Source organism: Cellulomonas sp. P2_B4 (assembly GCF_056404795.1).
Genome location: NZ_JBFUDI010000001.1, coordinates 451077 through 508747 on the forward strand (window position 1 = coordinate 451077; position 57671 = coordinate 508747).

General features: G+C 72.0%; 46 protein-coding genes and 1 pseudogene (2 of these 47 cut by a window edge). 11 read left to right on the top strand and 36 right to left on the bottom strand.

All coding sequences use genetic code 11. From position 1 onward, the window contains the following. Together AC1DZC_RS02140 and purE are read left to right on the top strand one after the other, a co-directional pair. Nucleotides 1-14 carry the 3' end of a 5-(carboxyamino)imidazole ribonucleotide synthase gene (locus AC1DZC_RS02140; RefSeq protein WP_477042055.1) on the top strand. 1132 nt of this gene lie to the left of the window's left edge, so the window shows 14 of its 1146 coding nt (coding positions 1133-1146); its start codon lies beyond the left edge, outside the window; the stop codon is at nt 12-14. A gap of 143 nt (nt 15-157) precedes the next feature. Then, nucleotides 158-700 (top strand): 5-(carboxyamino)imidazole ribonucleotide mutase, encoded by a 543-nt coding sequence (gene purE / locus AC1DZC_RS02145; protein ID WP_477042056.1) that lies wholly within the window; start codon nt 158-160, stop codon nt 698-700. Between the two features lie 4 nt (nt 701-704). On the opposite strand, the gene AC1DZC_RS02150 is transcribed toward purE, so the two are convergent. Continuing rightward, nucleotides 705-2246, bottom strand: coding sequence for an LCP family protein (locus AC1DZC_RS02150; protein ID WP_477042057.1), 1542 nt, complete (start codon nt 2244-2246; stop codon nt 705-707). After that, complete coding sequence (locus AC1DZC_RS02155; protein WP_477042058.1) at nt 2243-3406, bottom strand: LCP family protein; 1164 nt, start codon at nt 3404-3406, stop codon at nt 2243-2245. Before AC1DZC_RS02155 ends, AC1DZC_RS02150 begins: the two co-directional genes overlap by 4 nt. A gap of 257 nt (nt 3407-3663) precedes the next feature. On the opposite strand from AC1DZC_RS02155, the gene AC1DZC_RS02160 reads away from it, so the two are divergent. Further along, nucleotides 3664-5442 (top strand): hypothetical protein, encoded by a 1779-nt coding sequence (locus AC1DZC_RS02160; RefSeq protein WP_477042059.1) that lies wholly within the window; start codon nt 3664-3666, stop codon nt 5440-5442. 36 nt (nt 5443-5478) lie between these two features. Here AC1DZC_RS02160 and rfbB read toward each other — a convergent pair whose 3' ends face one another. The 4 genes from rfbB to AC1DZC_RS02180 all read right to left on the bottom strand — a co-directional run bounded on the left by rfbB (nt 5479) and on the right by AC1DZC_RS02180 (nt 10844). Beyond that, nucleotides 5479-6474 (bottom strand): dTDP-glucose 4,6-dehydratase, encoded by a 996-nt coding sequence (rfbB, locus tag AC1DZC_RS02165; RefSeq protein ID WP_477042060.1) that lies wholly within the window; start codon nt 6472-6474, stop codon nt 5479-5481. A 37-nt stretch (nt 6475-6511) separates the two neighbouring features. Then, the gene (locus tag AC1DZC_RS02170; protein ID WP_477042061.1) at nt 6512-8806 is read right to left on the bottom strand and encodes a DUF6311 domain-containing protein; all 2295 of its coding nucleotides are present in this window, start codon (nt 8804-8806) and stop codon (nt 6512-6514) included. 87 nt (nt 8807-8893) lie between these two features. After that, a complete protein-coding gene (locus AC1DZC_RS02175; RefSeq protein ID WP_477042062.1) occupies nt 8894-9823 on the bottom strand; it encodes an NAD-dependent epimerase/dehydratase family protein in 930 nt (309 codons plus the stop codon). A 7-nt stretch (nt 9824-9830) separates the two neighbouring features. Next, nucleotides 9831-10844 carry a glycosyltransferase gene (locus AC1DZC_RS02180; protein WP_477042063.1) on the bottom strand — a complete coding sequence of 338 codons (1014 nt, stop codon included), beginning with the start codon at nt 10842-10844 and terminating at the stop codon, nt 9831-9833. A 116-nt stretch (nt 10845-10960) separates the two neighbouring features. Between AC1DZC_RS02180 and AC1DZC_RS02185 the strand changes: the two genes are divergently transcribed. Continuing rightward, entirely contained in the window at nt 10961-11482 is a 522-nt protein-coding gene (locus tag AC1DZC_RS02185) for a GtrA family protein (RefSeq protein WP_477042064.1), read from the top strand. 99 nt (nt 11483-11581) lie between these two features. Further along, a complete protein-coding gene (locus AC1DZC_RS02190; protein ID WP_477042065.1) occupies nt 11582-14407 on the top strand; it encodes a hypothetical protein in 2826 nt (941 codons plus the stop codon). 43 nt (nt 14408-14450) lie between these two features. On the opposite strand, the gene AC1DZC_RS02195 is transcribed toward AC1DZC_RS02190, so the two are convergent. The 15 genes and pseudogenes from AC1DZC_RS02195 to AC1DZC_RS02265 all read right to left on the bottom strand — a co-directional run bounded on the left by AC1DZC_RS02195 (nt 14451) and on the right by AC1DZC_RS02265 (nt 31464). Further along, nucleotides 14451-14789: an indolepyruvate ferredoxin oxidoreductase subunit alpha gene (locus AC1DZC_RS02195; RefSeq protein ID WP_477042066.1), complete on the bottom strand. Its 339-nt coding sequence runs from the start codon at nt 14787-14789 to the stop codon at nt 14451-14453. Further along, the gene (locus tag AC1DZC_RS02200) at nt 14786-15814 is read right to left on the bottom strand and encodes an NAD(P)/FAD-dependent oxidoreductase (RefSeq protein WP_477042067.1); all 1029 of its coding nucleotides are present in this window, start codon (nt 15812-15814) and stop codon (nt 14786-14788) included. Before AC1DZC_RS02200 ends, AC1DZC_RS02195 begins: the two co-directional genes overlap by 4 nt. Beyond that, the gene (rfbG, locus tag AC1DZC_RS02205; protein ID WP_477042068.1) at nt 15811-16845 is read right to left on the bottom strand and encodes a CDP-glucose 4,6-dehydratase; all 1035 of its coding nucleotides are present in this window, start codon (nt 16843-16845) and stop codon (nt 15811-15813) included. The genes AC1DZC_RS02200 and rfbG overlap by 4 nt, the downstream gene beginning before the upstream one ends. Beyond that, entirely contained in the window at nt 16845-18167 is a 1323-nt protein-coding gene (gene rfbH / locus AC1DZC_RS02210) for a lipopolysaccharide biosynthesis protein RfbH (protein WP_477042069.1), read from the bottom strand. The genes rfbG and rfbH overlap by 1 nt, the downstream gene beginning before the upstream one ends. An 86-nt stretch (nt 18168-18253) precedes the next feature. Then, nucleotides 18254-19108 carry a glycosyltransferase family 2 protein gene (locus AC1DZC_RS02215; protein ID WP_477042070.1) on the bottom strand — a complete coding sequence of 285 codons (855 nt, stop codon included), beginning with the start codon at nt 19106-19108 and terminating at the stop codon, nt 18254-18256. Further along, on the bottom strand, nt 19105-19977 hold the full coding sequence (locus tag AC1DZC_RS02220) for an NAD-dependent epimerase/dehydratase family protein (RefSeq protein ID WP_477042071.1): 873 nt from the start codon (nt 19975-19977) through the stop codon (nt 19105-19107). Before AC1DZC_RS02220 ends, AC1DZC_RS02215 begins: the two co-directional genes overlap by 4 nt. Beyond that, nucleotides 19974-20528 (bottom strand): dTDP-4-dehydrorhamnose 3,5-epimerase family protein, encoded by a 555-nt coding sequence (locus tag AC1DZC_RS02225; protein ID WP_477042072.1) that lies wholly within the window; start codon nt 20526-20528, stop codon nt 19974-19976. Before AC1DZC_RS02225 ends, AC1DZC_RS02220 begins: the two co-directional genes overlap by 4 nt. Beyond that, the gene (gene rfbF / locus AC1DZC_RS02230) at nt 20525-21295 is read right to left on the bottom strand and encodes a glucose-1-phosphate cytidylyltransferase (protein WP_477042073.1); all 771 of its coding nucleotides are present in this window, start codon (nt 21293-21295) and stop codon (nt 20525-20527) included. Before rfbF ends, AC1DZC_RS02225 begins: the two co-directional genes overlap by 4 nt. 104 nt (nt 21296-21399) lie before the next feature. Next, nucleotides 21400-21936 carry a hypothetical protein gene (locus tag AC1DZC_RS02235; protein ID WP_477042074.1) on the bottom strand — a complete coding sequence of 179 codons (537 nt, stop codon included), beginning with the start codon at nt 21934-21936 and terminating at the stop codon, nt 21400-21402. A 44-nt stretch (nt 21937-21980) separates the two neighbouring features. Beyond that, nucleotides 21981-25238, bottom strand: coding sequence for an N-acetylmuramoyl-L-alanine amidase (locus tag AC1DZC_RS02240; protein ID WP_477042075.1), 3258 nt, complete (start codon nt 25236-25238; stop codon nt 21981-21983). 77 nt (nt 25239-25315) lie between these two features. Next, nucleotides 25316-26521 (bottom strand): ABC transporter ATP-binding protein, encoded by a 1206-nt coding sequence (locus AC1DZC_RS02245; protein ID WP_477042076.1) that lies wholly within the window; start codon nt 26519-26521, stop codon nt 25316-25318. Then, nucleotides 26521-27411, bottom strand: a complete 891-nt coding sequence (locus tag AC1DZC_RS02250) for an ABC transporter permease (protein ID WP_477042077.1) — start codon at nt 27409-27411, stop codon at nt 26521-26523. The genes AC1DZC_RS02245 and AC1DZC_RS02250 overlap by 1 nt, the downstream gene beginning before the upstream one ends. Nucleotides 27412-27617: 206 nt before the next feature. Beyond that, a pseudogene (locus tag AC1DZC_RS02255) lies at nt 27618-29027 on the bottom strand (glycosyltransferase); the annotation flags it as partial. Beyond that, the gene (locus AC1DZC_RS02260; RefSeq protein WP_477042078.1) at nt 29024-30541 is read right to left on the bottom strand and encodes a glycosyltransferase family 4 protein; all 1518 of its coding nucleotides are present in this window, start codon (nt 30539-30541) and stop codon (nt 29024-29026) included. The gene AC1DZC_RS02260 and the pseudogene AC1DZC_RS02255, both read right to left, overlap by 4 nt. Next, nucleotides 30538-31464, bottom strand: a complete 927-nt coding sequence (locus AC1DZC_RS02265; protein ID WP_477042079.1) for an FkbM family methyltransferase — start codon at nt 31462-31464, stop codon at nt 30538-30540. The genes AC1DZC_RS02260 and AC1DZC_RS02265 overlap by 4 nt, the downstream gene beginning before the upstream one ends. An 89-nt stretch (nt 31465-31553) precedes the next feature. On the opposite strand from AC1DZC_RS02265, the gene AC1DZC_RS02270 reads away from it, so the two are divergent. From AC1DZC_RS02270 to AC1DZC_RS02280, 3 genes are read left to right on the top strand one after another with little or no spacing between them, the layout of a single operon-like run. Beyond that, complete coding sequence (locus AC1DZC_RS02270) at nt 31554-32540, top strand: GDP-mannose 4,6-dehydratase (RefSeq protein ID WP_477042080.1); 987 nt, start codon at nt 31554-31556, stop codon at nt 32538-32540. A gap of 4 nt (nt 32541-32544) precedes the next feature. Beyond that, a complete protein-coding gene (locus AC1DZC_RS02275) occupies nt 32545-33519 on the top strand; it encodes a GDP-mannose 4,6-dehydratase (protein ID WP_477042081.1) in 975 nt (324 codons plus the stop codon). Continuing rightward, complete coding sequence (locus tag AC1DZC_RS02280; RefSeq protein WP_477042082.1) at nt 33516-35996, top strand: glycosyltransferase; 2481 nt, start codon at nt 33516-33518, stop codon at nt 35994-35996. The genes AC1DZC_RS02275 and AC1DZC_RS02280 overlap by 4 nt, the downstream gene beginning before the upstream one ends. A gap of 14 nt (nt 35997-36010) precedes the next feature. On the opposite strand, the gene AC1DZC_RS02285 is transcribed toward AC1DZC_RS02280, so the two are convergent. The 5 genes from AC1DZC_RS02285 to AC1DZC_RS02305 are packed head-to-tail and all read right to left on the bottom strand — an operon-like array spanning nt 36011 to nt 41503. Then, entirely contained in the window at nt 36011-38125 is a 2115-nt protein-coding gene (locus AC1DZC_RS02285) for an acyltransferase family protein (protein WP_477042083.1), read from the bottom strand. Then, nucleotides 38125-39054 (bottom strand): WxcM-like domain-containing protein, encoded by a 930-nt coding sequence (locus AC1DZC_RS02290; protein ID WP_477042084.1) that lies wholly within the window; start codon nt 39052-39054, stop codon nt 38125-38127. Before AC1DZC_RS02290 ends, AC1DZC_RS02285 begins: the two co-directional genes overlap by 1 nt. After that, nucleotides 39051-39464 (bottom strand): GtrA family protein, encoded by a 414-nt coding sequence (locus AC1DZC_RS02295; RefSeq protein WP_477042085.1) that lies wholly within the window; start codon nt 39462-39464, stop codon nt 39051-39053. The genes AC1DZC_RS02290 and AC1DZC_RS02295 overlap by 4 nt, the downstream gene beginning before the upstream one ends. Further along, nucleotides 39457-40431 (bottom strand): glycosyltransferase family 2 protein, encoded by a 975-nt coding sequence (locus tag AC1DZC_RS02300; protein WP_477042086.1) that lies wholly within the window; start codon nt 40429-40431, stop codon nt 39457-39459. The genes AC1DZC_RS02295 and AC1DZC_RS02300 overlap by 8 nt, the downstream gene beginning before the upstream one ends. Continuing rightward, nucleotides 40412-41503, bottom strand: a complete 1092-nt coding sequence (locus AC1DZC_RS02305) for a DegT/DnrJ/EryC1/StrS family aminotransferase (protein WP_477042087.1) — start codon at nt 41501-41503, stop codon at nt 40412-40414. Before AC1DZC_RS02305 ends, AC1DZC_RS02300 begins: the two co-directional genes overlap by 20 nt. A gap of 178 nt (nt 41504-41681) precedes the next feature. On the opposite strand from AC1DZC_RS02305, the gene AC1DZC_RS02310 reads away from it, so the two are divergent. After that, on the top strand, nt 41682-43193 hold the full coding sequence (locus AC1DZC_RS02310) for a hypothetical protein (protein ID WP_477042088.1): 1512 nt from the start codon (nt 41682-41684) through the stop codon (nt 43191-43193). 28 nt (nt 43194-43221) lie between these two features. Here the strand turns inward: AC1DZC_RS02310 and AC1DZC_RS02315 are convergent, their stop codons facing one another. From AC1DZC_RS02315 to AC1DZC_RS02350, 8 genes are all read right to left on the bottom strand, one after another. Then, the gene (locus tag AC1DZC_RS02315) at nt 43222-44544 is read right to left on the bottom strand and encodes a glycosyltransferase (protein WP_477042089.1); all 1323 of its coding nucleotides are present in this window, start codon (nt 44542-44544) and stop codon (nt 43222-43224) included. Beyond that, the gene (locus tag AC1DZC_RS02320; protein WP_477042090.1) at nt 44541-45566 is read right to left on the bottom strand and encodes a glycosyltransferase family 4 protein; all 1026 of its coding nucleotides are present in this window, start codon (nt 45564-45566) and stop codon (nt 44541-44543) included. The genes AC1DZC_RS02315 and AC1DZC_RS02320 overlap by 4 nt, the downstream gene beginning before the upstream one ends. Continuing rightward, the gene (locus AC1DZC_RS02325) at nt 45563-46609 is read right to left on the bottom strand and encodes a glycosyltransferase family 4 protein (RefSeq protein WP_477042091.1); all 1047 of its coding nucleotides are present in this window, start codon (nt 46607-46609) and stop codon (nt 45563-45565) included. Before AC1DZC_RS02325 ends, AC1DZC_RS02320 begins: the two co-directional genes overlap by 4 nt. After that, complete coding sequence (locus AC1DZC_RS02330; protein WP_477042092.1) at nt 46609-48303, bottom strand: FkbM family methyltransferase; 1695 nt, start codon at nt 48301-48303, stop codon at nt 46609-46611. The genes AC1DZC_RS02325 and AC1DZC_RS02330 overlap by 1 nt, the downstream gene beginning before the upstream one ends. Beyond that, nucleotides 48300-49409, bottom strand: a complete 1110-nt coding sequence (locus AC1DZC_RS02335) for a DegT/DnrJ/EryC1/StrS family aminotransferase (protein ID WP_477042093.1) — start codon at nt 49407-49409, stop codon at nt 48300-48302. Before AC1DZC_RS02335 ends, AC1DZC_RS02330 begins: the two co-directional genes overlap by 4 nt. Next, on the bottom strand, nt 49406-50026 hold the full coding sequence (locus AC1DZC_RS02340; protein WP_477042094.1) for an acetyltransferase: 621 nt from the start codon (nt 50024-50026) through the stop codon (nt 49406-49408). The genes AC1DZC_RS02335 and AC1DZC_RS02340 overlap by 4 nt, the downstream gene beginning before the upstream one ends. A 132-nt stretch (nt 50027-50158) precedes the next feature. Beyond that, a complete protein-coding gene (locus tag AC1DZC_RS02345) occupies nt 50159-52420 on the bottom strand; it encodes a glycosyltransferase (RefSeq protein WP_477042095.1) in 2262 nt (753 codons plus the stop codon). Beyond that, entirely contained in the window at nt 52417-53358 is a 942-nt protein-coding gene (locus AC1DZC_RS02350) for a glycosyltransferase family 2 protein (protein ID WP_477042096.1), read from the bottom strand. Before AC1DZC_RS02350 ends, AC1DZC_RS02345 begins: the two co-directional genes overlap by 4 nt. A 33-nt stretch (nt 53359-53391) precedes the next feature. Between AC1DZC_RS02350 and AC1DZC_RS02355 the strand changes: the two genes are divergently transcribed. Then, entirely contained in the window at nt 53392-54492 is a 1101-nt protein-coding gene (locus tag AC1DZC_RS02355; RefSeq protein ID WP_477042097.1) for a glycosyltransferase family 4 protein, read from the top strand. Here AC1DZC_RS02355 and AC1DZC_RS02360 read toward each other — a convergent pair. Beyond that, entirely contained in the window at nt 54478-55104 is a 627-nt protein-coding gene (locus AC1DZC_RS02360) for a dTDP-4-dehydrorhamnose 3,5-epimerase family protein (RefSeq protein ID WP_477042098.1), read from the bottom strand. The genes AC1DZC_RS02355 and AC1DZC_RS02360 overlap by 15 nt on opposite strands. Before the next feature lie 36 nt (nt 55105-55140). Then, nucleotides 55141-56688, bottom strand: coding sequence for a DUF2142 domain-containing protein (locus tag AC1DZC_RS02365; protein ID WP_477042099.1), 1548 nt, complete (start codon nt 56686-56688; stop codon nt 55141-55143). Nucleotides 56689-56747: 59 nt separating this feature from the next. Between AC1DZC_RS02365 and AC1DZC_RS02370 the strand changes: the two genes are divergently transcribed. Then, nucleotides 56748-57671 carry the 5' portion of a glycosyltransferase family 4 protein gene (locus AC1DZC_RS02370; protein ID WP_477042100.1) on the top strand. 228 nt of this gene lie beyond the right edge of the window, so only the first 924 of its 1152 coding nucleotides appear in the window; its start codon is at nt 56748-56750; its stop codon lies beyond the right edge, outside the window.

Sequence of the window (57671 nt, forward strand, 5' to 3'; positions counted from 1 at the left end):
GCGAGCGGGCCTGAGCCGAACGACGGCCGACCGGCGGCCTCCGCGCCGGTCTGTCTGCCCGGCGCGAACACGGTCCGGAGCAGCGCTGCGGCTGGGACATGATGGGATCCGGCGACGACGTCGCAGGTCGGACCCGCTCGAGCAGACGGAGATCGTGATGGCAGTGCAGGCCCTCGTCGGGATCGTCATGGGATCGGACTCGGACTGGCCGGTCATGCAGGCGGCGTCCGAGGTGCTCGCCGACTTCGGCGTGCCGGTCGAGGTCGACGTGGTCTCCGCCCACCGGCAGCCCGAGAAGATGATCGAGTACGGCCGGACGGCCGCCGACCGCGGCCTCAAGGTGATCATCGCCGGCGCCGGCGGGGCGGCCCACCTGCCCGGCATGCTCGCCTCGGTCACCACGCTGCCCGTGATCGGCGTGCCGGTCCCGCTCGCGCTCCTCGACGGGCTCGACTCCCTGCTGTCGATCGTGCAGATGCCCGCGGGCGTCCCGGTGGCCACCGTGTCGATCGGCGGCGCGAAGAACGCCGGTCTGCTCGCCGCACGGATCCTGGCCTCGGGCGAGGGTGCCCAGGCGACGCGGATCCGCACGGCCATGGCCGCGTTCCAGGTCGAGCTGCAGGGTCAGGCCGAGTCCAAGGGTGAGCGCCTCCGCTCGCACACGGCCGCCAGCCGGCCGAGCATCGGCTTCAGCCTCTAGGGCGTCAGGCGCCCGGCATGCCGCCGACGGGTCCGGGCGGCAGCGTCCCGTCGCGGACGGCGACCCAGAACGCGGGCGTCAGGTCGGGGTCGAGCTGGACGGTCGAGCCGACCCCGCCAGGGCGGTAGTCCAGGCTCTTGATCGGCGGGGTGCCCGTGATGCCACCGGGGCCGTTGGCCGAGCGGAACGCGAGCGCGAGCTTGCCCATGTCGACGATGCCCGTGCCCTCGCTCACCGTCAGCGCGGCCGTGCCGGCGTCGATGAGCTGGACCTGCTTGCCCGGGTGCAGCAGGAGCGAGCCGGGCGTGACCTTGCCCATCACGGCACCGATGAGCTGGCGCTGGCGCTCGGCGCGGCCGACGTCGCCCGTGGGGTCCGACTTGCGCATCCGCGCGAACGAGAGCGCCTGCGCACCGGTCACGTCCTGGCAGCCGGGCGCCGGCCACACCATGCCCGAGTCCGGGTCGCTGACGACCGCGTCGTAGCAGAGGTTCACGCCGCCGACCGCGTCGACGATCTGCTCGACGCCGGCCATCCCGATCTCGGCGTAGTGGTCGACCGTCAGCCCGGTGAGCCCCTCGACCGTCTGGACGAGCAGCGGGGCGCCGCCCCAGGAGAACGCGGCGTTGAGCTTGGAGGCGTCGTGCCCCGGGATCTGGACGTATGTGTCACGAGGCAGCGAGATGAGCGCCGCGGGTCCGCTGTCGGGGACCTGCAGCAGCAGGATCGTGTCGGTCCGCGCGCCCTCGGTGCCGTCCTCGCCCACGGAGCCGTCCGCGCGGGAGTCGGAGCCCGTCAGCAGGTATGTCGTGCCCGGGGTGTTGGCGGCACCGCTCAGGGCGGCCGTGTGCTGGACCTTGCCGTTCGCCCACATCGTCAGGCCGATGGGCCACGCGAGCAGGGCCACCAGGACGACGATCACGACGAGGACGACGAGCGGCCCCCTGCTGCGACGCGTGGTGGCCGCCTCGGGCTTCGTCGCGGGCCCCTTCGGTCCTGCGGGCACGGGGCGGACCGGCGGGCGCTGGCCGGAGGGTCGCGACGAGGTGCTGCGCGGTCCGGACGCGGGCGTCGAGCCGGGCGGCACGGACGCGGGCGGCACGGATGCGGGCGTCGACGTGCGGGCCGAACCCGCCGGCAGGGGAGCGGGCGGAGGGGTCTTGGCCGTGCCGGGCGGGACGGCTGTCGGGGTGCGCGACGCGGACGAGCTCGAGGTCCGGACGGGGGAGGCGGGCCGCGTCGGGGGACGCTTGCCCGGCACCTCGATCGCCGCGGCGTCGGGTCGCGACGCGGCCTCGGCGGAGGACGGGGCGATCGACGCAGGCACCCCGGGCGCCGCGGGACGCGATGCGGGGCGAGCGGTCACCGGGGATGGCGCCGCCGGTGTCGTCGAACGGGCGGTCGACGGCGTGGCAGGCGTCGCGGAGCGGGCGGGCGGGCGGCCGACGACGATCGGCTGGGCCTCGGCAGGGTCCGCCGGCCGCGCGCTGCCGGCCGGCGCGAAGCTCGGCGGCGGGGTGCGGACGGTGCGGTCGTCCGACGTCATGCGCAGACGGCGGTGGTGTCGGCGACCGAGAACTCCTCGCGGCCGGCCTTCTTGGTCTCTGTCGGCGTCGGCACGACCGGGGCGGCGGGGTCCGCGACCGCGGGAGGCGGCGTCGTGGCACCGGGCGTCGGGGTCGGCGCGGGCGGCACGTAGCTGGCCGGAGGCACGTCGTTCGCCATGTCGGCCCAGACCTGGGTCGCGGCGGAGGTCCACTCGACGCGGTTCGGGTCCGACTTGGCCGCTGCCCACGGAATCGTCATGAACGTGATGTTGCCACGGTCGATGTTCCGCAAGTTGTAGGCGAGGCCGGTCATGTCGGCGATCGACATCTGGCTGTCGGTCGTCAGCGAGCTCGTCGCGGCGCTGAGGAACGACACCAGCTTCGACGGGTTGGTCAGGACGTCGCGAGAGAGGACCTCGCGGACCATCGCGGCGACGAGCTGCTGCTGGTTGCCGATCCGGTTGATGTCCGAGCCGTCGCCGACGTTGTGGCGGGCGCGGGCGAACGCGAGCGCCGTCGGTCCGTCGAGCACCTGGTTGCCGGCGGCCAGGTAGAGGCCGGAGTCCTTGTCGCGGGTCTCGCTCTGGATGCACATGGGCACCCCGCCGATCGACTCGACCATCTTCTGGAAGCCGGCGAAGTCGACGACGACGAAGTGGTTGATCGTCACGCCGGTGTTCTGCTGCACCGTGTTGATGGTGCATGCGGCGGCCGAGGCCATGTCGCCGCCGTTGTCCCAGCCGGTCGCGAACGCCGAGTTGAACATCGCGTGCGTCGCGCGGGTCGTCTTGCCGTTCGTCATCGTGCACGACGGGATGTCGACGAGGGAGTCGCGGGGGATGGACACCACGGAGATCCGGGTCCGGTCCGCCGAGATGTGCATGACCATCGCGGTGTCCGAGCGCATGCCCTCGGCCTCGCCACCGATGGCCTCGTTCTCGCCGTCCCGCTGGTCGGAGCCGAGGACGAGGATGTTGACGGGGCTGCCCTTGTTCGGGTCGTCCGGGTCCGGCACCTTGCTGGGCGACGGCACCGGGTTGACGAGCGCCGAGACGTCGACCTGATCGATGTTGCCCTGCAGCTTGGCGGCCACGGCCGCACCTCCCGCCACCGTGAACGTCAGTACCGCGACCGCGACGAGGGCGACGGAGCGGAGCACGCCGTGGGTCCGGACACGTCGAGCGTGCCTGGCGGCACGGGGGCGCGAGGGGGAGGCGTGGCGAACAGTCACCGGTCGATCGTAGGAGGTGGATGTTTCGTCGTCGGGGAGCACACGGTCTGGCGTGGTGGAGGATCTGTGCAGATCAGCGCCACAGCACCGGGTGGGGCGTCCTCGGCCCGCGTGTACGGTACGAGTCGGACCAATGACGGCACGGCCGTCCCGGGCGGCCAGGCCACGAACCACTGAGGGGCACTGTGACTCGGCGCGTCCGCGGAATCCTGGCACTCCTGTCCCTGCTGGCCGCCGCCCTGCTGCATCTCTGGCTGCAGGCCGGGATGATGCTCGGCTGGGCAGGCTGGCGGCCGTCGTACTTCCGCAACTACTTCTGGCCGGACCAGCTGGCATACCTGTCGATCGCGGTCAACGTGGCGCACGGTGAGTCGCCAGACGTCGAGCCGTTCACGCTCACGGGGTCGAACAACTACCCGCGTGCCTGGTACGTGTTCCTCGGCTATGCCTCACGTCTGCTCGGGACGAGCCCGGCGACCGTGTGGACGTTCGCGGGCCTCGCCGTGCAGGTGGCGGTCGTCGTCGCGATCGGGGCGACGTGCATCCTGCTGACGCGCAGGTGGTGGACCGGGGTGCTCGGTGCGGTCCCGTTCCTCCTGGGCACGGGCTCGTGGATGCTCTCGTCGGGCACGTCGTGGATGACGAAGCTCGATTCGCACGCGGTGCTCTGGGGTCCGTACGGCGTGCTCTTCACGCTCAACGGCGAGACGGTCGCGCTCGGCATGGGGTGCGTCGCGCTCCTCGCGCTGCTGCTGGTCGCGGCCGGCCGCGTGCCCGAACGCGCCCGGCTCTGGGTCGCGATCGCCGCGTGCGGACTGATCGGACTGATCGCCAACGTGCAGACGTATGCGTTCCTGACCTCGACGTTCGTGCTGTTCGGCGGGGTCGCGGCCGTCGGGCTGGTGCGGAGCCGGTCGCGCGCGGCTCTCCTGTGGACCGTCGGCCTCGTCGCGCTGGTGTTCGTGCTCGGCCCGGTCGTCGCAGGCGCGTCTGGGCAGCTCTCGGTCGTCATGCTCGGGCTCGTGCCGGCGGTCCCCGGGGTGCTGGTCGTGCTGCGCGACACTCGATGGCGGCCGCTCTGGGGCGCACTGGCGCTCGCCCTCTGCGCGCTGCCGCAGATCGCCGCGACCGTCTGGGGGCTGATCGAGCACGACCCATTCCTGGTCTACCGCGAGGGCTCGTCGAAGAACCTGGGCGTCCAGCCGGGACCGGGGCTCTTCTCCGCGCTCGCCGTGCTCCCCGCGCTCGCGCTCGTGATCGTGCTCGGCGTCCGGCGCCGTCAGGTCGTGTGGATCGCGGTGCCGTCGGCTCTCGTCGTCCTGTGGGCCTACCTGTCGACGAACGACCTGTGGGGGGCCAACCAGGAGCCGTACCGCTTCTGGATCGACATGTACGTGCTGGTGGCCGTCCTGACGGTGCCGCTCGTGGCGTGGTCGGTCATCGAGGTGCTCTCCCGGAGCCGTGAGGCTGGCGCTGAGCTCACCCGACGCGGCCGCGCCGTGCTGGTCGGTGCGCTCGTCCTCTGCGTCGCCGTGGCGGCCACCTGGAGCTGGGACTTCACGCTGTTCCGCACGCAGGTCACCGCCGGCGCCTACCTGCCGCTCACCGCACCGCAGTACCGCGCGCAGGCCGACCTGCTCGACCGCTCGCAGCAGGACGGCGGGGGACTCGTGCTCCTCGACGGCTGCACGGACCCCTGGTACACCAACGCGATCTGGGGCGGCCCGGTCGCGTACTACCACGTGGGCCTCGCCTGGCCCGAGCACCGCGAGGACATCGACAAGGCCAACCACGCCCGCGACCATGGGCACCTCGATGAGGCGGCCGCCAAGCGTGCGGGCATCCGCTGGATGATGGTCGTGCCCGGCTGCAAGGTCGACATCACGGCCGGGGTCGACGCGCACCCTGTTGCCACCACGTCCTACGGCGGAGGCTCGTGGGTGCTCTGGAAGCTCGACGGCTGACGGACCCCGGTGCCGCGGACGGCACCGGGGTCCAGGTCAGCGCCCGAGCTGGGCGTACTTGGCCTCCGTGGCGTCCTTCTGCGGGCGCCACCAGGACTCGTGGTCCTGGTACCAGGCGATCGTCGCCTCCAGGCCGGCGCGGAAGTTCTGGTACCGCGGCGCCCAGCCCAGCTCCTCGCGCAGCTTGGTGGAGTCGATCGCGTACCGCAGGTCGTGGCCCGGACGGTCGCTGACCAGGTCGTAGGCGTCCTTCTCGAGGCCCATGATCTCCAGGATGTCCTCGACGACGGTCTTGTTGTTCTCCTCGCCGTCCGCGCCGATGAGATACGTCTCGCCCAGCCGGCCGCGCTCGATGATCGCCCAGACCGCGCTGTTGTGGTCCTCGACGTGGATCCAGTCGCGCACGTTCTCGCCCGAGCCGTAGAGCTTCGGGCGCACGCCGTCGATGACGTTCGTGATCTGCCGCGGGATGAACTTCTCGACGTGCTGATACGGCCCGTAGTTGTTCGAGCAGTTCGAGATCGTCGCGCGCACCCCGAAGCTGCGTGCCCAGGCGCGCACGAGCAGGTCCGACGCCGCCTTCGTCGAGGAGTACGGGCTCGACGGGTTGTAGGGGGTTTCCGGCGTGAACTTGGCCGGGTCGTCGAGCTCGAGGTCGCCGTACACCTCGTCCGTGGAGATGTGGTGGTAGCGCACGTCGTGCCGGCGGACCGCCTCGAGCAGCTGGTAGGTGCCGATGACGTTGGTACGCAGGAACGGCCACGGGTCGTGCAGCGAGTTGTCGTTGTGGGACTCCGCCGCGAAGTGCACGACGAGGTCGACGTCCTTGACCAGCGTGTCGACGATGTCGGGGTCGGCGATGTCGCCCTTGGCGAAGACGACCTTGCCGTCCACCGGGTCGAGGCTGCGCTCATCGCCCGCGTAGGTGAGCGCGTCCAGGACGGTCACGTGCACGTCGGGGCGCTCGCGGACGGTCTGGTGCACGAAGTTGGCGCCGATGAATCCGGCTCCGCCGGTCACGAGGATCTTCATGGGGTCCTTCCAGCTGTGCGCGGTGTCGCGGTCCGGGTCAGGACGCGACCAGGAGGTCGAGGGGAGAGGTGCTCGGGACGATCTGGGGTTCGGTGATGCCCAGGACAGCGTCCGGACCGGCCGAGAGCACGATCGTGCTCTGGCCCGGCGGCACGTCGACCGTCCATCGGACGGCCGACCCGGTCTGTGCGGTACGGGTGCCCCACGGGGCCGTGATGGTCACCGGTCCTTGGGCGCTCAGGACGTCCAGCTGGATCGTGACGGACGCCGTGGTGTCGGCCGCGTTGTCGACGACTGTCGTGACCACCCCGTCCTCGCCGTTCCACTGCTCGCCGTCGGGGGCCTGCCCGATGACGACGTCCGCGCCCGGGTAGATCATCGTCGGGTGCGTGGTGGCGTAGCTGACCGCGTCGATCGACTCGGGCGTGTACGTCGCGTCGAGGGAGGCCCGCGTGGGCTTGAGGTCGAACACGACGTACCGGCCGTCCGAGCTGGTCACGACGGGGGCACCCGCGATCTCGGACCAGTCGGCGACGATCTTGTCGGCGTCGCTCGAGTACGCGAGCTTGTCGACGACTACCCCTGTGAACCCGGCGGCAGCGAGCTGCGGCGCGGCCTGGTCGGGCGGGAGCGGGGAGACGAGCGAACCCCAGTCGGCGGTCGCGCGGCCCTTGATGCCGCCGCCCGACCAGCCGAGCGTGTCCGAGTGCAGGAACGGCTTGAGCTGGTCGGTGTCGAGGATGCCGTTGAGGCCCTGGGCCTCCGGGAACGACAGGTACGGCAGCTGGAACACCCAGGCGTCGGCGCCGAGCGTCGTCTCGACCTCGCCCACCCACTGGGCGTCGGAGGCGAACTGCGCCGCCGTGGCCTCGTAGGCGGGGTCGGGGCGCGTGCCGATCTGGTCGACGGCACCCGCGACGACGAGCAGCGACCCGGCGACGGCGAGCGCGACCCAGGTGACCAGGAGCGACGTGCGCGCACGGAGCCACCCGGCGACCATGTCGATGACGACGGCCACAGCGCCGAGCGCGAGCATCGAGATCAGGATCGACATCCGGTTCCAGCCGCGCAGGTCGGGCGTGACCAGCGAGATCAGGCTCGAGAAGCCGCCGACCGTCGCGAACAGGAGCGCCACCAGGCTCAGCGAGCCGAGCGTGACCAGGGCGAACCAGCGGTTCGAGCGGGAGCCGGCACGCGTTCCTCGGCCCGCCAGCTGGACGACGATGACCACGAGCAGGATCAGCAGCCCGATCGCGCCGGCCGCACCCAGGACCGGACGCTCCGAGATCAGCGGGTACTGCGCGTCGTAGTCCGTCCGCAGCTTGGCGAGCCCGTCGACGACGTGGTTGGGCACGGGCAGCAGCAGGGCGGAGAGCTTGAGCGAGTAGAGCTCGGCCTCGGCGCCGTTGCGCACCAGCGCACCGAGGTCCGGCCCGTTCTGCCGGGCCCAGAGGATGTCGGGAAGCATGTTGAGGAACGCGACGACGACGGTCCACGCACCCGCGACGACCGCGCCGACGAACCGACGAAGGTCGCGGTGCTGAGTCAGCGAGGCGACGCCGGACACGGCGATCAGGATGACGATGAAGACGGCGTAGTACGTCTGGGCCGTGCCCACGAGGGCCAGCGACAGGCCCGTCACCAGGGGCCGGGTCCAGCGGCCCTCGGTGCTTCCCGGCGGGCGGTGCCAGACCGGCTCGCCCTGGAACACCCGGTAGACCACGAGCAGCGCGAGCGGGATGACGTAGTACGACGAGAGCCACAGGTGCGCCTCGCCACGCGTGAAGTGGTACGGCGCGACCGCGAACAGCGTCGCCGCGACGACCGCGGCGGTGCGGCCCACGCCGATCTGCCGCAGGAAGTACACGGCGGCCATCGCGGCCAGCGGGAACCCGATCAGGAAGTAGAGGTTCAGGACCGTCGGCCAGTCGCTGGTGAACAGGCCGAGGATCCGGACCGCGACGAGGTGCAGGTTGTCGGCGGTGGGGAAGTCGTGGAACGTCTGGCCCGCCGGGACCCCGAGGAGCGGCTGGTGCTCGTACCACCCGGTGGTCAGCGTGGTCTTGACGTGCGCCGAGGTCGAGAGGGCGTCACCCCAGTACGTGAACGGGACCCGCAGGTCGGCGGCTCGCAGGCTCAACGCCCAGGCGGTCGCGATCGTCGTGAAGACGACCGCGACCGAGTACGTCGCCAGCTCGGCCGCCCAGGACGGGATGCGTCCCCAGCCAGGTTCGGCGGGAGCCGAGGTCCGCCGGGTCCGCGTGGTGCGGCGGGGCCGCTCGGGGTCGACCGACTTCGACACCTCGTCCGACGTGGTGCTCGTCGACGTCACGGTTCTCCCAGCTCTTGCCCTGCCACGGTCAGACAAATCGCGGAATCATATCCCACCGACCGCGTCGCACCCCGGCGCGGCGGAGCCTCAGAGCAGGCCGGCGACCAGGCTGCGCCGCAGGTCCTGGCTCGTCGCGTGGATGCCGTCGGGCAGGGTCGTGAACGTCCTGCGGTCCAGCTCCGTCCACACCACGGAGCGGAAGCGCAGGTCGCGCGCCTGCTGCTTGGCGAGGTCCGAACCGCCGAGCGTGACCAGGACGTTTCGGCCCAGCACCGCCCGGCTGTAGCCGAGCAGGCCCGCGATCGTGGTGGCCTGCTGGGCGGCGAAGATCTTCAGGACGGGTTCCGTCGGCTGCCGCACGGCGAGCAGGTCCAGCGCGTCGAGCACCATCTGCGCGCAGTCGTCGACGTAGATGTAGTCGCGGATCGTGTCGAGCGACACGTAGATCCCGATCGGCTGGCGTAGCAGGTAGGACCGGATCAGGCGCGAGACGAGCCCCTGGTCCTTGGCCAGGTTCTGACCGGGCCCGTACAGGTTGGAGATCCGCCCGACGAGGACCTGCGTGCCCGCACCGGCGAGACGGCGGGCCTGCTCCTCGAGGCGCAGCTTGCCGTGGCCGTACGCGGCGAGCGGGCTCGGGGTGGTGAGCTCGGTGAACGGCGGGTCGGCGGCGCCCGCGAACACCCCGCCCGCCGACGAGGCCAGGAAGAACCGGGGCGGCGCGACGTCCCGGGCGAGCAGCGTGTCGACGATCGCCGTCATCGCCGCGACCTCGGCATCCACCTGGACGGGCGTCGCTGCGGTCACGCTCGCACCGGCGCACCAGGCGACGCCCCAGTCGTCGCCCCACTGTGCACCCGCGCTCTCGATCGCCTCGACGGCGTGCTCGGCCGCGTCCGGCGTGGACCAGGCCACCTCGGCGGTCCGCCACGGGCGCCCGTCCTGCGTCAGAGCGCGCCCCACCGCGCGGCCGAGCAGTCCTCGGGCTCCGAAGACGAGGACCGGGCGCTGGCTCACGTCGGCCTCACTTCGAACGGGGAGACCTGCCGAGCGGCCCGGCGCCGGGATCGCTGACGATCAGGTAGATCGGCTTCCCCATCGCCATGTTCACGGCCACGCCGATGTACTCGGCGATCACTCCCAGCGCGAACAGCACGGCGCCCGTGCTGACGAGCATCACCACGATGCTCGACGTCCAGCCGGCCGGTTCGGTCCCGCCCGCGAAGTGGGCGACGACGAGCCACAGCGCCAGGAGGATCCCGCCCAGGCCGAAGGCGACGCCGATGAGGCTCACCACGCGCAGCGGCCTGGTGCCGCTCGAGATGACCATGCGCCAGAAGTGCGAGAGCAGCCGCCGGGTGGAGTAGCCCGACGCCCGATCGCCCTCCGAACGGAGCCCGACCGGGCAGGTCGCCGGGCTGCCGGCGATCCAGCCGAGCGCCACGTCGAGGTAGACGCCCGAGCCGGCGAACGCCGCCGCGCTCCGGCCGACCTCGCCGAGCACCAGGCGGAAGCTCTGGTACGCCGACGCGTCGGTGCCCCCGAAGAGCTTCTCGATGACGAACTTGGCGCCGCGGGACGCGATGTTGCGCAGGAAGCCGTGCGGGGCGGCGTTGGTGGGCTCGGCGTAGACCACGGACCGGCCGGTGCGCACCGCCGTGTCGACGAGGTCGGCGATCGCGGCCGGGTCGTGCTGGCCGTCCTCGTCCATAGTGACGATCCAGTCGCCGCCGCTGGAGGCCATGCCCGCGAGAGTGGCGGGGTGCTGGCCGAAGTTGCGGCTGAGCCACAGGGTGCGGACCCACCTGTACTGCTCGGCGAGTTCGCGCATCGTCTGAGCCGAGTTGTCCGGGCCGTGGTCGTGCACCAGCAGGACCTCGGTGACGACCGCCTCGTGACCGTCCGGCGTGGTGAAAGAGGAGGTGTAGGGGTCGAGCTCCGCGATCACCGCGGCGAGCGTGCGCTCGCCCTGGTAGACGGGGATGACCACCGAGATCCGGTGCGGAGGCGTGGCCGGCGTCTCGGCAATGGGAATCACGCCACGGACTATAGTCTGCGTGGCGTCGGCACCCGTCGTGCCGCGAGCCGCTCCCGATGCGAGGCGGCAGCCCGTGAGGGCGCCGCAGCCGTAGGGACGGCACCCCCGAAGGACGGATGGACGAGCACGTGGACGAGCACCACCCCGGCACGCAGCCGGTCGTGGCCGCGCCCGAACCGGCGCCGGTCCCGCCTGCGGGTATGGAGGGCGAGACCGGTCTGCTCTTCCGGATCGTCACCGACCAGCGGATCGCGTTCCTCATCGTCGGCGGCATCAACACCGTCGTCGGCATGGGCTGGTTCATCGTCTTCGACCGCACCGTGGGCCAGCACCTCGGCTACATGGTGTCGCTGATCCTGGCGCACATCGCGTCGGTCCTGTGCGCGTTCGTGCTCTATCGGCGGTTCGTCTTCCGGGTGCGCGGCCACGTACTGCGAGACCTGTGGCGGTTCGAGGTGGTCAACCTCACCGCGCTCGGGATCAACCTGGTCACCCTGCCGCTCGTCGTCGAGGTGTTCGGGCTCCCGCCCATCCCTGCCCAGCTGCTCGTCACGGTCGTGACCATGGTGATCAGCTTCTTCGGCCACCGGGGCTTCTCCTTCCGACGTCCGCCGACGTCGGCGGACCCCGCCGCCTGAGCACGTCGGGTGAACTGCGTGTCCGTGCACGGATCTCCAGGGGCGTGCGGCTAAGGTAGGCCGACTCAGCGCCGTCGAGACCACCCAGGAGGGTCGAGGATGATCCGCCTCGCTCGATCGATCGCTTGCGCCCTCGTGGCGACGCTCGTGGCGACGGCGGCGGTGGTCACCGGTGCGATCGCCCCGGCGGCAGCTGCTGACCCGTCCCAGTTCCGGCCCAGCAGCATCATCAGCGACGCGCTCTTCTTCGACGGCGGCGCGATGACCGCCGGTGACGTGCAGGCCTTCCTGGTCTCCAAGGGTGGTGCGTGCACCGCGGGCGCCCTCTGCCTGAAGAACTACGTCGCGGCGACCACGAGCCAGCCCGCCGAGGCGAACCTCTGCGGCGCCTACCCCGGCGGCGGCGTCGAGTCGGCCGCGGCGATCATCGCCAAGGTCGGCGCGGTCTGCGGGATCAGCCAGAAGGCGCTGCTCGTGACGCTCCAGAAGGAGCAGGGACTCGTCACGGCCACGTCGCCGACGGACTCCCGCTACCGGATCGCCATGGGCTTCGGCTGCCCCGACACGGCACCCTGCGATGCGCAGTACTACGGGTTCTTCAACCAGGTCTACCGTGCGGCCCGGCAGTTCAAGAGGTACGCCGCGACCCCGCAGAACTACAGCTACCGCGCGGGCCGCGTGAACACCATCCTCTTCAACCCGAACGGCGGCTGCGGCAGCTCCCAGGTCTTCATCGACAACCAGGCGACGGCCGGCCTGTACACCTACACGCCGTACCAGCCGAACGCGAGCGCTCTGGCCAACCTCTATGGCACGGGCGACGGCTGCGGCAGCTACGGCAACAGGAACTTCTGGCGGGACTACACCGACTGGTTCGGGTCGACGCAGGTGGGCGCCAACCTGGTGCGCACCAACGAGTCGCCCACCGTCTACCTGGTCACCTTCGACCGCAAGTACCCGATCGCTGACCTCGCGACGATGCAGGGCCTCGCGCCCCTGGGCGGCGTCGGGTACGTCCAGCAGTCCTTCCTGGACGCCCGCACGACCGGGGTAACCCTCGGCCGGTTCATCCGTGACCGCGCCGGCCTGATCTACTTCATGGACCGCGGCCAGATCTGGAACGTCGCCGACTGCAGCCAGCTCGCCGAGTGGGGCGCCTCCTGCGCGGACTACGGCACGATGGCGCTGTCCGACGTGCAGATGGCCGGCTTCCAGCGGATGGGGCAGCTGAGCTTCTCCGCGCGGACGGTCGAGGGTCGCTGGTTCGCGATCTACGGCGGCGCGAAGCACGAGATCGCCGACGGACCCTCGGCGGCCGGGAACGCCGCCGCCGGGACCCCGGCGATCAACATCGCGGACGCCGCTCTGGACCGTCTGCCGTACGGCGCGCCGCTCGTGCGCCCCGCCGTGTTCGTGCGTGACCGTTCCACCGGGGCCGACGTCTTCATCGACACGACCGGCATCCTGACGGTCGTGCCGGGCCTCCTCGCGACGACCTCGCTGCACAACGCGACCTCGCTGGGGTTCCTGTCGCTCGACCACGGGAGCATGGCCCTGCTGCCGGCTCCGGTCGGTGCGCTGACCGGCACGTTCAAGTCGCCCTCGGGTCAGCACTACGCCCTGACGGGCGGTGCTCCGGTCGCGCTGGGCGCCGGTCAGCTGACGCAGCTCGCCTCGACCGCGCCGACCCTGTCGTCCGGCGTGGTGGCCGCCCTCGGTGCACCGACGTCGGGGACCGTCTTCGTCCGGTCGATCGACAGCGGGACGCTCTACCTGGCGACCGACTCCGTGAAGCGTCCGATCGCGACGATGGAGATCGCCGGTGCACTCGCCGGTCCGGCGGGCGCCAGCGTCACGTTCGTCTCGGCCGCCGACCTGGCGAAGATCCCGACCGGCGTGGACGTCCTGCGTCCGGGGACGATGGTCAAGTCGCCGGAGTCCCCGCAGATCTACCTGGTCGACGGGCCCCGGACGCTCGTCCCCGTCACGGCGTTCGGCGTCACCGAGTCGCTCGGCATCGGAGGCTGGAGCACGATCCCCTCCGCGACGCTCGCCGGGTACACGGTCGCACCGGCTCCGCTGAGCGGCGTGCTGGCCTGCGGGACGGCGCGCTACGTCGGTGTCGGCGGCAGCGTCGCGGCTGTGCCGACGACGCTCGTCGACGGCTCGGGCGTGCCGACGACCGTGCTGGACCCGGGCACCTGCTCGACGCTGCGCGTCAGCGCGGCCCTGAACCCGAGCGTGCTCTTCGTGAAGTCGACGGAGCAGCCGTACCTCTACGCGGCCTCCGCCGGAAAGAAGCGGCCGATCTCGACGATGACGACGGCGTTCGCGCTCAGCAGCGCGAGCGGCTCGATGATCATCGCGCTCGTGCCGCAGGCGCTCCTGGACGGGATCCCCACGGGGGGTGAGGCGCTGGCGCCCGCCACCCTGGTGAAGACGGCCGACGACCCGACGATCTACGTCGTCGACGGGCTGAGCACGGCCGTGCCGCTCCCGTCGTTCGCGGTCTCCGACGCCCTCGGGATCCGCGGGTACTCGGTGGTTGCTGCCGCGACGCTCGGCGGGTACACCAAGGCCGCCCAGCCGCTCAACTCGATCGTGGCGTGCGGCCCGTGGCGCGGCATCGGCTCCGGGGGGAGGCTGAACCTGGTCGCGAACACGGTGTTCGACCCGTCCGGCAGCCCGCACACGCCGCTCGACGTGTCCACGTGCCTGGCCCTGCCGCGTGCCGCTGGGGTCGCGTACGGGCCGATCTTCGCCCGTTCGCAGTCCGACCCGACGCTCTACGTGGTCCAGGGAGGCCAGAAGCTCCCGGTGGCGACGATGGACCGGGCGTTCGCGCTCGCCGCCGGTCAGCCGTTCCTCGTCGGGATCGTCAACCAGGCCCAGCTCGCGGCGCTCCCGACGGGGCCCGCGGCCTGATCGGGCGCCGCCCGGGTCTCCACAGGGCGGCGACGGGGCGCTGTCAGGACCAGTCGGTCACGAACGGGGTGTCGACCCCGACCGGGTCGACCTTGCGCGCGCCGCCCGGGTTGCCGAGGGGCTCGTCGCGACCCGGCAGCGTCATGGTGAAGAAGAGGGCGTTGTCGTCCAGGAACGCCTGGCGCGTGGCGTCGGAGCGCACGGACTTGGCCGGGAAGATCGCGACCTCGGGACAGGCCAGCTCGCACGCGCCGCAGTCGATGCACTCGACCGGGTTGATGTAGTTCTTGCGCTCGCCCTCGTAGATGCAGTCCACCGGGCAGACGTCGATGCAGGAGCCGTCCTGGTTGTCGATGCACTCCGAGGAGATGACGAAGGTCATGATGCTGCCCCTTCCTGCTCGAGGACCGGCTCGTTCGTCCGGTCCGTGGAGTGCCCTGGCGCCAGTATCGCCTCGGGATCGATGAGCACCGCGGCGTTGTTCGCGGCCGTCGCTGCGTCCCCGAAGCCCGTCGACATGAGTGCGACCTTCCCTGGATACCAGGCGGCGTCACCGATGGCAAAGACCCCGGAGAGGTTCGTGCGCATCGACGTGTCGACCCGGATCCGGCGGTCGTGCATCTCGAGGCCCCAGGTGGTCAGGGGACCCAGGTCGGAGATCAGCCCGAGGGCGCCGACCACCACATCGGCCCGCAGCGAGTGGAGCTCGCCGGTCCTGGCCCGGATGGTCACGGTGCGCACCACGGCATCGCCGTCGACGGCCACGATCTCGCAGTCGGTCTTGATCTGGGCACCGCCGTCGATCGCGCGCTGCAGGTTCGCCGCGTGCGCGCGGAAGGCCCGGCGGCGGTGCACGACCGTGACGGAGCGTGCGTGCGGCAGGGCCTCCAGGGCCCAGTCGACGGCGCTGTCGCCGCCACCCACGACGACGACGTCGAGCCCGGCGTACGCGCTGGGGTCGGCCATCGTGTACGAGAGTCCGCGGCCGAGCCACTCGTGGCCCACGGGCAGCGGTCGCGGCTCGATGCCGCCGACGCCGCTCGCCAGGATGACGGCGCTGCACTCGAGGCGGGTGCCGTCCTCGAGCTCGACCGCGAGCTCGCCGGTGCGGTCGCCCGTGTGCAGGCTGGTCGCGCGGCGACCCAGCAGGAAGCGTGGGGAGTACGGCGCGGCCTGCTCCAGGAGGTTCGCCACCAGGTTCGCCCCGGTGACGCCCGGCAGGCCGGCGATGTCGTAGATCTTCTTGTTCGGGTAGAGCGCCGCGACCTGCCCACCGGGCTCGTCGTGGCTGTCCACGACGACGACCGAGAGGCCACGGAACCCGGCGCAGTACGCCGCCCACAGGCCCGCGGGACCGGCGCCCACGACGACGATGTCGGCGGGCGCGGCCTGCGCCGCGGTCGTCACGACGCCGCCTTGGCGAGGTCGTCGAACGCCGCGACCTGGTCGAGGCTCACCTCGCGGGCGTCCTCACCGTCGGCGACACGTCGGGCCCAGGCGACCGTCCAGGCGAGCGTGTCGTCGAACCCGAGCACGTTCTGCCAACCGAGCTGGAGCTCCGCCTTGCGGGCGTCGAGCGCGAGCAGGTTCGCCTCGTGCGGGTGCTCCCCGCCGTCGGTGGTCCAGGCGGCCCCGTCGCCCCACAGCTCGGCGACGCGCGTGGCCACCGAGCCCACGTCGACGAAGCTCGCCGTGCCGGGGCCGAAGTTGTAGGCCTCGCCGGCCGAGCGGCCGTCGAGCAGTGCGTCGACGAGCGTGAGGTAGCCGTTGAGGCAGTCGAGGACGTGCTGCCAGGGGCGGACGGCGCCCGGGAAGCGCAGCACCGGCGAGGTGCCGGCCCGGTACGCGGCGAGCAGGTCCACCATCAGGCGGTCGGCGCTGACGTCGCCGCCGCCGACGACGTTGCCCGCACGGGCGATCGCCGTCGCGGGGTCCTGCGGGTGCGTCGCGATCCACGACTGCGAGAGCACGTCCGCCGCCGCCTTGGACGCGGAGTACGGGTCGACCCCGCCGAGGGCGTCGTGCTCGCGGTAGCCCCAGATCTGGTCGACGTTCCGGTACACCTTGTCCGTCGTGACGATGACCTGCGCCTTGGCCGTCGCCGCGGCCGAGACCGCCTCGAGGACGTTGAACGTGCCGAGCACGTTGGTCTCGTAGGTGAAGCGCTGGTCGCGGTAGGACTCCCGGACGAGAGGCTGGGCGGCCAGGTGCAGGACCACGTCGGCGTTCGCCTGCGCGACCGCGTCGGTCACCGCGCGGGCGTCACGGATATCCACCCGTAGGTCCTGCGCGAGCAGCTCGCCGACGCGGGCGCGCTCGTACAGCGCGCCGGGCACGGGGTCGAGCGCCAGGCCGACCACTTCGTGGCCGCGACCGGCCAGGAGGAGTGCGAGCCAGGCACCCTTGAAGCCGGTGTGGCCCGTCACCAGGTACCGCATCAGGCCTTCCCCGCGCGGTCGCGCAGGTAGCCGATCAGGGTGTCGGCGATGTAGTCGAGCATCGGCTGGGTGAGGCCCGGGTAGACACCGAGCCAGAACGAGCGGGTCATGACCGTGTCGGAGTTCTTCAGGTCGCTGATCACGCGGTGCTCGATGTTGCGGTAGGCGGGCTGGCGGAGCAGGTTGCCCGCGAAGATCAGGCGCGTGCCCACGTGCTTCGAGTCGAGGTACCGCATGAGGTCCTCGCGGTCCACGGGGTAGCTCGGGTCGAGGGTCAGCGGGAAGCCGAACCACGCCGGGTCGGAGTGCTCGGTGGCGCGGGGCAGGATGAGACCCTCGACGCCCTGCAGCCGCTCGTACAGGTAGGCGAAGTTCTCCTTGCGACGAGCCACGAAGTGGTCGATCTTCGCCAGCTGGCTCAGGCCGAGCGCGGCCTGCATGTCGGTCGCCTTGAGGTTGTAGCCGATGTGGCTGTACGTGTACTTGTGGTCGTAGCCGAGCGGCAGGTCGCCCAGCTGCCAGTCGAACCGCTTGCCGCAGGTGTCGTCCTTGCCGGTGTCGCAGTAGCAGTCGCGGCCCCAGTCGCGGAACGACTCAACCTGGCGCTTGACCAGCGGTGACTTGGCGAAGACCGCCCCACCCTCACCCGTGGTGATGTGGTGCGCCGGGTAGAACGAGACCGTCGCGGTGTCGCCGAACGAGCCGGTGCGCTGGCCTCGGTAGGTGGAGCCCAGGGCGTCGCACGAGTCCTCGACGAGCCACAGCTTGTGCTCCTTGCAGAGCGCTTGGACCAGGTCGAGGTCGAACGGGTTGCCGAGGGTGTGCGCCATCATGATCGCGCGCGTCTTGGGGCCGATCGCCTCGCGCAGCTGGTCGCCGATCGCGTCGTACGTGCCGATCTCGACGTCGACGAACACCGGCACGAGGCCGTGCTGGATGATCGGGTTGACCGTCGTCGGGAAGCCCGAGGCGACGGTGACGACCTCGTCGCCCTCCTTGAGGTGCTTCGGGCCGAGCTTCGGGCTTGTGAGGGCGGCGAGCGCCACGAGGTTGGCGGACGAGCCGCTGTTCACGAACGTGGCCGACCGGGCGCCGACGAACTCGGCGAGGGCCTCCTGGAACTGCTCGTGGTAGCGGCCGGACGTCAGCCACCCGTCGAGCGAGGAGTCGACCAGCGCGACGAGGTCCTCCGGCGTGAGCACCTTGCCCGAGACCGGAACGGTGCTGGTGCCCGCCTCGAACGGTCGAGGTTCGAGAGAGGTCTCCGCGAAGGCCCGGACGAGGTCGAGGATGGATTCACGGCTGACGGGCACTGCACTCACGGAGAAAGCTCCTCAGATGTCGGGGGGGCCGACCCACGATGTTATCCGACGGACGCTGCCGCCCGGCGCGCCGACCGCCCAGAGGCTCAGGCCGTGGCGTCGCTCGACGTGTCCGGTGTGCGTCGCAGCCGCGTGACCAGGTACGCGACCCGGCGCAGGGCGTCCTGCACCCGGACGCCGACGCGAGAACGTCGCAGGTCCGTCGGTGACAGGTCGGCGAGGTCGTGCTCGACCACCCGGTCCACCCAGCCGTTGATGTGCTTGGTCTGGACGTCCGAGAGCGAGGAGGACCACGACCCGTTAGCGAGGCGGAACCGTGCCAGCGGGACCCGCGCGACGACGAGGCTGCCGTGCTGCAGCACCCGCGAGTACATGTCGAGGTCGATCACGTAGCCGAACGAGCCGTCCCACGGCAGCTCCGTCAGCAGCGGCTCTCGGCGGAACAGGACCGCGCTCGGCTCGCCGAGCAGGTTGCTGCCGACGAGGCAGCACTGCCGGACGGCGGCGCGGCCCTCGACCTCGCCACGCAGGCCGATGAGCCCGCGGCGCTTGACCAGCACGCGCCCCGAGTCGTCGACGACGGTGCGCATCGACGCCGCGAGGACCGCGGCCGGGTGCTTCACCAGCTGCGCCGCCTGCGCCTGCAGCGCCGTCGGCTCCAGCACGTCGTCGGCGCAGACGAGCTTGATCAGGTCGCCGCTCGCCAGCCTGATGGCGTCGGTCCAGTTGGTCGCGGCGTCGACGAGCGACTCCTGCCGGACCACGCGGACGCCTTCGGGTGCGTGCGCGTCGAGCCACTCGGCCGTGCCGTCGGTCGACCCGTTCTCGAGGACCACGACCTCGTCAGCCGGCCGGGTCTGTCCCAGGACGCTCTCGATCGTCGCAGGCAGGTGCGGCATCCCGTTGTGCACCGGGATGACGACCGAGACCGTGAGGGTCATGAGGCCGCCCCCCAGAGAGCAGAGAGGCCGTCGCGCAGCGGCACCTGCGGCCGCCAGCCGATGTCGTCGGACGCCACGAGCCAGTCCTGCGTCATCTCCCGCGGGCGGTCCTCGCGGGCGCCCCAGGTCACGTCCAGCGTGCGACCGGTGACGTCCTCGACGAGCTCGACCAGCTCACGCACCGTGACGGGCGAGCCGCTGCGCGCGACGAGACGGGTGACCGGGCCGTCGTGGACATCCGCGGCGCGCAGGGCCGCGACGACGTCCGTGACGTAGGTGAGGTCGACCAGCTGCTTGCCGGAGGACATGGTCAGCGCGGTGCCTTTGCGGGCGGCGCCGAGGATGGCCCCGACCAGCTTGCCGCGGTCGTCGTCGGGACCGTACGTGTCGAAGAGGCAGACCTCGCGCGTGTCGAGCGCCTCGACCTCCTGGAAGTAGCGCAGGACGTCGACGAAGGCCTGCTTCATCGCGGCGTACAGCGAGACGGGGGAGTACTCCGCGCCCTCGAAGTGCTGCCAGGCAGAGGTGGCGTGCACGAGCCGTGCGCCCACGCGGACGGCACCCTCGGCGACGACCGTCCCCAGCGTCACGTTCGAGTCGACCATGTCCGCGAGCTCGTCGGGCCGGTGCCGTGCGACGAAGTGCGTGGCCAGGTGGAAGACGGTCGTGGGCGCGATCTCGTCGATGACGCCAGCCACGTCGACGCTCGGGCGCGGCAGCGCGTGGACGGTGATGCCCCCGGGTGCCTGCGGCCGGCGCTGCGACGTGGCCCGCGTCAGGACGTGGACGTCGTTGCCGTCGGCGGCCAGGGCGCGGACGAGGTGCCGCCCGATGAAGCCGGTGCCGCCGGTGACCAGGACAGTGCTCATGCAGGGCTCCAGACGAACGGGGAGTCGAACTCGGCGAGCGCCGGCAGCGCGGCGTCGCGGTCGGAGACCACGGGGTGGCTGGTCCGCCATCCGGCGGGCACCGAGTCCCAGCGGACGCCCGCGTCGGTGGCGGGGTCGAAGGCGCCGTCCTGCAGATAGCACATCGTCGCGTCGCCCTCGACGACCTCGAACCCGTGCGCGCACCCGATCGGCACCAGCACCGCGCCGCTGCCGGGCGTCAGGTCGTACGTCACCAGCTCGCCCTCGGTGGGCGAGCCGCGGCGCAGGTCGAGCACGACGTCGGTCACGCGACCGGTCAGGACGAACACCAGCTTCGCCACGGCGGTGGGCGGGACCTGGAAGTGCAGCCCCCGGACCGTGCCCGCGGCCGAGGAGCTCCAGTAGACCTCGGCGATGTCGAATTCGATCCCGGCCGCCTCGAGCACGGTGGGGGAGTACGGCTTGGTGAACGCGCCGCGCCGGTCGGTGTGGAACGGGGGGTGCGCCAGACCGACGCCGGGCAACGGGCTCGGCGTGTACAGCTCCGTCACCAGACGTGCCAGGGGGCCGTGCCGCTCGACCACAGCTCGTTGAGCAGGTTCGACTCGCGCAGCGTGTCCATCGGCTGGAAGAAGCCCTCGTGCTTGTAGGCCATGAGCTGACCGTCGGCCGCGAGGCGCTGCAGGGGCTGCTGCTCGAGCACGCACTCCGGGTCGAGATAGTCGATGACGCCCGGCTCGAAGACGAAGTAGCCGGCGTTGACCCAGCCGTCGGCCTGCGGCTTCTCGCGGAACTGCTCGACATGCCCGTCGGCGTTGAGGTCCATCACGCCGAAGCGGCTGGGCGGGCGCACCGTGGTGACGGTGGCCAGCTTGCCGTGCGACTCGTGGAACGCGAGGAGCTGGGCGATGTCCACGTCGGCGAGCCCGTCGCCGTAGGTGCACAGGAACCGCTCGCCCTCGAAGTACTTGGCCGCCCGGAACACGCGGCCGCCCGTCATCGTCAGCTCGCCGGTGAACGCGACCGTGACGGTCCAGTCGGTGTCCTCGTGCGCGCCGTGGTACGTCAACGAGCTGCGATCGCCGAGGTGGAGCGTGATGTCGTTGTTGCGCGCCTCGTAGTTGAGGAAGTAGTCCTTGATGGTGTCCGACTTGTAGCCCGTGCAGACCACGAACTCGTCCTGCCCGTAGTGCGCGAACAGCTTCATGATGTGCCACAGGATCGGGCGACCGCCCACCTCGACCATCGGCTTCGGGCGGTACTCGGTCTCCTCGCGCAGGCGCGTGCCCAGGCCTCCGGCCAGCAGGACGGTCTTCATCGTCTCCTCGTTCGTCGCACAGGCGACCAGGCCGTGAAGGGCCTCGGACGGTCGGTGGGGTCGCCGGTCAGGATAGCCCAGACGCGCGAAGGAGCGACCTGTCGTCAGCCGACGACGGGCACCGCGTCGGACGTCGCGCCGCCCGGGACCCAGACCAGTCGGGCGGTCCAGCCGGAGGTCGAACTCTTCGGTGCAGGAACGGACACACCGGGGCAGAGCGTCGTGGACGCGTCCGCGACGGAGGTCGAGGAGACCTTCGCGACGACGGTGCCTCCGCTGACCACCTCGAAGCGGCACTCGCCCCCGTCCTGCAGCACACCCTCCACGTAGCCGCTCATCTCGACGTTCCCTCCGAAGACGCCCGCGGAGACGAGCACCGGGTGTCCCGAGGTGGTCTCGGAGCCGCCGTCGTCCGCGGCCGGCGGCTCGGTGGGTTCCGCCGGGTCCGCCGGTTCGGCGGGCTCGGACGGGTCGTCGGTCGTCGGGGTCGTGGCCGTCGTGCTCGGCGGGGCGGCGGAGGTCGACGAGTGCGTGGGCGTGCTCCCGGCCGACGGATCGGCGTCAGCCGCGTTCCCCGTGCACGCCGCGGTGAGCACGAGGGTCAGGGCGGCGAGCAGGGGCAGTGCGGTACGGCGGACCACGGATCGGTCTCCTTCGACGTGCGGACGGGTGCGGAGCGCGGGGGTCACAGGTTCGGGCCCAGCGGGACCCGGTTCAACGACGACTGCGGCGCGAAGGCGACGACGAGCGGCCCGCCCGCGGCGATCCCGAGCACCTGCGGCATCGTGGACGCGAGGCGACGGGTGCCGCCCGTGAGCAGGAACAGGGCCGGGTCCTGTGCCGACCGTGCGAACACGGGACCGGTCCAGGCTCCGACCGTGGGTGCGTTCGCGCAGGTGGACGCGTGCAGCGCGGTCCCCGGTGCACCATCGGCGGGGAGGACCCCGAACAACGGGTGCATCGCGCCACCGAAGCCGACGAGCGCCGAGCTCGGGCAGAGCCAGATCTGCGAGAGCGGCTCGGCGTGCTTCGCGTATGTGGAGAGAGTGGCGGACGGCACGACCGACCAGGCCGTGCTCACGCCGAGCTCGGCGGCGAGGGCGAAAGACGGCAGGAACACCAGGCGGTCGCTGCCGTCGACCAGGTAGATGTCGGGGGCGTCCGGCGCCTTGACCAACTGACCCGGCGCGAGCATCGCCGGACCGGTCGGCACGCCGTCGAGGCTGGACTGGTCGACGAACGAGATCGCGTACCGGCTGCCGGCGACGAGCGCGCCGAGGACCGCCATCGAGGGCACGGGGCGCTTCACGCCACCGATCACCTCGAAGACGGTCGGCTGGGCGACGGACCGCACCAGCACCGGTGCGTCCCAGGCGGACCCGTGCGGGAGGTTCGCGCACGTCGACCCCGCGAGGGAGGTCCCGGGGGTACCAGAGCCGGCGAGCGTCCCGGCGGGCAGCGACCACAGCCGGCCGCCGCTGCCGACGAAGCCCTGCCCGTCGCACGACACGACGGTTCCCAAGGGCGTGGCGACGTGCTGGTACCCCGCGAGAGACGCCGCCGGAAGCTCACGGAAGGACGTGGGGACGCCGAGCGTCAGTGCCGTCTCGAAGGCGGGCAGGAACACGAGGCGGTCCAGCCCGTCCACCAGGTACACCGTCGGCACCCCGACGGCCTTGACCAGCTGACCCGGGCCGAGCGCGGCCGGCCCCTCGGCGAGCGCGCCGAGCGAGGCCGGTGACACGAGCGCCGGGACGAGCGGCCCGCCGGCCGCGAGCGCGGCGGCGTCGGCCATGGTCAGGACCGGCCGTCGGGTCCCGCCGGCCAGGAGGTAGAGGGTTCCGGCGTCGGCGGTCCGGACGAACAGGACCGATTGCACCGGCAACGGCGCGAGAGCGGCGATGGTCGCCGCCTCGACGGGGGTCCCGGTGTCGGCGGGCATCTGGTCGGCGCCGAGCCGGACGGCGCCGCCGACCGTCAGGGCGACGCGGCTGCCGTCGGGCGCCCGCAGCGCGCCGTCGGCCGTCGCGCGCGGGGTGGGCAGGGCGGCCATGCTCGTCGCCTCGAGCCAGCGCACGGGCAGGGCGGCGTTGCCGATCAGCGACGCGGCCATCGTCGCGGCGGACAGCCGGACCCCGTTGACCCGGTCGAGCAGGACGCCCGCGCCGGTGCTGCGGTCACGCGCGACGATGCCGGTCCGGACGATCGGCGCCCCGAGGGCCAGGCGGACGCCCGCCGACGCGCTCAGCGCGAGCACCGGTCCGTCGGGCTGCACGGGCGACGCGGCGAGCGATGCGACGTCGGCGACCTCGCGCCGCACCCCGTCGTCGACGAGGTACTGGGCGCCGCTCGGTGTGGTCCAGCTGGTCGACAGGGCTCCGCCGTCGCGCAGGAGCGCAGCCATCGGGTCGGGCAGCCGCATCGCGCCGTAGGTGTCGCACCTCGCGCCCCACTCAGCCAGCTGGGCGCAGTCCCGGACCGGGTAGACCCGGCTGGAGTCGACGAGCGAGATCACGCCGGAGGAGTCGCGGACGAACTGGCTGATCGCGGGGCCCGTGCGCAGCGGCGCCAGCTGGTCGGCCGGGACCTGGCCGATCGGTCCCAGCGCGCCGAGCGCCCCGAGGGCCACCGGGTCGCTCACGGGGTACTTCGCGTCGCCGGTCGCGACGTAGACCGTCGGGTCGCCCGAGGACTTGACGAGGTTGTAGCCGAAGTTGCTGGCGCCGTAGGCCCCGGCGTACTGCTGGGCGAGGGCCCGGATCGTGTTCAGCTGGCTGTAGCCGATGTTGCCCGGACAGGCGGTGAACGCGACGTCGCGGTGCCCGAAGATGATCGGCAGCCCGACGGTCACCCCGGCCGGATATCGAGAGTTCTCCCCGCCCCACGTGGTGTAGCTCATCGACCCGACGGGCTGCACGCCGTACGCCGAGAGCCGCCACGCCGCGATGCGGGCGACCGCGTCGACGGTCGCGGCCGTGAGGGCGACGTTCGTGTAGTCGCCGAGCACGGAGATGCCGACCGTGCCGGTGTTGAAGCCGCCGGCGTGCACGCCGATGACGGCCTGGGTCAGCGAGCCTGCGCGGCCCTCGTAGACGTTGCCCCACTTGTCGACGACGAAGTTGTACCCGATGTCGCACCAGCCGCGGGAGGCGATGTGGTACCGCTGGTCGTTGCGGAGCTGCTGGAGGGCGTCGGCCGGGGTCGCGTAGTCCGGGTCGGCGGTGTGGTGCACGACCGCGCCGACGAGCCGGCTGGCGACGTCGGGGGTGCAGACGGCCGGAGCCGCGCCCCACTCCGCGCGAGTGATGACCCGCGGCGTGGAGGCGGGTGCGGCGCCGAGGCCCCGGGGAACCGACGACGAGACGTGGCCGGGTGAGCCAGCACCCGACAGGCCCGAGACGGCCGCCGTGGGGGTGTCGGGCGACGCGACCATCGCGACCGACAGGTCGTCGGGAAGCTCGGTGCCCGCACCGACGACGAACGAGAGCTGGACCGCGTCCGAGTCGCCGACCCAGACCGACGGGGTGCCGTCGCGGACCTGCGCGCGGTCGTCGACGGTCCCGGCGTCCGGGCTCTCGTCGGCGGTCTCGAGCTCCTGCCACTCACCCCAGGTCTCGCCGTGCCGGGCCCGCACCTGCGGCTCGAGGTCGGCGGCGTCCGCGCCCTGCTCCCAGGTCACGCCGACGGTCTGGAACGTGTCGTTCTCGATCACCGCGCTCTCGACGCGCACGGGCGCCGGGGCCGCCTCGACGGCCTCGGCGGCGGGCACGTCGACGGCGACCTCGTCGAGGGTCGTCGCGGACGCCGGCGGGGCCACCACCTCCGCTGCCGCGGTCGAGGCGACGGTCGGGACCGCGGCAGCTGGAGCGCCCTGCGCGGCGGCGCACGGGACGACGACGAGCGCCAGGACGGCGGCAGCGGTGACGGTGATCGAGGCGCGCATCACCCGAGCATGCGTGACGAGACACCCGCCTGTCGGTTCGGCGCGCCGTCGGGACCCCGACCGGTGGAGCATCGGAATCAGACGGGTCGCGGGGACAAGGTCGCGCCGAGATGGACGAAACCGACCTCGGTGCCGGTCGTGGTGACCTGGACCCGGGCGGCCTCGCGGAGACGGTGCAGCTCGGCCCCGGCGGCGTCGGCGATCGCGCCGTGCAGGGTGTACGTGCCCTCGCCCAGCTGCGTCGCGAGCACCTCGAAGTCGAACGACGCCGTCCCGACGAGCGGGGACAGCGCGACGTCGAGCAGCCGGCTGTTGGTGCCGTAGATGCTCTGCCCGCTGGCCGAGTCGATGCCGAACCCGAGGATCCACCCCTCGACGGCCGTGCGGCTCGTGACCGAGACGCGCACGGTGATCGGGGTGCCGGTGGCCACCACGTCGACGGGCGCGCCGCCCTGCAGGACCTCGATCCCCGTGACCTCGACGGGCGCCGGGGCGGCGTCGGCGGTCCCGGCCGCCTCCCGCGCCCGTTGGAGCTCGCTCGCACGGGTCTTGTCGAACTCCGTGCGCAGGACGCGCAGCGCCTCGAGCGGGGGTCCGTCGGCGGTCACGTTCCCGTGCTCGAGCACGATCGCGCGGTCGCACAGCTCCGCGACCTGGTCCAGCCCGTGGGTCACGAGGATGATCGTGCGCCCCTCCTGCTGGAACTGGCGGATGCGGTCCATGCACTTGCGCTGGAACGGTTCGTCGCCCACGGCGAGCACCTCGTCGACCAGGAGCACGTCCGGGTCCACGTGGATGGCCACGGCGAACGCGAGGCGCACGTACATGCCCGACGAGTAGAACTTCACCTGGGTGTCGATGAACTGCCCGATGCCGGAGAACTCGACGATCGCGTCGAAGCTTGCGTCGGTCTGCTGCGTGCTCAGGCCCAGGATCGAGGCGTTGAGATAGACGTTCTCGCGACCCGTGAGGTCCGGGTGGAAGCCCGCGCCGAGCTCGAGGAGCGCGGCCATGCGACCGCGGACGCGCACCGTGCCGGTGGTCGGCTGCAGGATGCCGCCGATCATCTTGAGCAGCGTGCTCTTGCCGGAGCCGTTCGGCCCGACCAGCCCGACGGTCGTGCCTGCCTCGATGGTGAGGCTCACGTCGCGCAGGGCCCAGAAGTCCTCCTTGTGGAGGTTGGAGCGGCCGAAGTTGACCACACGCTCCTTGAGGGACTTCTCCTTGCGGATGACGAACCGCTTGGAGAGGTCCTCGATCTCGACGACCGTGGGGCGGCCCATCACAGCTCCTGCGCAAAGTTGCCCTGGAGGCGCACGAAGACCCGCTGCGCCACCCAGACGAACACGACCCCGACGGCCAGCCAGATCCACAGCAGCCCTGTGAGGTTCTCGGGCACGGGCTGGTCCCGGCCGGCCACCCAGAACACCTGCTGGAAGCCCATGATCGCGACGGTCATCGGGTTCGCCAGATAGAGGTTGCCGACGGTCTTCCCGGCCTGGTCCACGACCAGCGCCCACGAGTACACGATCGGCGAGGCCCAGAACGCGATCATCAGGGCGATCTCGACCAGGTACTGGATGTCGCGCAGGTACACGTTCAGCGCGGCGAGCAGCAGCGCCCAGCCGAGGCCCGTCACGATGATCACGGCGAGCGACAGCGGCAGGTAGAACCAGTCCGTGCCCGTCGGCACGTCGCCGACGACGATCGTCGCGACGAACAGGATGCCGAGCTGGATCAGGAAGTTGAACAACGCGGAGCCGAGGCTGCTCAGCGGGAAGATCTCGCGCGGGAGGTAGACCTTCTTGATCAGGCCACCGTTGCCGACGATCGAGCCCGTCCCGGTCGTCACGGTCTCAGCGAACAGCCCCCACGCGGTCAGGCCGGTGTAGATGAACACGGCGAAGTCGGGGATGTTGCGCGCGGCGCCGAGGAACTGGCCGAGGGCGATGAAGTAGATCAGGAGCAGGGCGAGCGGCCGCAGCAGGCTCCACACGAACCCGAGGGTGCTGTCCTTGTACCGCGCCTTCAGTTCACGACGGATGAGCATGTCGAGCAGCTGGCGGTGGGCCCAGATGTCGCGCAGCTGCTGGCTGGTCCCGTCCGCGGGCCCGGTCGTGCGCAGGGGCTCGAGCGCCAGGCGCGCAGAGCGGTCCTCACTGATGGATGTCATTCGTACGGTGCTCCAGGCGTGGTGGACGGCCGACCGCTGGGTCGGCCACGACAGACTACTCGTCGCGCTCAGCGGCCTTGGGGTCCGCCGGTGGTGTCGTGGAACACGTCCCAGAGGCGGGCCGCGTAGCCGCGCCAGCTCGTCGGCGGGCGGTCCCGGGCCTCGGCCGAGAGCCTGCGGTGCAGCTCGTCGTCGACGAGGAGCCGGTGGAGGGCCTCGGTCAGACCGTCGTCGTCGCGCGGGTCGACCAGCAGGGCGCCACCGTCGGCGGCGATCTCGGCCATGCTTCCGAAGCCCGACGTGATCGCGGGCGTCCCGGCGGCCAGCGACTCGGCGACGGGCAGGCCGAAGCCCTCGTTCACGGATGGAAACACTGTGCACCGGGCGAGCCGGTACGCGCCCCAGAGCAGCCGGTCGCTCAGCCGGCTGACCGACTCGACGGGCCGTCCGGCCCCCTCGAGCTCGGCGAGTCGTGCGCTGAACTCGTCGCTGTTCCAGGATGCGCCACCGACGAACGTCAGGCTGAACCGCAGGCCGCGACGCCACAGCAGCTCGGCGGAATGCAGAACGGACAGGTGGTTCTTGCGCGGCTCGTGGCTGCCCACGCACAGGACGAGCGGCAGGTCCGCGACGACGAACCGGTCCCTGGCGTCGGCCAGGTCCTGCCCGGACGGCTCGGGCGCGTCCGCGGGCAGCAGGATCGCCTCGATCGCGGGACCGGGCAGCCCGGCGCCGCCGAGCATCCGACGCCAGCCGGCGTACTCGGCCGCCGCGGCGGCGGAGATGCCGGCGACCACGTCGAACTCCGCGACGGCCGCGAGGTTCAGGGCGAACACTGCGGGAAATCCCGCCGCGGAGGTCTCGGCGGAGGTCAGCGGGACGCAGTCGAAGCCGATGACGCCGCAACGGGTCGGTGCATAGCGGGCGAGGGCCTGCAGGGCCAGGCACCGCCGGGGCTGGATCGCGAGCTCAGGCAGCATGTAGGTGCCGCCCCAGGGCACGACGACCGGCCCCTCGGGCTCGTCGTCGTCGACCGTGCCCTTCCGGCCGGCGAGCGCGGCGTCCCGGGCGGCGTCGTCGAGCGCGTAGATCGCGTCCATGTCCGTGGTCCAGCCGATCGCGGTGAACTCGCGGTCGGCGCGCCACTGCGTGATGACGCTGCGGGCGACGCGCTGGATGCCGGTGCCGAGCGGGTAGAGGACCAGGTCACCCATGTCGACGAGCGTCGCGTCGTGGAGCACGCGCACGTCGCGTCGCACGGACGCCTCGGTCACGACGGCCTTGGCGGCGTCGAGGATCACGGACGGCCCGAAGAGCTGGCCGTCGCGGCGGGCGGCGATGACCTCGTCGGCGGGCGGGAGCCGTGCCGACAGGACCGAGAGCGCGAGCCAGGTGACGGCGTCGTCGGCACCGGTCAGCAGTCGCAGGACGGTGCGCTCGGCGGCGGCCGGTGTGCGAAGGTCGGCGGCGTCGGGTTCGAGCGCCCGCGCGAGGACGACGAGGCGGTCGTACCACTTCTCGGGCGAGACCTTCGGAGCGGTCGCGCGGGCGCGCAGCGCGAAGCCCTCCTCGGCGGCACGCCGCAGGACGCTGCGGGCGTGGGTCATGACGGTCATGCGGTTCCCCCTTCGACCAGGTAGCTCCACAGGGCGCGTGCGTACGCGTCCCACGAGCCGCCCGGGTACAGCGCTGCCTGCGCCCGTAGGCGCGCACGCAGGTCAGAGTCGTCGACGAGGGTGCGCAGCGCGGTCAGCACCTCCTCGTCGTCGCGCGGGTCCACGGTGAGGCACCCGCCCCCTGAGGCGATCTCGGCCTGGCTGCCGTACGCGGTCGTGAGCACGGGCGTGCCGCACGCCAACGACTCCGCGACGGGCAGCCCGAAGCCCTCGTGCAGCGAGATGAAGACGGTGAACGACGCCCCGCGCATGAGCGACCAGAGCTCGTCGTCGCCGATCGACTTGTGCCAGTGGACCGACGCGCCGGACCGGGCCAGCCGTTCGAGCTGGTCCTCGACCCGCTTCATGTCCCAGCCGGGGCCGCCGACGAGGTGCAGGTCGAACTCGCGGCCCTCGTTCCACAGCCGCTCGGCGGCGTGCAGCAGGGCTCCGTGGTTCTTGTGCGGCTCGAGCCGTCCGACGCACAGGACGAGCGGGCGCAACGGCACTGCGCGCACCCAGCCCGGCGGCGGCGGGGGCACGGTGACCGGGAGCATGACCTCGGACACGTCGGGTCCGGCAAGGCCCTGGGCGACGAGCGCGTCGCGGAACCCGGCGAACTCGGTCGCAGCGGACGCGCTGATCGCGGCCACGCGGTCCGCGTGCTTGATGACGGTGAGGTAGGCAGCGAAGCCGTTCGGCTCGCCGAGCGGGCGCAGGTCCGCGCTCACGACCGGGATGGCGTCGTAGCCGATCGCGACCACCCGAGACCCCGACAGCTCGGCGAGCGCCGCGAGCGGCGCAGTGCGGTCGGCCAGCGGCACCTCGGCCAGGACGAAGGTCGCCTCCCACGGGATCACGAGGACCGACGTGTCGGGGGCGTCGGGGTCCTGGTCGGCAGCGGAGATCCGGTCGCGCAGCGACTCGTCCCACCGGGAGGCCAGCGTCGTCTCGTCGGGCGTCAGGGCGCGCGTGGCGCCGGCCGTGTCGGTCCAGGCGACCAGCAGGGGGTCGTGCTCGAGGGCCCAGGTGCGGACGACCTCGCGTGCTGTGCGCTGGATCCCGTTGTGGAAGGTGCTCCTGGCGCACATGTCGACGTCGACGATGACGCCGCCGGTCACCACGGCCTCCTGGGCCATCGACGCGTGCGGCGCCGCGACGGCCGCGGCCCGGTCGAGCAGCCGCAGCGTGGTCTCGGTCTCGTCGCACAGGTCGACCAGGCGCAGCACGTACCGGACGTCGGCGGGCTCGGGGTACGCGCCGGCGAGCACCGTCAGCAGCAGCCACGCCACGGAGGCGCGTCGCTCGCGGAAGAGGAGTCCGACGAGGGCCGAGAGGCAGGTGTCGCCGTCGATGAGCCGGTCGGGGTGCACTGGGGTGCCCGGTGCGGCTGCGTCGGCCGCTGCCCGGAGGCGTTGCGCCACAGCTCCCGCGACGTTGCGGGTGCCGATGAGGGTGTCCGTCGCCCCCGTCACACTCGCCCCACGCGCCGGACGGCGCGGATCGGTGCGGTGACACGCCAGGACAGCGTGCGGTGGATCGCGACGATCTCGTCCTCCAGCGCGACGATCCGGCGCTTGTCCTCGGCGCGGCCCTTGGAGAGGTCCGCCTCCTCGGCCCAGCGCGTGAGCGCCGCGGTCCGCCAGCGCACGACGTCGGCCGTCAGCGTGTCGATCGTGGCGCGCTGACGCAGGTCGTGGTCGGTCTCGTACGTGTCGAGCGGGCAGGCGGGGTAGGCCAGCAGCGGGGCGAGGTCGACGTGCTCGGCGGACACGTAGAACCGCGAGAGCCCGTCGAAGAGGCAGAGGGTGTAGCCGGCGTCCAGGACGATCTTCTCCCAGAGCGCGAAGGTGGGTTCCGTCGAGCGGGGCGCGGTCGCCTCGACGACGAGCACCCACGGCTTCCAGCGCGAGAGGTCGACGCTGCGCAGGACCTCCGGCTCGGCGCCCTCGACGTCGATCGTCATGAAGTGGATGTCCTGGCCGTCGAGGTCGGCGCCCTCGAGGATCGAGTCCAGCGTGAGGGCGGGGACGATGACGTCTTGCGCGGCCAGCCCGGCCGCCTCGTGGCGGTCGCTCACCGAGTCGACCAGCGTGGACAGCCCCGTTTCCGAGAAGACGTGCAGCGTGATCTCGGTGATGTCCTCGTCCGTGACGGCCGCCTCGACCAGGAGGTCGCCCGGGCGCTCCTCGCGGTGCGCGGCCGCGAACGACGGGACGGGCTCGACCGTGACGCCGCGCCAGCCGAGGTCGTAGAAGCCTCTGCTGATCGAGTCGACGCGCGGGTCGTTGGCGCCGATGTCGACGTAGCGACCCGCCTCGATGTTTCGCAGGGCTCGCCAGAGGACGACATCCTCCCGGTTCTGGGAGTACGACACGAACGTGGAGGGCAGCGGCACGGCTGCATCATACGTGCGCTCGGCAACCCGTCGCGGGTCGGGATGCCGGTACGATCCTGAGGTCCAATCCCCGATTACCCCGAGGAATCATGCCCCGCGCACTCATCACCGGTATCACCGGCCAGGACGGTCTCTACCTCTCCGAGCTCCTGCTCGCGAAGGGTTACGACGTCTACGGCCTGATCCGCGGCCAGAACAACCCGAAGTACGAGCTCGTGCGCGAGCTGCTCCCGGACGTGAAGCTGCTCACCGGTGACCTGACGGACTTCTCGAGCTTGATCCGTGCGCTCGAGGTGGCGCGCCCGGACGAGGTCTACAACCTCGGCGCGATCTCCTTCGTGGCGTACTCGTGGGAGAACGCACTGGTCACCAGCGACGTGACCGGCAAGGGCGTGCTCAACATGATCGAGGCGGTGCGTCTGTACGCCGGCGACGATCTGAGCAAGGTCCGCTTCTACCAGGCGTCCTCCTCGGAGATGTTCGGCAAGGTGCAGGAGGTGCCGCAGCGCGAGAGCACGCTGCTGTGGCCGCGCTCGCCCTACGGCGTCGCCAAGGTGTTCGGGCACTACATGACGATCAACTACCGCGAGTCGTACGGCATGCACGCCTCGTCGGGGATCCTCTTCAACCACGAGTCGCCGCGCCGTGGCCCGGAGTTCGTCACGCGCAAGGTCTCCCAGGCCGTCGCGCGGATCTCGCTCGGGCTGCAGGAGAACATCACGCTCGGCAACCTGGACGCCAAGCGCGACTGGGGCTTCGCCGGGGACTACGTCGACGCCATGTGGCGGATGCTGCAGCAGCCCGAGGCCGACGACTACGTCGTCGCGACCGGTGAGACCCACTCGATCCGGGAGCTGCTCGACATCGCGTTCAAGCACGTCGGCATCGACGAGTGGTCGCACCTGGTCAAGCAGGACCCGCGCTTCATGCGCCCGGCCGAGGTCGACCTGCTGATCGGCGACCCCACCAAGGCCCAGGAGAAGCTCGGCTGGACCCGCCAGGTCGACTTCCCGACGCTGGTGACCATGATGGTCGAGAACGACCTCAAGGAGCAGCGCGCTCTGAACGGCCGGTGACGGTGTGACGACTGCGTTCGTCACGGGGATCAGCGGCCAGGACGGGACGATCCTGGCCGGTGTGCTCGCCTCCGAGGGGATCGAGGTGCACGGGCTCGTGCGCACGGTCGACGAGGAGGCGAAGCACCGCTCCGTCCTGCCCGACGGGGTCGTCCTCCACGTCGGTGAGCTCACCGACCGTGCGCGCGTCGGCGAGCTCGTGAGCTCCGTGCGGCCCGACGAGGTCTACAACCTCGCCGGGATCAGCTCGGTCGGGTACTCGTKGGCGCACCCTGCGCTCACTGGCGAGGTCAGCGGGCTCGCGGCCGTCGGCGTGTTCGAGGCGGCGTGGGCGCTCCAGGAGCGCACGGGCCGGGCGGTCCGGGTGCTGCAGGCGTCGAGCGCCGAGATCTTCGGGCGCCCGGACCGGACCCCGCAGGACGAGGGCACGACCGTGAACCCGATCTCGCCCTACGGCGCGGCCAAGGCGTACGCGCACCAGATGGCAGGGATCTTCCGGGGACGCGGTCTTCACGTCGCCACGACCATTCTGTACAACCACGAGTCGCCGTTGCGGCCGACGACGTTCGTCACCCGCAAGATCACGGCGGCCGCCGCCCGGATCGCGCACGAGGGCGGGGGCACGCTGTCGCTCGGCAACACGACGGTCCGTCGGGACTGGGGCTGGGCACCCGACTACGTCGACGCGATGGTCCGTGCCGTGCGGCACCCGGTGGCCGACGACTTCGTGGTCGCGACCGGTGTGACGCACTCCGTGGCTGAGTTCGTCGAGGCCGCGATGGTGCACGCCGGCGTCCCCGACTGGCAGTCGCACCTCGAGACCGACCCGTCGCTGGTGCGCCCCGCCGACGCCACCGAGCAGGTGGGCGACGCGTCGAAGGCCCGCGAGGTGCTCGGCTGGACCCCGACCGTCTCGTTCGCCGAGCTGGTCGGCCGGATGGTCGACCACGATCTCGAGCTCGAGCGAGGTGCCCGGTGAGCGAGCTCCGCGCCGGCGTCGTCACGGTCGTCCTGGTCAACTACAAGGGCGCCGACGACACGATCACGGCGCTGCAGGCGTTCGCCGACGTCGACTGGCCCGCCGACCAGCTCGAGCTGGTCGTCGTCGACAACGACTCGGGCGACGGCAGCGTCGAGCGCATCCGCGAGGCGGTGCCGACCGCCACGGTGATCGACTCCGGCTCCAACACCGGGTTCGCCGGCGGCTGCAACCTCGGTGTCGCGCACGCGACCGGCGGGTACGTCGCGTTCCTGAACAACGACGCCCGGCCCGACAAGGGCTGGATCCGCGCGGCGGTCGAGGTGCTCGACGCGGACCGCACGATCGGCTCGGTCGCCTCGAAGGTGCTCGACTGGGACGGCAACCTCATCGACTACGTCGACGGCTCGCTGACCTGGTTCGGCATGGGCTACAAGCGCGAGGTCGAGAAGCCCGAGACCGGTGCCTACGACACCGCCAAGGACGTGCTCTTCGGCACGGGCGCCGCGATGTTCGTGCGCACCGAGCTGTACCGCGAGGTCGGCGGGTTCGACGAGCGGTTCTTCATGTTCTACGAGGACGTGGACCTGGGCTGGCGGCTCAACCTCCTGGGCCACCGCGTGCGGTACGTCCCGGGCTCGGTCGCGTTCCACAAGCACCACGTGACCATGAAGAAGTTCGGCAACTTCCGCGAGAGCTACCTGCTGGAGCGCAACGCGCTGCTGGCGATGTACAAGAACTACGACGACGAGTCGCTGGCCCGCGCGCTGCCCGCCGCGATGGCGCTGGCCGTGCGGCGCTCGGTCGCGCGCACCGGCGTGGACGCGACCGCGCTCGACCTGCAGCGCTCGCCGGGTGGCGACGACGTGGGCACCATCGAGATCCCGAAGATGGCCCTGACCGGGCCGTACGCCATCGACTACTTCGTCGAGCAGCTGCCGTCGCTCCTGGTGTCGCGTCGCGAGCTCCAGGGCCGCCGGCGGCGCAGCGACCGCGAGCTCTTCCCGCTCTTCCGCGAGACGATCGAGCCCGCCTACGGCATGCCGTCCTACCTGGCCGCCCACGAGGTGCTCCTCGAGGCGTTCGGGATCGTCGAGCACTTCACGGCGCGCCACCGCATCCTCGTGGTCACCGGCGAGCCGCTGCTCGAGCGGATGGCCGGCCCGGCGATCCGTGCCTGGGAGATCGCCAAGGCGCTCGCCCCGGACCACGAGGTCCGACTCGTCTCGACCGCCGGCGCCAAGCGCACCAGCCCCGACTTCTCCGTCGAGTACGCCGCGGGGACGGGCCTGAAGGAGCCGACCGGCTGGGCCGACGTCATCATCTTCCAGGGGTTCTTGCTGGAGACGGCCCCGTGGCTCAAGGGCAGCGACAAGATCATCGTCGCGGACATCTACGACCCCATGCACCTGGAGCAGCTGGAGCAGGCGCGCGACCTCGGCGTCGAGGGTCGCCAGAACGCGATCGACGTCACCACGCACGCGCTCAACGAGCAGCTGCGCCGCGCGGACTTCCTGCTGTGCGCCTCGGACAAGCAGCGCGACTTCTGGCTCGGCCAGCTGGCGGGCCAGGGCCGCGTCAACCCCGCGGTCTACGACGAGGACGCCTCGCTGGACAACCTGCTCGCGGTCGTCCCGTTCGGCATCGAGGACACCCCACCGGTCCAGAGCACGCACGGGATCAAGGGCACCGTCCCCGGCATCGGTCCGGACGACAAGGTGATCCTGTGGGGCGGCGGGATCTACAACTGGTTCGACCCGCTGACGCTCCTGCGCGCGGTCGACCGGCTCAAGGACCGCCACCCCGAGGTCCGGCTCTTCTTCCTCGGGCTCAAGCATCCCAACCCGGGCGTGCCGACGATGCAGATGGCCTGGCAGACGCGTGAGCTGGCCGACGAGCTGAAGCTCACCGGCACCCATGTCTTCTTCAACGAGGGCTGGGTCCCGTACGAGGAGCGCGCCGACTTCCTGCTCGACGCCGACGTGGGCGTCTCGACGCACTTCCAGCACGTCGAGACCGCGTACAGCTTCCGCACCCGCATCCTCGACTACCTGTGGGCCGGGCTGCCGATCGTCGCCACGGGAGGCGACACCTTCGGCTCGCTCATCACCGAGCACGGTCTGGGCCGGGTCGTGCCCGAGCGCGACGTCGAGGCCCTCGAGGCCGCGCTCGAGGAGATGCTCTACGACGAGGAGTCCTCGCAGGCCGTGCGGCAGGCTGTCGACGCGTTCGCCGGCTCGTACGTGTGGGCCCGCGCGCTGGCGCCGCTCGTCGAGTTCTGCCGCAGCCCTCGCCGGGCCGCCGACCTCGCCGTCGACCGTCCCGCCGTGCCTGCCTCGAAGCGACGGTCGCCCCGCACGCGGCGTTCGCTGCGGTCGGACCTCCAGCTCGCGCAGGGGTACCTGCGGGCCGGGGGAGTGCGCGAGGTGGCCCGACGCGCATCGGGTCGCATCGGGCGCATCGTCGGCCGCGGCTAGCGGCCAGACGTACGTCAGCGCCCGTCAAGCAGGGCGAGCTCGAGCTGCGGCGAGAGGGTGCGGGCGTAGGTGTCAGAGATGTGCCCGCTGTCCGAGTACGCGATGACTCCGCCGATGACGGTGTGGCACGTGCCGTCGACGCAGAACCAGTCGTTCAGGTCGAGCAAGCTGACCCGGTCGTCGGCGGATGCGGCCGCTGCACCGGCCATGGCGTCGGGCGGAACGACAACCGAGCGCGGACCGTCGCACACAGATGTGTCCGGCCCCGCTGCTGCCAGGCAGTCAGGGACGTCCTTGCCGTCGGCGCTCCGCGGGGTGTCCGCGAGGACCAGGACGTCGATCCCGGCCGACGTGAGTCGAGACCACGCGGCGACGTAAGGGTCGGGGCCGATCGGCGTCTCCGGGCTTCCCTCGGAGTACGCGCTGCTGACGTTGGAGGTGATCACGGTGTCCACCGCCGGGTCGGCCAGGATGGCCTCGAGCGCCGCGTCACCCCAGCGAGCGCACGCGCCCTGGTCGTTCGGGCGCCCCGCATGGAGGACCTGGCCGTCGCCCGTCCCGTTGCACGCGGACTTGAAGTACGTGGTCACGCGCCAGCCCTGCCGCTCGACGACGTCGCGCACGGCCCCGAGCCACTGCATGGCGTGCGAGTCTCCCAGCATTGCGATCGTTCGGGTCGGGTTTGCGGACCCGTAGGTGCACGGGCGGAGCTCGTCCGAGTCGGGAGGTGTCTCGCACTCCCAGCCGCCGGATGGATCGGCCTTGACCGGCCGGTCCGTCTTGGCGAGCGAGGAGGCCCCGGCACTGACGGCCGCGAACGGGTCCGGGCAGCCGTTCGACGCCACGAGGGCGGCGCTGCCGAAGCACGAGCCGTCCTGCGACGCGACGAGCACTTCGCGCTCGTGCGCGATCCGGCGGTCGAGCACGGCGACGGTCGCCATGCACCCGGCGACGACGAGGCCGATGGCGACGGCAGTTACCGTCAGGACCCTGAACGGCGCCGCGCCGGTGAAGCGGGGGAGGGTACGGACCGGATCCTCGACGACCACCTTGGTGCCCCAGGCAAGCAGGAGTGTCACAACGATGAGGACGATCTTGGTCATGGCCGTGATCTCGTGCCCGAGCATGACGGGGACGATGACGATCATCGGCCAGTGCCAGAGATAGACGGAGTACGACGTGTCACCGAGCCAGCGGACGGGGGCGAGTCGCAGGAGACGGCCGGTCACCGTGCCGGTCCCGGGGGTGCCCGCGACGATCACCGCGAGCGCGCCCAGCACGGGCACGGCAGCGGCCATGCCGGGGAAGGTGGTCGTGCCGCTGTACGTCACCGCGACAGCCACGATCGCAGCGACGCCCGCCCACAGGAGGGCGACGCGGGCCAGACGGTTCCACGTCGGGACGACCACGAGCGCCAGCATCCCGCCGGCTCCGAACTCCCACGCCCTGCTCACCGTGGAGAAGTAGCCCGTGGACGGCACCCGGTCGGTCAGGAGCACGCAGGAGACGAACGAGGCGACGACGAGGGCTCCCAGGACCAGGGCGATCCCCTTGCGCGTCACCCGACGACGAGCGAGTCGAGCGACCCCGACGGCTGCGAGGAGGATCAACGGCCATCCGATGTAGAACTGTTCCTCGACCGACAGCGACCAGTAGTGCTGGACGGGCGACGGCGCGTACTCGGCGCCAAGGTAGTCCACGGCGTCGTGCGCGAGCTGCCAGTTCTCCACGTACAGCGCGGAGGCACCGATCTCGTGCGCCCACTGGCGCCACGACGCGTCGGGGATCCACAGCACGGTGGCGGCGAGCACGACCGTCAGGACGAGGAGAGCGGCGGGCATGAGCCGGCGTGCCCGTCGTGCCCAGAACCGGCTGAGCGACACCGAGCCGCGGGTTGAGAGCTCGCGGACGAGCTGTCCTGTGATGAGGAAGCCGGAGACGACGAAGAACACGTCGACGCCGATGAACCCACCCGTGAGCCGGCCGGGCCAGAAGTGGTAGAGAAGCACGAGCGAGACCGCCAAGGCGCGTAGGGCCTGGATCTCGTGCCGTACCGGAGCGTGTCGCGTCGTCCGGTCGGCGGCTGGAGCAGGGACGGTCTGCAGCCCGACGGGTGCTGAGCTCGTCATCAGCTCCTCGCCTGTCCGTTCACAAGTCCGAGGTACTCGTCGTAGTCGCGGACGTAGTCGGCGGCGTCGTAGGCGTGCGATGCGAAGACGCACAGGACCGTGCCGGGGGCGTAGTCGTACTGCGTGCCCCAGACCATCGGCGGCATATAGAGGCCGATGTCCGGACCGTCGAGCAGCACCTCCTCGCGGCGGGCGCCGTCGTCGACGATGCAGCGCACGGAGCCTTGCACGCAGACGAGGAACTGCGAGCACGTGCGGTGCGCGTGCTCGCCGCGGACGTCCTTGGAGGGCACCTCGAAGACGGCGAAGAACCGCTCGGGGACGAACGGCAGGTCGCGGCCGAGCTCGAGCGCGGCGAGCGAGCCACGCAGGTCGCGGGCGACGGTCACGGGCACCACTGCGGACCCTCCGACCAGCGGTCGTCCCTCGGTCGGGCGGGGCGCCGCGGTCGTCGCGGACGGCTCGTCGTGGACGTACCCGTGGATCCGTGCGGGGTTGCCGACGACGATGGCGTTGGCCGGGACGTCGTGGGTGACCACGGCGCCGGCGCCGACCATGGCGCCGCGCCCGATGCGCACGCCGGGCAGGATCACGGCGCCGCCGCCGATGCTCGCCCCCGCCGCCACGACGGTGCGGGGGAACTGCGTCGGGTAGACCTTGCTGCGGGGGAACGGGTCGTTCGTGAACGTCACGTTCGGGCCGACGAAGACGTCGTCGCCGAGCCGCAGCCCGTCCCAGAGCTGTACGCCAGACTTCACCGTGACGCGGTCGCCGACAACGACGTCGTTCTCGACGAAGACGTGGTCGCAGATGTTGCAGTCCCGGCCGATGCTCGCACCGGGCAGCACGTGCGCGAACGCCCACACGCGGGTGCCGTCGCCGACCTGTGTCGACTCGCACAGCCCCTGCGGGTGGACGAAGGCGGTCACGCGACGTTCCTCTCGGCGGTGCGGCGGTCGGGGTTGCGCAGGACGAGCAGGATCCGCCCGCCGATGAACGTCAGGGGAGCCGTCAGCAGGACGACCGCACCGCTCCAGTGGTCCGGCATCCCCATGGAGCGCGCCACGGAAAGCGCCAGCAGGCCGAGGAGATAGGCCCCCAGGTACATCGCGACGTACGCGGCCGAGAGCCTCTTGGTCATCCGGACCCCGAACACGAAGCCGCCGGCGAGCGTCACGGCGAGCGCCAGGCCCAGGGCGAAGCCGATCGTGTAGGCGATCCGCGGGTCGATGACCAGGGAGAGCAGTGACATCGAGACCGCGGTCACGAGGGTGTTGGCGCAGCCCGCCACGACGAATCGCCAGGCGGACGAGCGCAGGCCGTGCGGCCCGCTACTCATCGGGGAACACCTCGCTCGTCATCTCGAGCGACGGCGGGCGGTTCTTGCTGTTCTCGAACGTCCGCCACACGTAGCTGCCGACGATCCCGAGTCCGATGAGGATGGTGAACGTGGAAGCGAGCATCACGAGCATCAGCGGTGTGTAGCCGGGGTTGTCGATCCGGCCGGTGGCCCAGCCGACGAACACGGTCACGGCCCACGCCGTGGTCAGGACGGCACCCACCACGCCGGCCGCCGTCAGCAGGCTGATCGGGATGTTGGTGAAGGAGAACACGCTGTCGAGCAGGTAGCGCACGCGCTTGCGCAGGGTCCACGCGGACTTCCCGCTCTCGCGCGCCACCCGCACGTAGGGCACCTCCGCGCGACGGAACCCGACCCAGTAGAGCAGCGCGACGAGGCTCGAGTGGGACTCGCGGAGGTCCACGAGCTGGGCGGCCACGGCGCGCGTGCAGCCGAAGACGTCGACGCCACCGCGGGGGATGTCGCGGTTGATCAGCCCGCGGTAGAGCCACCAGAACGTGCGCGACGCAGCCGCGGAGAAGGCCTGGTCCTGCCGCGACGCGCGTCGCCCCACGACGATGTCGACGTCGCCGCTGCGCAGCAGACGGAAGAAGTCCTCCATCAGCTCGGGCGGCTCCTGAAGGTCCGCGGCCATGACCCCGACGTAGCTGCCGCGGGCGGCCGCGATGCCGGTGCGGATGGCCTGGAACGCGCCGAAGTTGCGGGAGTGCGTGATGACCTGCGAGTCGATCGCGGCGGTCGGCAGGATGGCACGCAGCAGCTCGAGGGAGCCGTCGGGCGACCCGTCGACGACGAAGACGACCTCGAGGCGGCCGTCGAGCCGCTCCGCCACGACGGCGAGCCGGCCGACGACCCGTTCGAGCGTGTCCTCGTTCCTGTAGACCGGCACGACGACCGAGTAGACGATGCGGGTCGCGAGGGTGGCGTCAGAAGGTTCGGAGTGCATCGCCGACCCTCCGGATCTCGTCGTCGCGAAGCTCGGGGAACACGGGGACGGACACGACCTGTCCGGCCATCTCCTCGGTCACCGGCAGCGAGACGTCGGTGTACCGGTCGCGGAAGGCGGGCTGGTGGTGGTCCGGGACCGGGTAGTGCACGTCGGAGCCGATCTCGTGCTCGGTCAGGTGGGCGACGAGACCCTGGCGGTCGTCGGTGAGCACCACGGCGAGATGCCCGACGTGCCCGTCGCCGACGGCCTCGAGGACCCGGACGCGTTCTCCCGCGGCCGACGCGTACGCGCCGATGATCCCGCGCCGGACGGCGTTGCCCTCGTCGACCCCCGGTAGGCGGACCCGCAGGAACGCGGCCTGGGCCTCGTCGAGCCGCGAGTTGCGGCCGCCGTCCGACGTGACGTGGTACTTCGTGCTCCAGCCGTACTGGCGCAGCGACCGGACGCGGTCGGCCAGGCGGTCGGACGCGGTGGTGACGGCACCGCCGTCGCCCAGGGCACCGAGGTTCTTCGTCGGGTAGAAGCTGAACGCGGCGGCGTCACCGAGCGAGCCGACGGCGCCCTGCGGGGTGCGTGCGCCGATGGCCTGGGCACAGTCCTCGACGACCGCGACGCCCAGCGGCTCGGTGAGCCTGCGGACGGCCGCGACGTCGGCCGCGCGCCCGTAGAGATGGGTCACGACGACGACCGCGACGCTCTCGTCGAGCACGGACGCCAGGTGGAGCGGGTCCAGGAGCAGCGTCGCCGGGTCGATGTCGGCGTAGCGGACCTCGTAGCCGGCCAGCCGTGCCGCGGTGCCGGCGTAGCCTCCGCAGTTCGCGGCGGTCACGACCACGTGGCGGTCCGCCGGCGCCGCGGCGCGGATCGCGAGCTCGAGGGCGTCTGTCCCGTTGGCGACACCGAGCGCGTGCGGCACTCCGACGTACTCGGCCAGCTCCCGCTCGAACGCGCCGTGCTGCGGACCCAGGACCAGCCTGCCGCTGTCGACGACCTCGGTGAAGGCTGCGGTCAACCGCACCTTCTGTGCGGACAGCGCCCGTCCGAGGTCGTTCATCGGCACGAAGGCCATCGGTTCCCCTGTCTCATTGCACGTGCTCGGCCGGTCGCTCCAGCGCCCTGACCGCTGATGATGATCCCACGACTCGGAGCAAGAACGTGCCTCAGCACGCGTACCATGGGCGGCCGGTGCGTCCCCGCACCGTGTCCCGGCCGCAACGCGGTCCACCGTGTTGCTGAAGGAGCCCGCCGTGACGCACGCCCCTGCCCAGCTGGGCGACGAGCCCGTGGCGCAGGTGCCCACGCCGGACGAGGCCCGCCCCACCCCACACATCGACCTGCGGATGCTCGCCCTTTATTGCGCGGTGTCGCTCGGCGTGTTCATGGTCGCGTTCCGGCCGTGGCAAGGCGGGCTGCTCGAGGAGTGGGGCGAGGCGTCCCTCTGGGACACCAACGGCTTCGGAGGGCTCTTCCTCGGGGCCACCCCGGGCCGGCCGCTGCACCTCGTCCCGCACTTCATCGGCCTCGCGCTGTCCGGCGGTGGCTTCGTCGGCATGTACGCGGTGCTCGGCGCGGTCGCGCTCCTCCAGCTCTGGGGGACCTGGTGGGCGCTCGCACCCCTGACGCACAACCGCGCCGTCCGGCTCACGCTCGGCCTTCTGATCGCGGTGCACCCGTGGTGGCCCGCGGGTGACCTCCTGCGGTTCCTGTCGGCACAGGTCGCGGTCCTGGCGAGCATCGTGTGGCTCGGTACCGCGGTGCGCTACCTGCGGTCGGGCCGGAGTTGGCTGCTCGCGCCCATGATCGTCGTCCCGGTCGTCGGGCTGCTCACCTACCAGGCGCCGGCGCTCGCGATGCTCGTCGCCGCGGTGGTCCTCGTCGTCGTGCTCGACCCGGCTCAGCGGGCACGTTCGTTGATCATGTTCGGCGCCACCATCGTGGCGGTAGGCGCGACGTTCGCGTGGTCGGCGGTCATCGTCCCGAGGCTCTACCCCGACGCGTACGAGTCGACCCTGGTCGGCGGTGACATCGACGTCGTGGCGACCCTCCGGATGATCCTGCGCACGCTCGCGCTCGAGGCGACCGGTGTCGTTCTCCTCGGGGTCGGGGTCGGGGCCGTCGTCATCGCGCTCGGCCTCGCGCAGCGGCTGTCGGCCGTCAGGGTGTGGCTCCTGCTCGGCGCGCTCGCCGCCTCTCCGCTGTCTGCGCTCGCCTACGCCTCGACGACCCTGCACCTGCACGACCCCGAGCGGGTCGCGCTCCCGGTCGGGCTGACCTGCTGGTTCGTGCTGGCCGCCGTCGCGCACCTCGTCGCGCAGGACGTGCCGCTGCGACGGGTCGTCGTGGTGGCGGCCGTGGCTCTGTCCGTGGTGGGCGCACTCGTCGGCTACTCGCGGTGGACCAGCTTCGGCGCGGCCCAGCAGAGCCTCCTGAACGTGGTCGAGGGCGTTCGCGACGACGTCCCGGCCGACCGGACGATCGTCGTCGCCGACCGCACGGGCAAGTACGGGGACGTCTACCTGCTCCTGCCGCCGTTCCTGGACATCGCCCTGACGGTCGAGGACGGCACCGGCGTGCCTGGCGTCCTGTGCACCCCGGACGACGTGGTGCGCGACCATCCGGTGGCGGCGGTCTACCCGATCGCGACGACGTCGTCGTGCACCGACCTGCTGTCCGTCGAGGGCGCCACGTCCCTCGGCACCCACGAGACGGTGCTCGGCCCCGTCGAGCTCTATACCGTGCCGACGGCGTCGATCGGCTGACCGTCCGGCGAGGCCGCGACGGTGCGCCTCAGGCCAGGTCGAACAGCTCGAACGCGAGATCGGTCATGGCCGCCGTCGCCCGGGGGACGGCGTGCAGCCCGAGTCGGCGTGCGCTGCGAGCCAGGTCGGCGCTGAGGAGCACGACCGGGCGAGCCGCCAGCGCGCGGTCCCCGGCTGTCGCGATCGCGTCGGCGTACGCCTCGCCGTTGCGGGTGGCCAGGACGTAGTCGCGCCCCCGGCTTCCCCGGGCCGCGCGCTCCGCAGGGTCGGCAACGAGGCCCCGCAAAGCGCTGACCAGGCCGCTCACGGGCTCGGCCGGGTCGATCTTCAGGGCGATGTCGTCGGGAAGCTCCGAGTAGTGCGCGTGGTCGAGCACCAGGGTCGGCAGGCCGGCCAGCATCTGCGTCAGGACGCTCGCGGACTGACCCTCGAGCACCGGCTCGCGCAGCGCGGCGGCGACGTCGGCGCGGTCGAGGATGTCCTGGAGCAGGACGTCGCTGACGGCCCCGGTGATCTGGAACCGGTCGGTGATCCCGGCGCGCTCGGCACGCTCGTACAGGTCCCGCATCGCCACCGGCTCACCGGGGCCGACGGCCCAGAGGTGGATGCGCTCGAGCAGCGGGTCGTCCGTGGCGACGGCGTCGATGAGGGCGTCGATGCGCCGGTTCGCGTTGGCGGCACCGACCGTCACGACCAGGACGGCGCTGTCGGGCAACCCGTCCAGGTGCGCCTCGGCCTGCACCCGCTGGGCGGTCTCGAACCCGAGCCGGGTGGACGGGACCGGCAGGGGGGCGACGGTCACGTCGCCGAGCGTCCGCCCCTCGACGAGACCGGCGTGCCAGTTCGAGTGCACGAGCGCGCCGAGGCTCCCCTCGGTCGCGTAGTCGATCATCGGGTTGCGGGCGCTGAGCCGAAGCCAGCCGTCAGAGCCGTCCGCGTGGCGCCCCTGGCGGAACGCCTCGGCGTCGGTGGGCGAGGTCTCGGAGGCGATCCGCGCCGCCAGGACGTTCAGCAGGTCCCGCTCGACCGCCATGTGCCGGACCAGGTCGGTCATCGCGACGTCGTGCAGGACGACCAGCCCGGGCAGGGCGCGGGCGAGCGGCAGGATCCGGGAGTGCCACGGGCTGTTGCCGAGCACGTAGATCACGAGGTCGTACTGCGAGAGCCTGCGCAGGGTCTCGTCGTCGGCGTCGCTGTAGGGGTAGAGCTCGACCGAGCACGGTCGAAGCCTCGGCTCCCACGGGCACCAGACGTCGATGTCCCACGTGTCGTTGAGGTGCGGCAGCGCCTGCATCATGACGTCGGCGATGGCGCTCTCGGGCGACATCGGGGTGACCATGGCGACCTTCATCGCGTGAGCTCCTCGATCACTCGGTCCCACGACAGGTCCAGCTCGAGCGCGAGGGTCCGGGCGTTGCGGCCCATGTCCGCCGCGCGCGCCGGGTGCAGCGCCAGCTCGTCGAACGCGGCAGCGAGCGCCCTGGGCTCAGGGTCGGTGATCAACCCGGTCCGCCTGTGGTCGACCAAGGTGTGCGTGCCTCCGGAGTCCGAGCCCGTGATGGACGGCTTGTTCGACATCGCCGCCTCGTAGCAGACGTACCCGTACGAGTCCTCGTCGATCGGCAGGTACACCGAGCCGATCGAGCGGGCCAGCAGGTCGAGCTTCTCCTCCTCGGTGATGAACCGGGGCACGAGCTCGACACGGTCGCGCAGGTCGTGCTGGTCGATGAGCCGCTCGAGGTCGGTGAGCGTCTCCGGCGACTCGGGTGCCCCCGCGACGACCAGTCGGTAGCCCGGTGCGGCGTGGCGCATCGCCTCGACCGCGAGCCGCTGACGCTTGCCGCCCGACAGCCGGCCCAGGGCGACGAGGAAGTCCTCGGCCGGCTCGGTACGGAAGTCCTGCTCGGCGTGCGGCGGCGTCATGAGGACCTCGGCGTTCAGGTCGTTCGACCGACGCAGACGCTCCGCGACCATCGGGGAGATCGTGTAGAGCCTGTTGGCCCCGCCGAGCGCGTTGCGGTCGGCGGCGCGCACGGCCTCTGCGATCGGGTCGAGCTGGGGGTCCCGGGGCCAGCCCACGGGCGGCTCCTCGTAGGCCTGCCGGAACTGGTGCACCAGCCAGATGACGACATCGGGGTGGGGGATGAGGTACGCGGGGAACTTCAGGCCGATGATCCGGTCGACGTTCATCACGTCGAGGAGCGAGGCGGCGACGATGCCCTCCATCACCTGCTCGGGCGTGTTGCCCAGCGGGAAGCGCAGCAGCTCGGCCTCGTGGCCGGCCTGGCGCAGCTCCAGCACGAGGCGGTCGGCGAGCAGCTCGGCGCCGCCGCGCACGAACGGGGCCGCGTTGTTGGCGACGAGCAGCTTCACGACTCTCCCAGCAGCCTGGGGAGGACGTGCTCCCAGTTGATGTTGAGCTCTTCTCGGCGGTGGAAGCTGCGCGCTCCCATCCGTTCGGCTGTCGCGCGGTCCTCGTAGAGCTGGTCGAACGCGCGCGCCAGCGCACGGGGGTCAGGCTCGACCACCATGCCCTGGTCGCCGTCCGAGACGAACTCGAGCGCACCGCCGGCATCGGTGACCGTGACGATCGCCTTGGCCGAGTGGGAGGCCTCCAGGGACGGGTACCCGTAGGAGTCCTCGTCGACCGGGAGGTAGGTCAGCGCGAGGCACCGTGCGAGCAGGTCCGCCTTCTCGTGCTCGTCCATCCACCCGAAGCGGAGCTCCACGCGGTCCTCGAGGTCCAGCTCCCGGACCGCGTCGGTCAGCTCGCGCGCGTAGTCGGGCTGGTCGGCGCTCCCGGCGATCACGAGGCGCACGGGCGTCGTGGTGTGCTGCATCGCCTGGACGGCCAGCAGCTGGCGCTTGATCGTCGTCACGCGGCTCGGGTAGAAGACGAAGTCGCCGTAGCCCTCGGTCCGGAACCGGGAGAGGTCACCGCCCATCGGCGGCAGCAGGACACCCGCGTCGACGTCGTTGTACTCCTTGAGGCGTCGCGCGACGATCGCCGAGTTGGCGAAGACGTCACGGGACTCCTCCAGGCCGACGTTGTCGATGCGCCGGACGGCCTCCCGGTACGCGGCACCCTCGGCGTTCGCGCGGACGCCGCGGAACGGCGTGTCCCAGAGGTCGAACAGCGGCCGGTAGTGATGGATGAACCAGGTGGCCTTGTTCTCGTGCCGGATCAGGTGGGCCGGCCAGCGGATCGCGATCAGGCGGTCGCCGGATCCCGAGAAGGGCGTGGCGCGCATGCCGACCAGAGCGGGGAGCACCCGGCGGGCTCCCATCGGGAACGGCAGGAAGAACTCCTCGACCTCGTGGCCACGCTCGCGCAGCGCCTGCGCGGTCCAGGCGACGATCAGGTTGCCGCCCCCGTTGACGTGCGGGACCGAGCTCGACGCGATGAGGACGCGCATCAGGGCCGCTCCAGGGGAAGGGGGCCGCCGGGTTCGGCGCGGGAGTCGCTGAGCAGCGCCGCGATGCGACGGCTCTCGGCGGCCAGGACGAGGTCGCGGAAGATCTGGAGCCGGTGCAGCCGGTAGCGGACCGCGCGCAGGCGCCCGCGCAGCCCTCCTCGCGCGGTGCCGAAGAGTCGACGGGTCGTCTGCGGGTGCGCCGCGAACGTGCGCAGCAGCCACTCGCGCCCGACGCCCTGGTCGAGCTTGCCGACCTCCAGCTCCATCTCGCCGACGCTCGGGCTGCGGCTCAGCGCGACCTCGTACACGGCCGCCACGAAGATGCGGTCGCCGATGTGTGCGAGGTCGCGGGTGTTGCCCCCCTGCCACTCGCCGATGCCGAGCATCTCGGCCGCGACCAGGCGCTCCCAGGCGGCTAGCCCGGCGCGCACGTGCTGCCGCTCGGCGGCCGAGCGTCGTAGGGCCTCGCCGCTCGCGGCCATCTCGCGCGCGAGGTCCAGCACGGGCGTGCCGTCCTCGATGCGACGAGCCCAGACGGCCTGCCCCTCCGCATCGGGGGACCGGCCCAGGATCCACTCGTAGAGGATGCCGACGGCGTCCTTCGTGGTGCGGGTGCCCGACGCCAGCTTCACGCGTGCGGGTTGCATGTCGACGACGACCCGCATCGGCGAGTCGACGCCTGCGGTCAGCAGCCGGGTCAAGGTCTCCCGTCGACGCTTGTGCCTGAGCTGCGGGGACATAACGGGCGCGCGGGTGACCTCGTACGTCGTCAGGCTCGGGAGGGCCACGGCGGCGTCACCCGGCGCCGGCAGGACGGGTCCCTCCGCCGGGACGGCCAGCGTGTCGCGGTCGGCGGGGTCAGGCTCGGGGTCCTCCGAGGCGGTGTCGTCGAGGTCGTCGGCCGGCTCGTCCGCGTGGGCGGGCGTCAGGATGCCCCGGCGGAACGTGTCGTTGTCGCTGGAGAGGGCGGCGATCGTCGAGATCAGGGCCTCGCGCTCGCGCGAGAGCCGGTGCACCAGGTCCTGGACGTAGCCGTCCGCGGGACTGGCCGGCACGGAGAGCGTGGCACGCAGCGACGGGTCGGTGGTGAGGTAGTGGTTGAGACCGTCGAACAGGCAGTGGACGTACCCGGCGCCGACCAGCAGCGCGACGGCCTCGTCTCCGGCGATCCGGCCGATGCCCGGTGCGACACCCTCCACCACGCACACCGTCGGACGCACGGGGCCGTCCAGGAGGCCGCGCACGACGGCGGGCTCGCCGCCCTCGACGTCGATCTTCAGGACGTCCACGTGCTCGATACCGAGATCGGCGAGCACGGAGCTGAGCCGCCGCACCGGGACGGCGATCCGTTCCCCGCCGGGCTCGGTGTCGCCGGTCTGTGCCGGGTCGAGCAGCGAGGCCCAGCCGGGGTTGGCCGGCACCGCCAGGACGGCCTCACCGTCGCGGTCGGCGATCGCCACCGCGAGGTTCGTGTCCAGGGGACGGTCCCGCTCGAACGCCGCGATCCGCGACGGCTGAGCCTCGATGTTGACCCCGCGCCAGCCCCGCTCGTACAGGGCCCGGGTCACCGAGTCGTAGCTGGGGTCGAACGCCCCGACGTCGACGTAGACCACACCTTCGCGACTCCCGAGCGCCCGCCAGAGGACGACGTCCTCTCCGTTCTGCGCATAGGAGATGAAGGGGATGTTGTTCATCCCCGCAGCTCACCCACCCGTTCGAGGAGCTTGGTGGAGACGAGGCGGACGTCGTCGTTCGACAGGCCCATGTGCGTGGGCAGCGAGATGCCCTCGCGGCCGAGCCGCTCGGAGACGGGGAACGTGGGGCCGTCCGCGACCTCGTACGGCGGCATGAGGTGCAGCGGGTAGAAGACCGGGCGGGTCTCGATCCCGTCCTCGCTGAGCAGCTCGATCAGCGCGTTGCGCTCGTCGGCGGTGAAGCCCTCGACCAGCACGGTGTAGAGCCAGTCGACCCGCGTGGCGGCGGGGCGCTGCACCGGCAGGACGATCCCCGTCGCACCGTCGAGCTGCTGCGCGTAGAGCGCGGCGATCTCCCGGCGGCGGTCGATGAACCCGTCGAACCGCTCGACCTGTGCGAGCCCGATCGCGGCGGCGATGTTGGTCATCCGGTAGTTGTAGCCCACCTCGGGGAACCAGTAACGACGCTTCGGGTCCATGCCCTGCCCGCGCAAGAGGCGCAGGTGCGCCGCGAGGTCGTCGTCGTCCGTGGTGACGGCGCCGCCTTCGCCGGTGGTGAGGATCTTGTTGCCGAAGAAGCTGAAGACGCCCATGTCACCCATCGAGCCGACGGGCTGGCCCAGGACCTGCGATCCGTGCGCCTCCGCGGCGTCTTCGATGACGACGAGGCCGTGCTTGCGCCCGATCCGCGAGATGGCCGTCATGTCCGCCGGGTGGCCGTAGAGGTGCACGGGGACGATCGCGCGGGTGCGTGACGTGATCCGTTGCTCGATGTCGCTCGGGTCGAGGTTGAGCGTGTCGCCCTCGACGTCGGCGAAGACAGGAGTCGCGCCGCAATACCGGACCGCGTTGGCCGTGGCGATGTAGGTCAGTGCGGGCACGATCACCTCGTCGCCCGGACCGACGCCGGCCGCGACGAGGGCGAGGTGCAGCGCCGTCGTGCCGTTGTTCGTGGCGATGACGTGGCGGGTGCCCGAGATCTTGGCGAAGGCGCTCTCGAAGTCCGTGATGAAGTGACCGACGGACGAGATCCACGTGGAGGTGACGCACTCGTTCACGTAGCTGGCTTCGTTCCCGGAGAGGTCCGGGCTGGCGATGTGGATCATGGTGCGACCTCCCTGGCCGGTACCCCGACCACTGTTCGACCCGGGGGTACGTCGCGGATCACGACGGCGCCCGCACCGACGGTCGCGCCCTCGCCGATCGTGATGCCCGGGATGATGCTGGCGCCCACGCCGATCATGGCGCCGGCACCGATGCGCACCGTGCCGGAGATGTGGACACCCGGCGCGATGTGCGCGTAGTCACCGACCACGCAGTCGTGGTCGATGCTCGATGACGTGTTGATGATGCAGCCGTCGCCGACGACCGCCCGGGCACCGACCACGGCGCGGTGCAGCACGATCGTCCCGGCGCCGAGGGCCGCGGTCTGCCCGATCTGAGCGGTCGGGGCGACGATGGTGGCGAGCGAGAGCCCGGCGGCGAGGCAGTCGATGGAGACCTTCTCGCGCAGGCGGTTCGAGCCGAGGGCCACGAACGCGGTAGTGGCTCCGGCGGCCACCAGGGCGGCCAGGTCCGAGTCGTCGCCGAGGTAGGTCAGGCCGAGGACGTCGCCCTCTGCAGGCCCGGTGTAGCCGGCCGGTGCGAGCTCGGCGTCGGTGCTCCAGGCGTCGACGCAGGCACGCGCGTGACCGCCGTTGCCGACGATGACAACCCCGTACACCGTGCCCCCTAGCGCTCGGGAGCGAACGCTCCCTCCAGACCTTTGGCCCGACGGGGCCGCCACATGCTACCGGTTCACAGGTTCGGGGGTTGCATCCTCGCGGGTCTCTGGTACAAGTCGGACCAATCGCGCTCAACGATAGATGACACGTAACCGGCCGAGCAACGCGCGCGCGCTCCGACCGCGTGTCGACGCCCTTCGCCGGCGGTCGGGGGCGACCTGAGTGAGTCGGTCCGCGATCTGCCGCCCCGCGACCTGCACCCCGTGGCGCTCCCGGATGTCGTGCGCCGCGCGCGCCCCCAGCGCCGCTGCCGCAGCAGGATCGTCGACGACGTGGCGCATCAACCGGGCCGCCTCGGCCAGGTTGGGCTCCGCCCACCGGCCACCCGGCGGGTACGGCGCGGCCGAGCCGGGGATCGTCCCGGGCGTCCACGGCACGAGCAGGCTGTTCTCGTCGTCCATGAACTGCAGGTTGCCGCTGTACCCGGTCGCGACGACCGGCTTGCCCCAGGCCATGGCCTCGGCCATGGTCAGCCCGAGCCCCTCGCTGCGGTGCAACGAGACGTAGGCGTCGCTCAGGGCCACCAGCGCGTCTCGCGCCGCCGGTTCCAGGTAGTCCTCGCGCAGGTGGACGTGCGGGTGCGGGGCGGCGTGCAGACGTAGCCGCTCGGCGTCGGCGGGCCGTCGGTGCGCGTTGAGCGACTTCACCACGAGGACGACGCCGTCCTGCGGCCCGAACGCCGCCGTGAACGCGTCGATCAGGCCCGTGGGGTTCTTGCGCTCGAGGGTGCTGAGGTGGTCGAAGACGAAGAGGAACAGAAAACCGTCGGGCAGGCCGAGATCCGCTCGCGTCCGGGTCGGGTCCGTCCCGCGCTGGGGGAGCGGTGGCGTGACCGTCCGGACGGGCACGGGGGCGTGCGGCTCGATCGCGGCCCGCACGAAGTCGGTGGCCACCCATACCTCGTCGACGAAGGCAAAGGCCCCGTGCAGGGTGCGAGGGAACTCCTCGACCTCCCAGTACCACATGCCGATCCGGTAGCTGCGGTCCATGACCTCGGGCACGGCGGGAGCGACGACGGGCGTCAGATCGGCGTTGACGCACAGGACGGTGGCGTCGAACGGCCCGGCGCCGTCGGCGGTCGGGCCGCTCGAGCGCGAAGGGCCGAGGGCGTGCTGGTCGACGCTGACGGTGTGCACCGGCACGTGTGCCGCGCGTGCCGCCCCGACGACGAGCCGCGCGGACTCGCCGATCCCGAGCTCCCCGCGCAGGAACCCGACGACGTTGAGGCCGGGCGTCGGGCGTGGCACGCGTCGCGCGGGCTGCCGGACCCGTGTCCGTCGCTGCGCCGGACGACCGGCCGGGGTCACGACGAGCGCGGCGGGGTAGCCCTCGGCGGCGGCGTTCGCGTCGACCCAGGCGAGGAAGTCGGCCGTGTCCGGTCCGGGGACCTCGGGGAACGACTGCACCAGGTCGGCGCGCAGGCCCCGCAGCGCGGTCAGGTAGCGGCCGGGGGCGCCGTCGGGTCCGGGCGCGGTGAGCCAGGTCAGGAGCTCGGCGGTCTCGTCGGGCGCGAACGGGTCGGGTACCCCGGGACCCAGCTCCGCGTACAGCGAGCGCAGGACGGCGTCGACCGGGGTGCCGACGCTCGTCAGGTCCCAGCTGTCGGCTGGCTCGGGCAGGTCGTCGGCGAGCTGCTCGGCGGCGGCGTCGGCGACGAGCGCGGCGAGGACGGGGTGGTCGCTGAGCCGGGCGCGCGGGTCGGAGGCTTCGCGAGCGTCGAGAAGCCAGGGTCGGTGCGGGTCGAGGCCCGACAGGTCCACGGCGTCGACCGCGCGTCCGTCGAGGAGCAGGCCCTCTTCGGTCGCGGTCACGTCGGCGTCCCGGGTAAGGGACCACCAGGAGAGCAGGCTCACCTCGTCGTCGACCGAGGTGCCCGCACCGGGCCGCAGCCCGAGCAGGCCGGTGGCGTGGGCGCCGGCGGTGTCGAGGTCGTCCTGGTCCGGGTGCAGGCCGTCGGGCGGCAGGGCGTGCGGGGTACGACGGACCACGCGCCGCGCGGCACCACCGGGCCCGACGAGGCTCGTCGGCCAGTGCAGCAGGACCACGCCGGGCAGCACGCCCAGGACCTCGTCCGGGAACGTCGCCGCGACCAGCGGGAGCAGGTCCGCCAGGAGGTCGCCCGCCGGTAGGTGCGCGGCCTGTAGGTGCAGCGCGCGCTCGTCCAGGCCGACGTCTTCGGGTCGAAGGACGCGCTCGTCGCCGACCGGAACGTAGCTGCCGTCGAGGTCGAGCACCCGCAGGTCGCAGCCCGCGGCGACGCGGAAGACGGACCGGGCGGTCTGGCGGGCGTGCACGCGGGTGACTCGGTTGCTGACCAGCGCGGCGGCGCTCATGCGCGACCCACGTACCGAGCGACCGCGGCGCGCGACGTCGCCGCCCCGTGCCACGTCCGGCGGCGCTCGACGAGCGTGCGCGGCAGGCGCAGGAGGTACGCGCCCAGCGCCCGCGCGCGGGCGCGCGTGGTGTCCGCGGTCGGCGCGCGCAGGGCGGCCTTGGCCAGGCCGAGGCTCTGCCGGGCGAACGAGTGCCCGGCCACGAGGACCGGTGCGTGCCGCGTGAGCACGATCAGCGAGTTGCGGGTGTTGTAGTACCGGAACACGGGGGAGTCTGTGCCGGAGCTCGCCGCGTGCAGGTGATGCGCGACGGCCGTCGGCACGTACCGGACGGACCAGCCCGCCGCCCGCAGGCGCCACGACAGGTCGGTGTCCTCGTAGTAGAGGAACAGGGACGGGTCGAACCCACCGACGTCGTCGAGCATCTCGCGGCGCAGGAGCGCGGCGCCGCCGCAGAAGCCGAAGACGTCCGGGTCGGTGGACTCCGTGCCGAGGGGGCGCCGGAAGTCGCGGTCAGTGCCCCGCCCGTCGCCCGACACGACGTTGCCCGTCGAGTTCACGAGAACGGGGTCGGTGCCGGCGAGCAGGATCTTCGCCGTGGCGGCGCCCACGCGCGGCTCGTCGAACGCCTCCAGCAGCTGCTCGACGGCGTCCGGCGCGAACGTAGCGTCGTTGTTGAGGAGCACCACATGCCCCGTCGCGCCCTGCATGCCGAGGGCCGCCCCGCCCGCGAACCCGAGGTTGCGCGGTGCGCGGACCGTCCGCACGCCGCGGGCCTCCAGCAGCTCGGCCGTCCCGTCCGACGACGCGTTGTCGACGACGAGCACGTCGACCGGCACCGTCTGCGCGGCCAGCGAGTCGAGACAGGCGGGCAGCAGGTGAGCGCCGTTCCAGGAGACCACGACGGCCCGCGGGGTCGTCGTCGAGGAGGTCGGCACGCCGCGAGTCTAGGTGTCTATACGCTCGTCGCCGTGGACCCGCTGCGCATCGCCCTGACAGTCGAGCAGTGCTGGCAGCCCGTCCCGGGCGGCTCGGGCTCGTACATCGCGGAGCTGACCCGGGCGCTCGCGGACGTCGGCTCGCTGCGGACCGTGGGCATCGCGGCGCGGCACGGGTCCGACGAGGTCCCGAGCCCCGCGCCGACCGGCCGCATCGTGCAGGCGCGCCTGCCGCGGGCCGCGCTGTACGAGACCTGGAACCGGCTGCGCCGTCCGCGCGCGGAGTCGGACGTGCCGGGGGTCGACGTCGTGCACGCGACGACCTGGGCGGTGCCGGGTCGACGCGTCCCGCTCGTCGTGACGGTCCACGACCTCGCGTTCCTGCGTGAGCCCGACCACTTCACGGCCCGCGGGAACGCGTTCTTCCGTCGGGCGCTAGACATCGTGCGCGACGAGGCGGCGCAGGTCGTCGTCCCGTCGCGGGCGACCCTCGACGACTGCGTCGCGCACGGTATCGACGCGGGTCGCGTGACGGTGGTCCCGCACGGGGTGCGGGCCGAGGAGGTCTCGGCCCGACGGGTGGCGTCCTGGCGGTCCCGCGCCGGCGTCGAGCGGCCGTACGTCCTGTGGTGCGGCACCCTCGAGCCTCGCAAGAACGTGCCGCGTCTGGTGGAGGCCTACGCGCGCGCCGGGCGCCTGGACCACGACCTGGTCCTCGTCGGGCCGAGCGGGTGGGGCGACGCCGTGGCCGAGGTCGAGCGCGTCCTGGCGGGGCTGCCCGGCGGGCGTGTGCATCTGCTCGGACGGCTCGACGACGCCGATCTGCAGACCGCCTACGCCGGTGCGGCCGCGTTCGCGTTCCCGTCGCTGTGGGAGGGCTTCGGCATGCCGGTGCTCGAGGCGATGGCGCACGGCGTGCCGACCGTCACGTCGGCCGGCAGCTCGATGGCCGAGTTCGCGGTCGGGGAGCTGGTGGACCCCCTGGACGTCGACTCGATCGCGGCTGGTCTCGTCGCCGTGCTGGCGAGCGGTCCGGGCCGGGACGAGGTCCGCACCGCGGCGCAGCGGTACACGTGGTCCGCTTCCGCGCAGGCGCACGCGGAGGTCTACCGGGCGGCGTCAGCCGCGCGCTGAGCCCAGGGACGCGATGTAGGCGGCGACCTCGTCGGCCTTCGGGAGCGCGCCCGACGCCAGGGCCTCGGCCAGGGTCGGGGCCTCGAGGTCCTTCGCGGACAGCTGCGGCTCTAGCGGCGACCCGTCGCGCGCGGTGGTCGGCCAGACGATCCCGACGTCCGGGTCGAGCGGGTGCACACCGTGCTCGCGGGCCGGGGTGAACGGCTCGGAGCACATGTAGAGCACGGTCGAGTCGTCCTCGAGGGACAGGAACGCGTGCCCCAGGCCCTCGGACAGGTAGATCGCACGCCGGTCCACGTCGTCGAGCAGCACGGTGTCCCACGTCGCGAACGTCGGCGACCCGACCCGCAGGTCGACCACGACGTCCAGCACCGCGCCCTTGGCGCACGTCACGTACTTGGCCTGCCCGACGGGGACGTCCGCGTAGTGGATGCCGCGCAGCACCCCCGCCGCGGAGACGGAGAGGTTGGCCTGCCGCAGGTCGAACCCGTGGCCGATGCGCTCGAGGAACGGGTCGCCCTGGAAGTACTCGAGGAAGACGCCACGCGGGTCGCCGTGCTGCACGGGCGTGATCTCCCAGGCGCCGGGGACCGCAAGCTCGCGGTACGTCATCGTCGTCCTTCCTCGGGTGGGTGGCGGGGCGCCAGCCTAACCGGCGGCGGTGGCGGGCTCGGCCTCGATCTCGGCCCCCGCCACGGGGTCGGGCTCGGGCTCGTCGTCCGGCAGGCGCAGGAGCAGCACCGCGCTCGCGACGAGCACCGCCACCTGGAGCCCGAGGAGCAGGACCGTCGGCACGGGGGGCGTCCACCCGCCCGAGAGCAGGTGTCGCCACGAGCCGTTCTCGCCGACGGCGTAGCGGCGCAGGTTGTAGACGAACGCAATCGCCTGGCCGGCCGCGAGCAGCGGGACGAGCGTGCGCAGCAGCCTGACCTCGAGCCATCGCACGCTGCGCAACGCGTCCCGCAGCAGGTAGCCCGCCACGATAGGGACGCCCACGTACAGGGGCATCGAGTACCGGGCGGTCCAGATGTACCCGACGCTGCGGGCCTGCCAGGCGTGCAGGACGGTCGGGACGAGGACGGCGACCGCGATCACGCCGAGCATCGCGAGCCGGTCCCGCGTGCGGCCGACGCTGAGGGCCAGCAGCACCGGGAGCCCGATCAGCGCGATGTAGACGATGTAGGCGAGCATCGGCAGCGGGGTGTCCAGCCAGCCGAACCGGCCGATCGACGTCAGCAGGAAGTCGCCGGTGTCGAAGAACGTCCGGTTGGCCGTCGAGAGGAAGCCGAGCTCGGGGTGGTCCGCGCCCCCGGCGGCCAGCGCGTCGGAGCTGAGCGTCCACGCCAGCGCGACGACCGTGCCGACCGCGACGACGCCCAGCCACGGCCAGGTCCGACGATCGAGGAGAACCGCCCGCACCTGGCTCCACGGCCCGATCGCGGCGACGACCACGGCGATGAGCCCGAGCCACAGGGGCGCCAGGCCGCGCGAGTTGGCCAGCAGGACGGCCACGACCGCGATCCCGGCAGCGCGCGAACGGATGCGGTCGGGGTCGGGGGCGCGCACGAGCGCGAGGAGGCAGACCCAGAGCGTCAGCGCGGCGCTGACCTCGAGACCCGACGGGTTCACCGTGCTGTTCAGGTAGACCACCATCGGCGTCACCGCCGCCACCGTGCCGATCGTGACCATCGTCCGCCGCCGCAGCGACAGCAGCTCGCGGAATCCCCACGCCAGCACCAGCGAGCACAGCGTCACGCTCAGGAGGCGCATCAGGTAGATCGACGTGGCGCTCGGCTCGAGCAGCGTCGGCAGGCCGACCACCGCGTAGTAGGCCGGGTTGTTCCGGATGACCCAGGTCGGGGTCTCCTGGTCGGCGCTGGCCTCGTCGCCCTGGGGGAGCTCGGGCACGCAGCTGGCCGGGACCTCGCCCTGGAACGCGAAGCACACCGGGTAGTTCATCGTGAACGCGTACAGGCCGGGGACGTCGACGAGCCCGGAGCCCGGGTTGTCGGGCGCCGAGTGCCCGTGCAGGTCGCCCCGGACCACCGCCGCCGCTTTGACGATGTGCGCGTTCTCGTCGGGACCCGATGCCAGGGGGCTGGCCAGCGACCAGGTGGCCGTCATCAGCCACAGCGCCGCGAAGGCCAGCCAGAACGTGCGGGCGCGCGACGGGCTGCGCGGCGTGGTGGAGGACATAGGACTTCCGGTCCGGGGGAGTGATCGGTCGCGAGAATATCCCCGGCTAGGCTCGCCCGGTGCGAATCGCCGTGGTGTACGACTGCTTCTTTCCGGTGAGCACCGGCGGGGGCGAGCGGCAGTACCGCCTCTTCGCGGAGTCCTTCCACGCGCAGGGGTGGGACGTCGAGTACCTGACGCGTCGGCAGTGGGACGGGACGCCGCCCGACGCACCCGGCATGCAGGTGGTCGCCGTCTCCGGTCGCAGCGAGCTCTACGACGCGGCCGGCGCCCGCAAGCCCCTGCCCGCGCTGGTCTTCGCCGCTGGCCTGTTCGGTCACCTCGTGCGGTCGCGCGGGCGGCACGACGCGGTCCTCGTGTCCGCGCTGCCCGTGCTCAACGTCTTCGCGGTCCGGCTCGCCCTGGTCGGTACCCGGACCCGGATCTGCTCGGACTTCCTCGAGGTGTGGCGACGCGACCAGTGGATCGAGTACTCGGGCCCGGTGCTCGGCCGGGTGGCGGCGTTCCTGCAGCGTCGGGCGGTCCGGATCAGCCCCCTGGTGAGTGCCCACTCCCAGCAGAACGGAAGGCGGCTCGTGGCCGAGGGGGCCCGCCGTCCCCCCGTAGTCAGTCCCGGCCTGATCCACGGCGTGGAGGCGGCCTCGCCCGTCCTCGTCGCCGCGCAGCCCCCGACGGTCGTCTACGTCGGGCGGCACATCCCCGACAAGCAGGTGGAGACGATCCCCGCCGCGGTGCAGGTCGCCCGTCGCGAGATCCCGGACCTGCGGGCCGTCATCCTCGGCGACGGGCCGCACCGCGACAGCGTCGTGCGCGAGGTCGGCCGGCTCGGGCTGCAGGACGTCGTCGACCTGCCCGGGTTCGTACCGCAGGCCGAGCTCGACGAGGCGGTCCGCGGCGCCGCCGTGCTGGTGAACCCGTCGCGGCGCGAGGGGTACGGCATGGTCGTCGTCGAGGCGTGCTCGGTAGGGACCCCGGTCGTCGTC

Coding starts and splice junctions, on each gene's coding strand:
- AC1DZC_RS02305 (WP_477042087.1), bottom strand. CDS start 41,503: ATGGCCTTCGTGCCGATGAACGACCTCGGACGGGCGCTGTCCGCACAG.
- AC1DZC_RS02345 (WP_477042095.1), bottom strand. CDS start 52,420: ATGAGCGCCGCCGCGCTGGTCAGCAACCGAGTCACCCGCGTGCACGCC.
- purE (WP_477042056.1), top strand. CDS start 158: ATGGCAGTGCAGGCCCTCGTCGGGATCGTCATGGGATCGGACTCGGAC.
- AC1DZC_RS02315 (WP_477042089.1), bottom strand. CDS start 44,544: ATGAAGGTCGCCATGGTCACCCCGATGTCGCCCGAGAGCGCCATCGCC.
- AC1DZC_RS02150 (WP_477042057.1), bottom strand. CDS start 2,246: ATGACGTCGGACGACCGCACCGTCCGCACCCCGCCGCCGAGCTTCGCG.
- AC1DZC_RS02245 (WP_477042076.1), bottom strand. CDS start 26,521: ATGGGCCGCCCCACGGTCGTCGAGATCGAGGACCTCTCCAAGCGGTTC.
- AC1DZC_RS02360 (WP_477042098.1), bottom strand. CDS start 55,104: ATGACGTACCGCGAGCTTGCGGTCCCCGGCGCCTGGGAGATCACGCCC.
- AC1DZC_RS02220 (WP_477042071.1), bottom strand. CDS start 19,977: ATGAGCACTGTCCTGGTCACCGGCGGCACCGGCTTCATCGGGCGGCAC.
- AC1DZC_RS02270 (WP_477042080.1), top strand. CDS start 31,554: ATGCCCCGCGCACTCATCACCGGTATCACCGGCCAGGACGGTCTCTAC.
- AC1DZC_RS02365 (WP_477042099.1), bottom strand. CDS start 56,688: ATGTCCTCCACCACGCCGCGCAGCCCGTCGCGCGCCCGCACGTTCTGG.
- AC1DZC_RS02335 (WP_477042093.1), bottom strand. CDS start 49,409: ATGATCCACATCGCCAGCCCGGACCTCTCCGGGAACGAAGCCAGCTAC.
- rfbG (WP_477042068.1), bottom strand. CDS start 16,845: ATGCGGTACCTGGTGACGGGCCACACCGGCTTCAAGGGTGCCTGGCTC.
- AC1DZC_RS02240 (WP_477042075.1), bottom strand. CDS start 25,238: ATGCGCGCCTCGATCACCGTCACCGCTGCCGCCGTCCTGGCGCTCGTC.
- AC1DZC_RS02185 (WP_477042064.1), top strand. CDS start 10,961: ATGGACGAGCACGTGGACGAGCACCACCCCGGCACGCAGCCGGTCGTG.
- AC1DZC_RS02195 (WP_477042066.1), bottom strand. CDS start 14,789: ATGACCTTCGTCATCTCCTCGGAGTGCATCGACAACCAGGACGGCTCC.
- AC1DZC_RS02190 (WP_477042065.1), top strand. CDS start 11,582: ATGATCCGCCTCGCTCGATCGATCGCTTGCGCCCTCGTGGCGACGCTC.
- AC1DZC_RS02300 (WP_477042086.1), bottom strand. CDS start 40,431: ATGCACTCCGAACCTTCTGACGCCACCCTCGCGACCCGCATCGTCTAC.
- rfbF (WP_477042073.1), bottom strand. CDS start 21,295: ATGAAGACCGTCCTGCTGGCCGGAGGCCTGGGCACGCGCCTGCGCGAG.
- AC1DZC_RS02330 (WP_477042092.1), bottom strand. CDS start 48,303: ATGAACAACATCCCCTTCATCTCCTATGCGCAGAACGGAGAGGACGTC.
- AC1DZC_RS02250 (WP_477042077.1), bottom strand. CDS start 27,411: ATGACATCCATCAGTGAGGACCGCTCTGCGCGCCTGGCGCTCGAGCCC.
- AC1DZC_RS02295 (WP_477042085.1), bottom strand. CDS start 39,464: ATGAGTAGCGGGCCGCACGGCCTGCGCTCGTCCGCCTGGCGATTCGTC.
- rfbB (WP_477042060.1), bottom strand. CDS start 6,474: ATGAAGATCCTCGTGACCGGCGGAGCCGGATTCATCGGCGCCAACTTC.
- AC1DZC_RS02215 (WP_477042070.1), bottom strand. CDS start 19,108: ATGACCCTCACGGTCTCGGTCGTCATCCCGGTGCACAACGGGATGCCG.
- AC1DZC_RS02285 (WP_477042083.1), bottom strand. CDS start 38,125: ATGACGAGCTCAGCACCCGTCGGGCTGCAGACCGTCCCTGCTCCAGCC.
- AC1DZC_RS02325 (WP_477042091.1), bottom strand. CDS start 46,609: ATGCGCGTCCTCATCGCGTCGAGCTCGGTCCCGCACGTCAACGGGGGC.